The sequence below is a fragment of the Streptomyces sp. NPDC003697 genome, assembly GCF_053587115.1.
Genome location: NZ_JBSFNN010000007.1, coordinates 1 through 57029, shown reverse-complemented (window position 1 = coordinate 57029; position 57029 = coordinate 1). Strand labels below are relative to the sequence as shown.

The 57029-nt window shown below is 69.9% G+C and carries 51 protein-coding genes and 1 pseudogene (1 of these 52 running past the window's edge); 25 read left to right on the top strand and 27 right to left on the bottom strand.

Going from position 1 to position 57029, the window contains the following annotated elements:
- Positions 1-1104: the 5' portion of a chromosomal replication initiator protein DnaA gene (gene dnaA, locus ACWDNY_RS04675; protein ID WP_451644246.1), read on the bottom strand. 903 nt of this gene lie to the left of the window's left edge; 1104 of the gene's 2007 nt are visible here — the first part of the coding sequence; it begins with the start codon at positions 1102-1104; its stop codon lies off the left edge, out of view.
- A gap of 376 nt (positions 1105-1480) precedes the next feature.
- On the opposite strand from dnaA, the gene rpmH reads away from it, so the two are divergent.
- From rpmH to ACWDNY_RS04630, 9 genes are all read left to right on the top strand, one after another.
- Positions 1481-1618 (top strand): 50S ribosomal protein L34, encoded by a 138-nt coding sequence (gene rpmH, locus ACWDNY_RS04670; protein WP_003956500.1) that lies wholly within the window; start codon positions 1481-1483, stop codon positions 1616-1618.
- Between the two features lie 21 nt (positions 1619-1639).
- Positions 1640-2011, top strand: coding sequence for a ribonuclease P protein component (gene rnpA, locus ACWDNY_RS04665; RefSeq protein WP_451644245.1), 372 nt, complete (start codon positions 1640-1642; stop codon positions 2009-2011).
- The gene (yidD, locus tag ACWDNY_RS04660; RefSeq protein ID WP_451644244.1) at positions 2008-2364 is read left to right on the top strand and encodes a membrane protein insertion efficiency factor YidD; all 357 of its coding nucleotides are present in this window, start codon (positions 2008-2010) and stop codon (positions 2362-2364) included. The genes rnpA and yidD overlap by 4 nt, the downstream gene beginning before the upstream one ends.
- Before the next feature lie 3 nt (positions 2365-2367).
- Positions 2368-3666, top strand: coding sequence for a membrane protein insertase YidC (yidC, locus tag ACWDNY_RS04655; RefSeq protein WP_451644243.1), 1299 nt, complete (start codon positions 2368-2370; stop codon positions 3664-3666).
- A gap of 15 nt (positions 3667-3681) precedes the next feature.
- Positions 3682-4194: a Jag family protein gene (locus tag ACWDNY_RS04650; protein WP_451644242.1), complete on the top strand. Its 513-nt coding sequence runs from the start codon at positions 3682-3684 to the stop codon at positions 4192-4194.
- 141 nt (positions 4195-4335) lie between these two features.
- On the top strand, positions 4336-5052 hold the full coding sequence (gene rsmG, locus ACWDNY_RS04645; RefSeq protein WP_451644241.1) for a 16S rRNA (guanine(527)-N(7))-methyltransferase RsmG: 717 nt from the start codon (positions 4336-4338) through the stop codon (positions 5050-5052).
- A gap of 309 nt (positions 5053-5361) precedes the next feature.
- Positions 5362-6435: a ParA family protein gene (locus ACWDNY_RS04640; protein ID WP_451644240.1), complete on the top strand. Its 1074-nt coding sequence runs from the start codon at positions 5362-5364 to the stop codon at positions 6433-6435.
- Positions 6432-7538, top strand: a complete 1107-nt coding sequence (locus ACWDNY_RS04635) for a ParB/RepB/Spo0J family partition protein (protein WP_451644239.1) — start codon at positions 6432-6434, stop codon at positions 7536-7538. The genes ACWDNY_RS04640 and ACWDNY_RS04635 overlap by 4 nt, the downstream gene beginning before the upstream one ends.
- 331 nt (positions 7539-7869) lie before the next feature.
- A complete protein-coding gene (locus ACWDNY_RS04630; protein ID WP_451644238.1) occupies positions 7870-8487 on the top strand; it encodes a GNAT family N-acetyltransferase in 618 nt (205 codons plus the stop codon).
- A gap of 63 nt (positions 8488-8550) precedes the next feature.
- On the opposite strand, the gene trxA is transcribed toward ACWDNY_RS04630, so the two are convergent.
- From trxA to ACWDNY_RS04595, 7 genes are all read right to left on the bottom strand, one after another.
- On the bottom strand, positions 8551-8883 hold the full coding sequence (trxA, locus tag ACWDNY_RS04625; protein WP_451644237.1) for a thioredoxin: 333 nt from the start codon (positions 8881-8883) through the stop codon (positions 8551-8553).
- A 48-nt stretch (positions 8884-8931) separates the two neighbouring features.
- The gene (trxB, locus tag ACWDNY_RS04620; RefSeq protein WP_451644236.1) at positions 8932-9903 is read right to left on the bottom strand and encodes a thioredoxin-disulfide reductase; all 972 of its coding nucleotides are present in this window, start codon (positions 9901-9903) and stop codon (positions 8932-8934) included.
- A gap of 168 nt (positions 9904-10071) precedes the next feature.
- On the bottom strand, positions 10072-11076 hold the full coding sequence (locus ACWDNY_RS04615; RefSeq protein WP_451644235.1) for an anti-sigma factor family protein: 1005 nt from the start codon (positions 11074-11076) through the stop codon (positions 10072-10074).
- Positions 11073-11798 carry an RNA polymerase sigma factor SigM gene (gene sigM / locus ACWDNY_RS04610; RefSeq protein WP_451644234.1) on the bottom strand — a complete coding sequence of 242 codons (726 nt, stop codon included), beginning with the start codon at positions 11796-11798 and terminating at the stop codon, positions 11073-11075. Before sigM ends, ACWDNY_RS04615 begins: the two co-directional genes overlap by 4 nt.
- A gap of 25 nt (positions 11799-11823) precedes the next feature.
- Positions 11824-13542 carry a serine/threonine protein kinase gene (locus ACWDNY_RS04605; RefSeq protein WP_451644233.1) on the bottom strand — a complete coding sequence of 573 codons (1719 nt, stop codon included), beginning with the start codon at positions 13540-13542 and terminating at the stop codon, positions 11824-11826.
- Between the two features lie 118 nt (positions 13543-13660).
- Positions 13661-16030, bottom strand: a complete 2370-nt coding sequence (murJ, locus tag ACWDNY_RS04600) for a murein biosynthesis integral membrane protein MurJ (protein WP_451644232.1) — start codon at positions 16028-16030, stop codon at positions 13661-13663.
- A 44-nt stretch (positions 16031-16074) separates the two neighbouring features.
- The gene (locus ACWDNY_RS04595; protein WP_451644231.1) at positions 16075-18483 is read right to left on the bottom strand and encodes a DUF6049 family protein; all 2409 of its coding nucleotides are present in this window, start codon (positions 18481-18483) and stop codon (positions 16075-16077) included.
- A gap of 278 nt (positions 18484-18761) precedes the next feature.
- Here ACWDNY_RS04595 and ACWDNY_RS04590 point away from each other — a divergent pair, with 278 nt between their 5' ends.
- Positions 18762-20204 carry a CCA tRNA nucleotidyltransferase gene (locus ACWDNY_RS04590; protein WP_451644229.1) on the top strand — a complete coding sequence of 481 codons (1443 nt, stop codon included), beginning with the start codon at positions 18762-18764 and terminating at the stop codon, positions 20202-20204.
- A gap of 101 nt (positions 20205-20305) precedes the next feature.
- On the opposite strand, the gene ACWDNY_RS04585 is transcribed toward ACWDNY_RS04590, so the two are convergent.
- From ACWDNY_RS04585 to ACWDNY_RS04570, 4 genes are all read right to left on the bottom strand, one after another.
- Positions 20306-20797: an LppU/SCO3897 family protein gene (locus tag ACWDNY_RS04585; protein WP_451644228.1), complete on the bottom strand. Its 492-nt coding sequence runs from the start codon at positions 20795-20797 to the stop codon at positions 20306-20308.
- 110 nt (positions 20798-20907) lie between these two features.
- Positions 20908-22185: an MFS transporter gene (locus ACWDNY_RS04580; RefSeq protein ID WP_451644227.1), complete on the bottom strand. Its 1278-nt coding sequence runs from the start codon at positions 22183-22185 to the stop codon at positions 20908-20910.
- Positions 22186-22261: 76 nt separating this feature from the next.
- Positions 22262-23344 (bottom strand): inositol-3-phosphate synthase, encoded by a 1083-nt coding sequence (locus tag ACWDNY_RS04575; RefSeq protein WP_451644226.1) that lies wholly within the window; start codon positions 23342-23344, stop codon positions 22262-22264.
- A 44-nt stretch (positions 23345-23388) separates the two neighbouring features.
- Positions 23389-24072, bottom strand: a complete 684-nt coding sequence (locus ACWDNY_RS04570; RefSeq protein WP_451644225.1) for a PadR family transcriptional regulator — start codon at positions 24070-24072, stop codon at positions 23389-23391.
- A 374-nt stretch (positions 24073-24446) separates the two neighbouring features.
- On the opposite strand from ACWDNY_RS04570, the gene ACWDNY_RS04565 reads away from it, so the two are divergent.
- Together ACWDNY_RS04565 and ACWDNY_RS04560 are read left to right on the top strand one after the other, a co-directional pair.
- Positions 24447-27074 carry a transglycosylase domain-containing protein gene (locus tag ACWDNY_RS04565; protein ID WP_451644224.1) on the top strand — a complete coding sequence of 876 codons (2628 nt, stop codon included), beginning with the start codon at positions 24447-24449 and terminating at the stop codon, positions 27072-27074.
- A 261-nt stretch (positions 27075-27335) separates the two neighbouring features.
- Entirely contained in the window at positions 27336-28853 is a 1518-nt protein-coding gene (locus tag ACWDNY_RS04560; protein WP_451644308.1) for a glycosyltransferase family 87 protein, read from the top strand.
- A gap of 79 nt (positions 28854-28932) precedes the next feature.
- Here ACWDNY_RS04560 and ACWDNY_RS04555 read toward each other — a convergent pair whose 3' ends face one another.
- The 3 genes from ACWDNY_RS04555 to ACWDNY_RS04545 all read right to left on the bottom strand — a co-directional run bounded on the left by ACWDNY_RS04555 (position 28933) and on the right by ACWDNY_RS04545 (position 31699).
- The gene (locus tag ACWDNY_RS04555; protein WP_451644223.1) at positions 28933-29964 is read right to left on the bottom strand and encodes an alanine racemase; all 1032 of its coding nucleotides are present in this window, start codon (positions 29962-29964) and stop codon (positions 28933-28935) included.
- Between the two features lie 92 nt (positions 29965-30056).
- On the bottom strand, positions 30057-31178 hold the full coding sequence (gene femX, locus ACWDNY_RS04550) for a peptidoglycan bridge formation glycyltransferase FemX (protein ID WP_451644222.1): 1122 nt from the start codon (positions 31176-31178) through the stop codon (positions 30057-30059).
- 212 nt (positions 31179-31390) lie between these two features.
- On the bottom strand, positions 31391-31699 hold the full coding sequence (locus ACWDNY_RS04545) for a hypothetical protein (protein ID WP_451644221.1): 309 nt from the start codon (positions 31697-31699) through the stop codon (positions 31391-31393).
- A 321-nt stretch (positions 31700-32020) separates the two neighbouring features.
- Between ACWDNY_RS04545 and rpsF the strand changes: the two genes are divergently transcribed.
- The 4 genes from rpsF to rplI all read left to right on the top strand — a co-directional run bounded on the left by rpsF (position 32021) and on the right by rplI (position 33754).
- Complete coding sequence (rpsF, locus tag ACWDNY_RS04540) at positions 32021-32311, top strand: 30S ribosomal protein S6 (RefSeq protein ID WP_030180853.1); 291 nt, start codon at positions 32021-32023, stop codon at positions 32309-32311.
- A gap of 78 nt (positions 32312-32389) precedes the next feature.
- A complete protein-coding gene (locus ACWDNY_RS04535) occupies positions 32390-32968 on the top strand; it encodes a single-stranded DNA-binding protein (RefSeq protein ID WP_451644220.1) in 579 nt (192 codons plus the stop codon).
- 84 nt (positions 32969-33052) lie between these two features.
- Complete coding sequence (rpsR, locus tag ACWDNY_RS04530; RefSeq protein WP_451644219.1) at positions 33053-33289, top strand: 30S ribosomal protein S18; 237 nt, start codon at positions 33053-33055, stop codon at positions 33287-33289.
- Positions 33290-33307: 18 nt separating this feature from the next.
- The gene (rplI, locus tag ACWDNY_RS04525; protein ID WP_451644218.1) at positions 33308-33754 is read left to right on the top strand and encodes a 50S ribosomal protein L9; all 447 of its coding nucleotides are present in this window, start codon (positions 33308-33310) and stop codon (positions 33752-33754) included.
- Between the two features lie 163 nt (positions 33755-33917).
- On the opposite strand, the gene ACWDNY_RS04520 is transcribed toward rplI, so the two are convergent.
- Entirely contained in the window at positions 33918-35255 is a 1338-nt protein-coding gene (locus ACWDNY_RS04520; RefSeq protein WP_451644217.1) for an MATE family efflux transporter, read from the bottom strand.
- Between the two features lie 460 nt (positions 35256-35715).
- On the opposite strand from ACWDNY_RS04520, the gene dnaB reads away from it, so the two are divergent.
- Positions 35716-37194 (top strand): replicative DNA helicase, encoded by a 1479-nt coding sequence (gene dnaB / locus ACWDNY_RS04515; protein WP_451644216.1) that lies wholly within the window; start codon positions 35716-35718, stop codon positions 37192-37194.
- 158 nt (positions 37195-37352) lie between these two features.
- Here dnaB and ACWDNY_RS04510 read toward each other — a convergent pair.
- Positions 37353-37601 (bottom strand): annotated as a pseudogene (locus tag ACWDNY_RS04510) (hypothetical protein); the annotation flags it as partial.
- A gap of 235 nt (positions 37602-37836) precedes the next feature.
- Here ACWDNY_RS04510 and ACWDNY_RS04505 point away from each other — a divergent pair.
- Positions 37837-39222, top strand: coding sequence for a serine hydrolase domain-containing protein (locus tag ACWDNY_RS04505; protein ID WP_451644215.1), 1386 nt, complete (start codon positions 37837-37839; stop codon positions 39220-39222).
- A 142-nt stretch (positions 39223-39364) separates the two neighbouring features.
- Here ACWDNY_RS04505 and ACWDNY_RS04500 read toward each other — a convergent pair whose 3' ends face one another.
- The 6 genes from ACWDNY_RS04500 to ACWDNY_RS04475 all read right to left on the bottom strand — a co-directional run bounded on the left by ACWDNY_RS04500 (position 39365) and on the right by ACWDNY_RS04475 (position 44024).
- Positions 39365-39817: an N-acetyltransferase family protein gene (locus ACWDNY_RS04500; protein ID WP_451644214.1), complete on the bottom strand. Its 453-nt coding sequence runs from the start codon at positions 39815-39817 to the stop codon at positions 39365-39367.
- Positions 39818-39855: 38 nt separating this feature from the next.
- Positions 39856-40320, bottom strand: a complete 465-nt coding sequence (locus ACWDNY_RS04495; RefSeq protein WP_451644213.1) for a MarR family winged helix-turn-helix transcriptional regulator — start codon at positions 40318-40320, stop codon at positions 39856-39858.
- A 216-nt stretch (positions 40321-40536) separates the two neighbouring features.
- Entirely contained in the window at positions 40537-41019 is a 483-nt protein-coding gene (locus ACWDNY_RS04490) for an NUDIX domain-containing protein (RefSeq protein ID WP_451644212.1), read from the bottom strand.
- An 85-nt stretch (positions 41020-41104) separates the two neighbouring features.
- Positions 41105-42010, bottom strand: a complete 906-nt coding sequence (locus ACWDNY_RS04485; protein ID WP_451644211.1) for a LysR family transcriptional regulator — start codon at positions 42008-42010, stop codon at positions 41105-41107.
- A 300-nt stretch (positions 42011-42310) separates the two neighbouring features.
- A complete protein-coding gene (locus ACWDNY_RS04480; protein WP_451644210.1) occupies positions 42311-43489 on the bottom strand; it encodes a cystathionine gamma-lyase in 1179 nt (392 codons plus the stop codon).
- A 157-nt stretch (positions 43490-43646) separates the two neighbouring features.
- Positions 43647-44024 (bottom strand): phage holin family protein, encoded by a 378-nt coding sequence (locus ACWDNY_RS04475; protein ID WP_451644209.1) that lies wholly within the window; start codon positions 44022-44024, stop codon positions 43647-43649.
- A gap of 47 nt (positions 44025-44071) precedes the next feature.
- Here ACWDNY_RS04475 and ACWDNY_RS04470 point away from each other — a divergent pair, with 47 nt between their 5' ends.
- The 4 genes from ACWDNY_RS04470 (at position 44072) to ACWDNY_RS04455 (ending at position 46402) form a co-directional block, all read left to right on the top strand.
- Positions 44072-44389 carry a cupin domain-containing protein gene (locus tag ACWDNY_RS04470; RefSeq protein ID WP_451644208.1) on the top strand — a complete coding sequence of 106 codons (318 nt, stop codon included), beginning with the start codon at positions 44072-44074 and terminating at the stop codon, positions 44387-44389.
- A 180-nt stretch (positions 44390-44569) separates the two neighbouring features.
- On the top strand, positions 44570-44782 hold the full coding sequence (locus ACWDNY_RS04465; RefSeq protein WP_451644207.1) for a DUF5326 family protein: 213 nt from the start codon (positions 44570-44572) through the stop codon (positions 44780-44782).
- A 190-nt stretch (positions 44783-44972) separates the two neighbouring features.
- Complete coding sequence (locus ACWDNY_RS04460; protein WP_451644206.1) at positions 44973-45866, top strand: IclR family transcriptional regulator; 894 nt, start codon at positions 44973-44975, stop codon at positions 45864-45866.
- Positions 45867-45964: 98 nt separating this feature from the next.
- A complete protein-coding gene (locus tag ACWDNY_RS04455; protein ID WP_451644307.1) occupies positions 45965-46402 on the top strand; it encodes an SsgA family sporulation/cell division regulator in 438 nt (145 codons plus the stop codon).
- 124 nt (positions 46403-46526) lie between these two features.
- On the opposite strand, the gene ACWDNY_RS04450 is transcribed toward ACWDNY_RS04455, so the two are convergent.
- Positions 46527-48071 (bottom strand): YibE/F family protein, encoded by a 1545-nt coding sequence (locus ACWDNY_RS04450; RefSeq protein ID WP_451644205.1) that lies wholly within the window; start codon positions 48069-48071, stop codon positions 46527-46529.
- Between the two features lie 240 nt (positions 48072-48311).
- On the opposite strand from ACWDNY_RS04450, the gene thiC reads away from it, so the two are divergent.
- Positions 48312-50114, top strand: a complete 1803-nt coding sequence (gene thiC / locus ACWDNY_RS04445) for a phosphomethylpyrimidine synthase ThiC (RefSeq protein ID WP_451644204.1) — start codon at positions 48312-48314, stop codon at positions 50112-50114.
- A 118-nt stretch (positions 50115-50232) separates the two neighbouring features.
- Here the strand turns inward: thiC and ACWDNY_RS04440 are convergent, their stop codons facing one another.
- The 3 genes from ACWDNY_RS04440 to ACWDNY_RS04430 all read right to left on the bottom strand — a co-directional run bounded on the left by ACWDNY_RS04440 (position 50233) and on the right by ACWDNY_RS04430 (position 53792).
- A complete protein-coding gene (locus ACWDNY_RS04440) occupies positions 50233-51093 on the bottom strand; it encodes a hypothetical protein (protein ID WP_451644203.1) in 861 nt (286 codons plus the stop codon).
- A 182-nt stretch (positions 51094-51275) separates the two neighbouring features.
- A complete protein-coding gene (locus ACWDNY_RS04435; RefSeq protein ID WP_451644202.1) occupies positions 51276-52367 on the bottom strand; it encodes a metallophosphoesterase in 1092 nt (363 codons plus the stop codon).
- A gap of 312 nt (positions 52368-52679) precedes the next feature.
- Positions 52680-53792 (bottom strand): LacI family DNA-binding transcriptional regulator, encoded by a 1113-nt coding sequence (locus ACWDNY_RS04430; RefSeq protein WP_451644201.1) that lies wholly within the window; start codon positions 53790-53792, stop codon positions 52680-52682.
- A 420-nt stretch (positions 53793-54212) separates the two neighbouring features.
- Here ACWDNY_RS04430 and hisC point away from each other — a divergent pair, with 420 nt between their 5' ends.
- The gene (gene hisC, locus ACWDNY_RS04425; protein WP_451644200.1) at positions 54213-55295 is read left to right on the top strand and encodes a histidinol-phosphate transaminase; all 1083 of its coding nucleotides are present in this window, start codon (positions 54213-54215) and stop codon (positions 55293-55295) included.
- Positions 55296-55629: 334 nt separating this feature from the next.
- On the top strand, positions 55630-57029 hold a 1400-nt coding region (locus ACWDNY_RS04420), incomplete at its 3' end, for a cytochrome ubiquinol oxidase subunit I (RefSeq protein WP_451644199.1).

Sequence of the window (57029 nt, the reverse complement as noted above, 5' to 3'; positions counted from 1 at the left end):
GTAGATGAAGAGCGGGTTGTACGCCTTGGCCGGCGCCTCGGCGACCGCCACCGCGGCGGCGTGGGCGAAGCGGTTGGACGCGCCGATGACGAACGTGTCGAAGAGGTACTTGGGGTTCAGGCGCGCGGTCGGCTCACCGGGTCCTGTCGCCGGCGCGGGCTGTGCGGCCAGCGGCCCGGGAGCGCCTGTGGTGGGCAGGTTCGGGCCCACCGGGCCGCCGCGGTGCACATGCCCGGAGCCGGTCTGCGGTTCGGGCCGCTCGCGGCGGACGGGGTCGCGCTGGTCGTAGTCCGCGCGTGACTGCTCGTAATCGGAACGCTGCTGGTCGTACGGCGGACGGTCCCGGTGCTGCTGCCGGTAGTCCTGGGACGGCGCGTACGCGTCCTGCCCGGCCGGCGGGTAGGAGTTCTGAGCGGAGCCGTAGGAGTCCTGGCCCGAGCCGTAGGAGTCCCGCCCCGGGCCGTAGGCGTCCTGGCCCGGCGACGCGTACGGGTCGCGCTCGGGGAAGCCGAGCCGCTGCTGCTGCCAGCCGTAGTCGTCGTGCGACGGGCGGGGCCAGGCGCCGGGCTCGGGGCGCTGGTACTCGGAGGGGTAGGCGGGCCGCGCGGTCGGAAGCTGATCGGTGCCGTCGGCCGGCTGAGGTCCCGTGCGGGGCGTCGGCAGGTGGTCGCCGGCGGTACCCGGACGCTGGCCGTCCCGTCCGTCGGGGCCGCCGCGGCGGCCGTCGGCCCGGTGGCGTCCGTACCCCTCGTACCCGCCCTGGCCCGACGGGAGCTGCTGCTCCTCGTAGCGCGACGGCGCGGGCGGCGCCGGGGTCTGCGGTTCGCCGACGGAGCTGTCGACGGTGATCGCGATGCGGATCGGGCGGCCGCACTCGCGGCTCAGGGTCTCGCTGACGATCGGGGCGAGGCGGCCTTCGAGGACGCCCTTCGCGAACTCGTTCGGCACGGCGAGCAGCGCGGTGTCCGCGACCAGCGCGAGCGGCTGACAGCGCCGGATCCAGTGCTCGTCCTTGGTCTCGACGCCCTGTCCGCGGCCCTCCCCGAGGAGTTGCTCGAGTACTCGTGGCCACACTGCGGCAAGATCGGCAGGTACGTCAGCCACAGGGCACGCTCTCTCACAAGTCCCACGAACGCGTGGTTCGGGACGGGTCGGGTTCTGAAATCGGATGGGGTGGAGGACAAAGGAACGAATCGGAGTCCGGCCACGGTAGTCAGCGCGACCGGTACGGTTCAAGTTGTTGTCCCCAGGCTGTGGACAGTGTGCCTCCGCGGGCGCCGGTTTGACCGGATGCCGCAGCCCCGCGTACCGTAACCAGGTCGAGTTGTCGATGGCTGCTGCCGCCTGCCTCCGAAGGGCACAGATCGCGTCAAGGTGATCGGTCAGCGGTGCACTCGGGCGTTACTGCGAGCTACTCGTGGGCGCACGGTGACAGCCAGGACGGCACCCCGCCACTACCGATACTTTCTGGAGCCCCCGAGTGAGCAAGCGCACCTTCCAGCCGAACAACCGTCGTCGCGCGAAGACCCACGGCTTCCGGCTGCGTATGCGCACCCGTGCCGGCCGCGCGATTCTCGCGTCCCGCCGCAGCAAGGGTCGCGCCCGCCTGTCCGCCTGATCCCGATCAGGTCATGACGTCGTGCTGCCCACCGACAACCGGCTGAGGCGGCGCGAGGACTTCGCGACCGCGGTACGACGAGGACGCCGGGCCGGGCGCCCACTTCTCGTCGTCCACCTTCGTAGCGGTGCCACGGACCCGCACGCGCCAGGGGAGAGCGCTCCCCCGTCGCGTGCGGGTTTCGTCGTGAGCAAGGCGGTGGGTGGCGCGGTCGTGCGCAACACGGTGAAGCGCAGACTTCGCCATCTGATGCGTGACCGAGTCACCCTGCTGCCCCCCGGTAGCCTGGTAGTCGTACGAGCGCTGCCCGGGGCGGCTGACGCGGACTACGCACAGCTGGCCCGAGACCTTGATGCCGCCCTTCGACGACTGCTGGGAGGGGGCGCGCGATGAAGTACCCGCTACTGGCACTCATCAAGCTGTACCAGTGGACCATCAGCCCGTTGCTCGGGCCGGTGTGCAAGTACTACCCGTCGTGCTCCCACTACGGCTACACAGCCATCGACCGGCACGGCGCGATCAAGGGAGCGGCACTCACCGCCTGGCGCATCCTGCGGTGCAATCCGTGGTCGCTCGGCGGTGTGGATCACGTGCCACCGCGCAAGCGTCCGCGGTGGCACGAAATGCTGCGCAGCGCCTGGCGCGCACGCAAGGGCGGGCCCTCCGCCGCCGAACCGGCCACCGACCGGGGCATCCTCCGGTCGAGCCCGGCCGCAGAGACCTCGTCCCATGCCCAAGGAGCATGATTAGTGGACACGATTGCCAGCTTTTTCAGCTTCATCACGACACCCGTTTCCTGGGTCATCGTCCAGTTCCACACGGTCTACGGCGCGATCTTCGGCCCTGACACCGGGTGGGCCTGGGGCCTGTCCATCGTGTCCCTGGTGGTTCTGATCCGCATCTGCCTGATCCCGCTCTTCGTGAAGCAGATCAAGGCGACCCGTGCGATGCAGACGCTCCAGCCGGAGATGAAGAAGATCCAGGAGCGCTACAAGAACGACAAGCAGCGTCAGTCCGAAGAGATGATGAAGCTGTACAAGGAGTCGGGCACCAACCCGCTCTCCTCGTGCCTTCCCATCCTGGCGCAGTCCCCGTTCTTCTTCGCCCTGTACCACGTGCTCAACGGCATCGCGTCGGGCAAGACCATCGGCGTCATCAACGAACAGCTGCTCGCGAGCGCGCAGAAGGCGCACATCCTCGGCGCCCCGCTGGCCGCCAAGTTCACGGACGGCGCGGACAAGGTCACCGCACTCGGCGCCTCCCTGACCGACGTCCGGGTCGTCACCGCGGTCATGATCGTCCTGATGTCGGCGTCGCAGTTCTTCACCCAGCGCCAGCTGATGACGAAGAACGTCGACACGACGGTGAAGACGCCGTTCATGCAGCAGCAGAAGATGCTGATGTACGTCTTCCCGATCATGTTCGCCGTCTTCGGTATCAACTTCCCGGTCGGTGTCCTCGTCTACTGGCTGACCACCAACGTGTGGACCATGGGCCAGCAGATGTACGTCATCCACAACAACCCGACCCCGGGTTCCAAGGCGCAGGCCGCCTACCTGGAGCGCCTGTACAAGCACGTCACGCACCACGGCAAGACGCGCAACCGGCGTGAGAAGGCCATCGTCAAGGCGATCGTGGCCAAGGGCCGGGACCGCAACGAGTCCGAGCGCAAGTTCATCAACGGTCTGAACAAGGCGGGCCTGGCGGCCCAGGCCGACGGCACCGTGCTGAAGAGCGAGAGTGCCGCCCCCACACAGGCCGAGGACGGCACGCAGGTCACGACGAGCGGCACCGCTCCCGCGGCCCCGCGGCGCCAGCAGCCCAAGCGCCAGTCCAAGGCTCAGCGCCAGTCGGCAACCGGCAAGCCGGGTGAGGGCGCGTCGCCCACGTCGTCCACGTCGCTGAGCAAGTCCGACGAGCCCCAGGAAGCCGCCCCGCCCGCCCCTGCCGGCAAGGCCGCCTCGAAGCCGGGCAACGGCACCCGCAGCAAGGCCCAGTCCGGGCAGCGCAAGGGTCCCCAGCGTCCCAAATCCCCGTCCAAGAAGTAAGAAGGAGCCCATCCCGTGACGGAAGGCACCACCTCCGCGGCTGCCGAGGGTGCAGACGCGCTGACCCGCCTGGAGCAGGAGGGCGAGATCGCGGCGGACTACCTCGAGGGTCTGCTGGACATCGCCGACCTTGACGGCGACATCGACATGGACGTCGAGGCCGACCGCGCCGCTGTCTCGATCGTCAGTGACACCGGCAGCCGCGACCTGCAGAAACTGGTCGGGCGGGACGGCGAGGTGCTGGAGGCGCTCCAGGAGCTCACGCGCCTGGCGGTGCACCGGGAGACCGGCGACCGCAGCCGCCTGATGCTGGACATCGCGGGCTACCGGGCGAGGAAGCGCGGCGAGCTCTCCGAGCTGGGCGCCAAGGCCGCGGCCGAGGCAAGGAGCACCGGTGAGCCGGTGAAGCTGAATCCGATGACCCCGTTCGAGCGCAAGGTCGTGCACGACGCGGTCAAGGCCGCGGGCCTGCGCAGCGAGTCCGAGGGCGAGGAGCCGCAGCGCTTCGTCGTCGTGCTTCCCGCCTGATCGGTCCCTGAGTTCCACCGGCCCCGTCTGTTGCGCAGACGGGGCCTCACTTTGTCAGCCTGGTCCTGACGGCTGACGGTCCCTGGTAGTCCTGGTGATCAGCGCGTACGGCGCTGGAGCGGTACGGAAGGACGGTCCCCCGTGACGGAGGCAGCGGAGCTTCCCCCGGCGCCCGAGCAGGCGCGCGAGGTGTTCGGCGATCGTTTCGCGGATGCGGTGCGCTACGCGGAGCTGCTCGCTGAGGCGGGTGTGCAGCGAGGACTGATCGGTCCCCGGGAAGTACCCCGCCTGTGGGAGCGGCACCTGCTGAACTGCGCGGTGCTCTCGGAGGTCGTGCCCGAGGCGGTGACGGTGTGCGACGTCGGGTCGGGCGCCGGCCTGCCGGGCATTCCCCTGGCGCTCGTCCGGGAGGATCTCAAGATCACGCTGCTGGAGCCCCTGCTGCGGCGCACGAATTTCCTCACCGAGGTCGTCGAGCTGCTGGGTCTGGACCACGTCACCGTCGTCCGGGGCCGCGCCGAGGAGGTCATGGGCAAGCTGCCGCCCGTCCATGTGGTGACGGCCCGGGCCGTGGCCCCCCTGGACCGCCTCGCCGCCTGGGGCATCCCGCTGCTGCGCCCGTACGGGGAGATGCTGGCGCTCAAGGGGGACACGGCAGAGGAGGAGCTGAAGAGCGCGGCGACCGCACTCAGCAAACTCGGTGCCGTCGAGACGTCCATCCTGCATGTGGGTGAAGGCGTCGTGGATCCGCCCTCCACGGTGGTGCGGGTCGAGGTCGGGGAGAGCCCCGGTGGTGTCCGGTTCGCGGCCAAGCGTGCGAAGGCCGCTCGGACGGGACGAGTACGCCGTCGCCGCTAGCGGTGCTTGGCGTCTGCTTGGGGCGTCGTACTCCACACAAGCTGCCCAACTTGCGCATTCCGGAGTGTCGCGACAGTTCGGCCACGCCTGCTGTGCATCGTGTTTCACGTGAAACGTCGCTCACTGCTGCACGGCATCATCAACCGCGGCCGCGCTGCGGCCCCATCGCGCGAGCGTAAGCCGCTCGGTTCCCTCGATGAGATCCCCGCCCTCGGCACTGCTCCGTCCCCCGTGAGGGGCACGGAGTTGTCCACAGAGGTGGATTTCTCCACAGAACGCCAGGCCTCACTGGTTCGCGACCCCGAAGGCATGGGAGGCTCTGTTCATTGCGAGCCTGAAGTCGAGGAGAGTGAATCCTTGCGGTCCGACGCCAACATCGCGGGACCGATGACCGATCCGGTCCCCGGTCCCCGTACCGAGTCGCCGGGGGAGGATGTTTCACGTGAAACGCCGCCCCCCATGGACGACACTCCCATCGGTCGTGCTGCCCAGCTGGCGGTCGAGGCTCTGGGGCGCGCAGGCGAGGGTCTGCCACGACCCGAGCAGACCCGCGTCATCGTGGTCGCCAACCAGAAGGGCGGGGTGGGCAAGACGACGACAACCGTCAACCTTGCCGCGTCCCTGGCCCTGCACGGCGGCCGCGTTCTGGTGGTCGACCTCGACCCTCAGGGCAATGCCTCCACCGCCCTCGGGATCGATCACCACGCCGATGTCCCCTCCATCTATGACGTCCTGGTGGAGAGCAAGCCGCTCGCGGAGGTCGTCCAGCCCGTCCCCGACGTCGAGGGTCTCTTCTGCGCCCCGGCCACGATCGATCTCGCCGGTGCGGAGATCGAGCTGGTGTCCCTGGTGGCGCGGGAGAGCCGGCTGCAGCGGGCGATCCAGGCGTACGAGCAGCCGCTGGACTACATCCTCATCGACTGCCCGCCCTCGCTCGGCCTGCTGACCGTCAACGCCCTGGTCGCCGGCCAGGAGGTCCTCATCCCCATCCAGTGCGAGTACTACGCGCTGGAGGGCCTGGGCCAGCTGCTGCGCAACGTCGACCTGGTGCGGGGGCACCTCAACCCCACGCTGCATGTGTCGACCATCCTGCTCACCATGTACGACGGCCGGACGCGCCTTGCGTCCCAGGTTGCCGAGGAGGTGCGCAGTCACTTCGGCGACGAGGTGCTGCGGACGAGCATTCCCCGCTCGGTCCGTATCTCGGAGGCGCCGAGTTACGGACAGACGGTGTTGACCTACGATCCTGGTTCCAGTGGTGCCCTCTCCTATCTTGAGGCGGCACGAGAAATCGCGCTGAGGGGTGTGGGCGTCCGTTACGACGCGGCCCACGCCCATATCGGCGCCCAGAGTGATCCGAACATGGTGGAGGGGATCCAGTGAGTGAGCGACGCAGGGGGTTGGGCCGTGGTCTCGGCGCGTTGATTCCTGCTGCCCCGACCGGGGAGAGGACGCCGGCGGCCGCCGGTGTCGGGAGCTCTGCTCCGACGTCTTCCGCAGGTGTGCCGGTGCTGACCACGGACCGCGGAGTGGCCGCGGCCAAGGTGACCGCGCTGCCTTCTGTTTCACGTGAAACCGAGGAATCGAGTGCTGGCGGCAGCGCGGACACACCCGCACCCCCCATGGGTGCCCACTTCGCCGAGCTTCCCCTCGACTCCATCACCCCGAACCCGCGCCAGCCGCGAGAGGTCTTCGACGAGGACGCGCTGTCCGAGCTTGTCACCTCCATCAAGGAGGTGGGACTGCTCCAGCCCGTCGTCGTGCGGCAGCTCGGGCCGTCGCGCTACGAGCTCATCATGGGCGAGCGGCGCTGGCGGGCCTGTCGCGAGGCGGGGCTCGAGGCGATCCCGGCGATCGTCCGGGCCACGGACGACGAGAAGCTCCTGCTGGACGCCCTCTTGGAAAACCTGCACCGGGCCCAGCTGAACCCGCTGGAGGAGGCTGCGGCCTACGACCAGCTGCTGAAGGACTTCAAGTGCACGCATGACCAGCTGGCGGACCGGATCGGCCGCTCGCGCCCGCAGGTCTCCAACACCCTGCGCCTGCTCAAGCTGTCCCCTGCGGTGCAGCGTCGGGTCGCCGCCGGGGTCTTGTCCGCCGGGCACGCGCGGGCGCTGCTCTCGGTGGAGGACTCCGAGGAGCAGGATCGTCTGGCGCACCGGATCGTGGCCGAAGGCCTCTCGGTCCGAGCCGTCGAGGAGATCGTGACCCTTATGGGGTCCCGACCCCAGACGCCCTCGCGATCCAAGGGGCCCCGTGCGGGCGCTCTTGTCTCCCCGGCTCTTTCCGACCTCGCGACACGGCTGTCGGATCGCTTCGAGACCCGGGTGAAGGTCGACCTGGGGCAGAAGAAGGGAAAGATCACCGTCGAGTTCGCCTCCATGGAGGACCTGGAGCGCATCCTCGGCACGCTGGCGCCCGGTGAGGGCCCCGTTCTGCAGAAGAGCCTCGTGCACGGGAGCTCGGAGGAGGAGACGGACGCCTGAGACCCTCCTTGGAGGGGTTTACCTCGGCCGTTCGGCAGAAGCGGGCCGTGTCCGGAGTGCACCGGAACACGGCCCGCTCTTTGCTTTCAGGCGGTATCGACGGAAAAGCATCGTGGATACGATGCGATCAGGTGTGGCGTATGCGTATGCACCTGTCGGCACCTCGATCAGGAAGCGGGGCCATGCGAGGAGTGAGCCGCACCGTACTGGTGGCAGTGTGCTGGGGAACGGGCGCGCTCGGCGGGTTCGTCGGCAGCCTCCTGAGGGAACGGACTGCTCTGGCGGCCGTCCGGAAGGCAGTGCAAGAAGAGGGAAGGGAGGTACCCCCTTCATGGGGCGCAGGCTCGTACCGCTCACGCTGGACAATCTTCAGGACCTTCCCACGCGCTGTCGCGCGTGTGTCTTCTGGGAGCTGGATCCCGTCAGCGGCGAAGCCGCGGTGAAGGCGGGGACCTCCGCACTGGAGAAGGAAGCCTGGATCTCGGCCGTGCTGCTCGACTGGGGCTCGTGCGGCCGGGTCGTCTACGTGGACGATGTGCCCGTGGGGTTCGTCCTCTACGCTCCTCCCGCCTACGTGCCGCGCTCCATGGCATTCCCCACCAGCCCGGTCTCTCCGGACGCGGTGCAGTTGATGACCAGCTTCGTCATGCCGGGCTACCAGGGACAGGGACTGGGGCGCGTCATGGTTCAGACGGTCGCCAAGGACCTGCTGCGGCGCGGATTCAAAGCCATCGAGGCCTTCGGCGACGCGCGCTGGACGGAGCCCGCCTGCCTGTTGCCGGCCGAGCATCTGCTGGCCGTGGGCTTCAAGACGGTCCGGCCTCACCCGAACTACCCGCGGTTGCGTCTGGAGTTGCGGTCGACCCTGTCCTGGAAGGAAGACGTGGAGATGGCCATCGACCGGCTCCTGGGTGCCGTCCAGAAGGAACCGGCCCTGCGGCCGCTCTGAGGGAGCGGAACGCCGAATGGGCCGGCCCCTGAGGGCCGGCCCATTCGTGTTTCACGTGAAACGTCACTCGGCGATGAAGTCCTCGAGGTCGCGGACGATCGCAGCCTTCGGCTTCGCACCGACGATGGTCTTGGCGACCTCGCCGTTCTGGTAGACGTTCAGCGTCGGGATCGACATGACGCCGTACCTGGCGGCGGTACCCGGGTTCTCGTCGATGTTCAGCTTGACGATCTCGATCTTGTCGCCGTACTCGGCGGCGATCGCCTCCAGGGACGGAGCGATCTGACGGCAGGGGCCGCACCAGGCGGCCCAGAAGTCCACCAGGACAGGCTTGTCGCTCTTGAGGACGTCCTGCTCGAAGGATGCGTCGGTCACGTTCTTCAGGGTGCCGGCCACAGAGGGCTCCTTAACTGGTTCGTGCGGTGGGGTGGAGGGAGAGAGTGATCAGACGGTGGTCTTGTCGGGCTCGGCCTGCTGTTCGGTGTCCGAAAGGGCCGCGAGGAAGCGCTCGGCGTCGAGAGCGGCGGAGCAGCCGGTGCCGGCCGCCGTGATGGCCTGGCGGTAGGTGTGGTCGACCACATCACCCGCGGCGAAGACGCCGGTCAGGTTGGTGCGGGTGGACGGGGAGTCGACCTTCAGGTAGCCCTCCTCGTCCAGGTCCAGCTGACCCTTGAACAGCTCGGTGCGCGGGTCGTGGCCGATCGCGATGAACAGGCCGGTGACCGCCAGGTCCGAGAGCTCGCCCGTCTTGAGGTTGCGCAGCTTCAGACTGGAGAGCTTCTGGTCACCCTGGATCTCGGCCACCTCGCTGTCCCAGACGAACCTGATCTTCGGGTCGGCGAAGGCACGCTCCTGCATCGCCTTCGAGGCGCGCAGGGTGTCCCGGCGGTGGACGATCGTCACGGACTTGGCGAACCGCGAGAGGAAGGTGGCCTCCTCCATCGCGGTGTCACCGCCACCGATCACAGCGATGTCCTGGTCCCTGAAGAAGAAGCCGTCACAGGTGGCGCACCAGGAGACGCCGCGTCCGGAGAGCGCGTCCTCGTTCGGCAGACCGAGCTTGCGGTGCTGCGAGCCGGTGGCGACGATGACGGCCTTCGCCCGGTGCACCGTGCCCGTCGTGTCGGTGACGGTCTTGACGTCGCCGGTGAGGTCGACGGAGACGATGTCGTCCGGGATCAGCTCGGCACCGAAGCGCTCGGCCTGGGCGCGCATGTTGTCCATGAGTTCGGGGCCCATGATGCCGTCACGGAAGCCGGGGAAGTTCTCGACTTCGGTGGTGTTCATCAGGGCACCGCCCGCAGTGACGGCTCCTTCGAACACGAGCGGCTTCAGCGATGCGCGCGCAGTGTAGAGCCCCGCCGTGTATCCGGCAGGCCCGGAGCCGATGATGATCACGTTACGGACGTCGCTCACGGCTTGATTCCTCGTCTCTGGACTGTGTCGTACGGTCCGGCGGGAGCCTCACTCACAGCTCTCACCCCACCCAACGGATCCTACGGGCCTCGCATTCCCGGCGGGCCGGGGCACGCGCGGCGCGAAGCCTACGCCACACCGCGGGGAACGCTGAACGATCGCACGTGCTCAGGAACGTGGATAGGAGCGCGACAGCAGGATGCCGACCGGAGCCGAGGGGTGCTGGACACAGGAGGCGTCGACGACATAGGCCGCTACCCGGGTGGCATCGCCGGATGCGTCGGGCAGCACGACGAGGTAGGCGTCCCTGCCGCTGTAGACGCCTTTCCGGGCGGCGAGTGCGTCGTCGTCCCGGCCCAGGCCGATCCGGACACAGGGGGGAAGCGAGACGGCGGGCCGGTCCTTCAGGACGTTCGGCCCGTCCGTGCCCGGCGCGGAGCCCGCGCCGAAGGTGTGCGGGGTGCGGCTGGCGCCCGGTGACCGGCCGGCCTGGCCGAGCAGATCCCCGACCTGCGTGCCGAGGGTGTCCTCGGAGAACGCGTCCACTGTGGCGGAGGGCCTGCGGTGAGCGCTGGTGCCGGAGTCCTCGCCGTCGCCCTGCACGGACGCCAGCACGACGGACACCATGCCGAGGACGACGACGGTGAGCGCGGACCCGAGGACGGCGATCCGGCGGCGCCCGCGCCACGGGCGGCCCTTGCGGCCAGGGCCCGTGTCGGCGGGCCGGGTGTGCCCTGCGCGGCGGGTGCTCGATGTTTCACGTGAAACGCGGCTGCCGTCCGCCTCCCGAGCCGCGCCCCTCTGCGCCGCCCCGCCTGTGCCCGGGGCGGCCTCCGTGTCCTCAGGCCCCTCTCCGGGATCGGACTCGTCCCAGGAGGCGCCGGCGAGGGCCGGCGTGCTCCCGGGCTCGGGCTCCGTGGCGTTCAGCAGCGCTTGTGCCGCCAGGGCCGCGTCGATACGGCCCGCGACGTCCGCGGGCATGCGCGGCGCGTCCGGCATCGACCCCAGCGCAGCCCGTATCTCCTCCAGGGAGGCGTGGACGTCCGCACACAGCTCGCAACCGTCCAGGTGCCGTGTCACGTCCGCGGCGCGCGGGGCGGACAGCAGGCCTTCGGTGAGGTCGGAGATCTCCTCGACGTCCGGATGTCCGGCCGCGTCTGCCGTCGATGTCATGCTCGTCCACCTCCGCCCTTCACAGCAGCTGAGTCGCTCGGCCCCGGGTCCTGTGGATCCGTGTCCAGAGGTTTCGCTGCCGGTGGGACGGACGCCGCCCGCGTCCGGTTCCCTGACGGCTCCGGTTCCGTCCGGGCACCGGCGCGTGCGGGCCGCAGATGGGTGAGCAATGGCAGCAGCCGGGCTCTGCCCCGGGCGCAGCGGCTCTTTACCGTCCCGATCGGCACCTCGAGGATGCGGGCGGCCTCGGCGACGGGATAGCCCTGCATGTCGACCAGGACGAGTGCCGCCCGCTGGTCCGCGGGGAGCGTGCCCAGCGCCTCGACGAGCTGCCGGTGCACGTCGTTCCGCTCGGCCGGCGCGGAGGCCGCCTCGTGCGGCTCCAGCAGCTGCTCGAGACGCTCGGGATCGTCCATGGGCGCGGTCTTGCGTGAAGCGGCCTTACGGGCCCGGTCCAGGCAGGCGTTCACCGTGATGCGGTGCAGCCACGTGGTGACGGCCGACTGCCCGCGGAAGGTGTGGGCGGCGCGGTAGGCGGAGACGAACGCGTCCTGCACCGCGTCGGCGGCCTCCTCACGGTCGCCCAGCGTGCGCAGGGCGACGGCCCAGAGGCGGTCACGGTGCCGCCGCACGAGTTCCCCGAAGGCGTCGGGATCGCCTTCGACGTGCCGGGTGAGCAGATCGTGATCGTTCGCACCGTCGTGCCCGCCGCCTTCCGTCATCGGGCCCCTCCCCCTCCGCGAGCCGTCAGCCCATGAACTTCAGGTCGGTGATGGCCTGCTTGTAGCCGGAGCCGCTGAAGCCGTCACTCGGCGCCATCGGCACATCGGTGATCCACAGCAGCACGTACTGCGTCTTCACCGGCTTGTCCGCCTTCACGGTGAGAGAGGTTCCGCTGGTCTGGGCGGTTCCGATCTCCTTCATCCCGTCGATCCCGGTCGAGGGAGCCAGGGAGTCCGTGGCGTACAGGTGGATGGTGGTGTGATCTCCCGGGTACCTCAGCTGTATCGACGCCGTCGAGACCTCCTGGGCCGAGCCCAGGTCGTAGACGATGCCCACACCCGGCTTGTAGGGCGCCAGCTTCGGCCCTGCGTTGTAGCGCTTGGTCCGCCAGTACGTGGAGCTGCTGCCGTCGTAGGTCTTGGCTACGTCCTCGGGTGCCTGGGCCTCACCGCTGGCGACGTACTCCTGCGCCCCCTGGATCGCGAACGGCTTGACCGGCTCCGGCAGCTTGGCGTTGTCGTTGCCGTCCGTCGTCTGTGTCTGGTCGTCGCTGTTGGACCTGCTGCCCCGGTCCATCAGGGCCTCCGCGAGCTGCCAGCTGCCCAGACCGAGGGCGGCGATGAGAAGGGCGGAGACGGCCCACTTGAGGGCCTTGCCGGTGCGGCTCTGCAGTGGGGGCGGCGGAGTGGGCGCCGACCGGGAGGCGCCGGGGTGCGGCGCCGGGCGGCCGTACGCGCCCTGTTGATAGGTCGTGCGCTGGTACTCGGGCGGGGCGGTGAAGTCGGGCTCCGGCGGGCGGATCCGCGGCATCTCGCCGATCGCCTTCACCAGTTCCTCCGGCGTGGTGCAGGCGGACTCGTGGCGGGAGGCAGTGGCGCCGTCGTTCACCAGGGCACGCATGGCTAGCTCGGACAGACCGCGGTGGACGCCGGCACGCACCTGGTCGGGGGCGATGAGACCGATGTCCTTGGGCAGGCCGGACAGGCCGTACGCGTCGCTCTCGTACGGCCAGCGCTGGGTGAGCGCCGCGTAGAGGAGGGCACCGATCGCCTCGGTGTCGGTGCGCTGCGGGGTGTCGGAGCTGACACCCCGCAGCGCGGCGTTCACGGCGAGGCCGCGGATGCGCCACTGACCGGTGGAGGTACGCAGGACGGCGTTGGGGTTCAGGCGGAGATGGGCGAGTCCCTCGCGGTGGGCCGCGGCCATGGCGGAGGAGATCTGGCTGACCAACTGGTAGGCGTCGTGAGGTTCCAGCGGCCCTGCGGACAGGAGCGTGGTCAGTTCGATCGCGTCGGGGAGCCATTCGTGGACGACGTAGACGAGGTCGTTCTCCTCGACGGCGTCGAGCACCTGGACGAAACGCGGATCGCCCAGCAGGGCGGAGGACCGGGCCGCGGCCAGCACGGGGCGGGCCCGCGCGTGGTCCGCCGGCAGGATGTGGACGCCTACGGCCCGCCGCAGTTTCTCGTCCACCGCACGCCAGCTGCTGAATCCGTCCAGACGGGTGACGCACTCCTCCAGGCGGTAGCGTCCGGCGAGCTTGTGGCCGCTGTGCAGTTCGGGTGTTGAGGCCTTCCTTCCGGGAACCGTGATTCCGTCGCTCCCCTGTGCCTCGTCGTTGTCCGTGTCCCGTTCCCGCTTCTGGGCCACCCCGTCGCCCGTGGACAGGTCCGCCTTGGCGGTCAGCGACTCCTCGCCGCTGTTCTCTGCCACGTCGACGGCAGCCGTGCTCCGTTCCGCCACCGCCGCTCCTGCCTCCCCATCCGTTGCGCGCTGTCCGACGCCGAAACCAATTGTGCCCACAGTCCGCTGCTATGCACGACACACGGGTGCGGACGATGGTTGTGCGCGTACCCCTGCCTCAGCGCCCCAGGCGCCCTCTGACCGTGCCCACGAGCGAGTTGAGTTCCTCGATGCGCATGCGGCGGGCGGCGACGAAGAAGACGCCGAACAGGACGGCGCCTCCGGCCAGAAGCGCGGCGAACGAGCCGAGGACGCCCTGGCCGAGGGTGTGGCCGATGCCGTAGCAGGCCGCGCCGCTGAGGAGGGCGGCCGGCACCGAGGCGATGCAGAGCCGCGCGTACGTCCGGAGCACGTGCGAGCCGTCGAGGTCGCCGCCGAGCCGCTTGCGCAGCCGGTTCCAGGCGACGCCCACTCCAATGGCGTAGGCGAGGCCGTACGAGGCAGCCATGCCCACGACGGCCCAACGGGCCGGCAGGAGGAAGTAGCACAGGGCCGAGGCGCCCGCGTTGACGGCGGCCACGATGACCGTGTTGTAGAAGGGCGTCCGGGTGTCCTCGTAGGCGTAGAACGCGCGCAGGACGACGTACTGCACGGAGTACGGGATGAGACCGAGGCCGAACGCCATCAGCATGTAGCCCATGTTGGTGGCGGCCGCAGTGCCGGAGGATCCGAAGATCAGGGTGCACATCGGGATACCGAGGGCGACGAAGCCGAAGGCGATGGGCACGATGGCGACCGCCGTCGTCCGCAGTCCCTGCGAGATGTCGTCGCGTACGGCGCCGCCGTCGCCCTCGGCGGCCGAGCGTGAGATCCGGGGCAGCAGGGCCGCCATCAGGGAAACCGTGATGATCGCCTGCGGCAGGCCCCAGATCAGTTGGGCGTTGGCGTAGGCGCTGAAGCCCGTGCCGGGGATGCTCGTGTCCGTCACCGCGCCGGTCGCCAACTGGGTGACGACGAGAGCACCCGCCTGGTTGGCGAGGACGAAGAGAACCGTCCACTTGGCGAGCACGGCCGCTCTGCCGAGCCCGTGGCCCTTCCAGTCGAAACGCAGACGGAGCTTGAATCCTGTCTCGCGCAGGTAGGGGATCATCGCGAGGGCCTGCACGACGAGACCGAGGAGCACTCCGATCCCCAGCAGGCGCTGTCCCTCCGGCGGGATGTTCGTGACGCTCATGTGGCTGTCGGCAGCGGTGCCGTAGACCCACAGGAACGCCGCCAGCGTCACGATGATGACGATGTTGTTCAGGACCGGCGTCCACATCATCGCGCCGAACTTGCCGCGTGCGTTGAGGATCTGGCCCATCACCACGTGGATGCCCATGAAGAAGATCGTGGGCAGGAAGTACCGGGTGAGGGTGATGCCCACCTCGTTGGCCGCCGGATCGCTGGCGACCGGGTTGGACAGGATCCGGACCAGCACGGGCGCAGCCAGCATGGCCAGAGCGGTGAGTACGCCCAGCGCGACGACGACCAGGGTCAGCAGCCGGTTGGCAAAGGCCTCGCCCCCGTCGTCGTCCTCCTTCATGGCACGGACGAGCTGCGGCACGAAGACGGAGTTGAGGCCGCCTCCGACGGTGAGGATGTAGATCATCGTAGGCAGCTGGTAGGCGACCTGGAAGGTGTCCCCCAGGAGAGCCGTGCCCAGCGCTGCAACGATCATGGCAGAGCGGATGAACCCCGTGAGACGGGAGACCATCGTGCCGGCGGCCATCACGGCGCTCGACTTCAGCAGACCCGACGCCCGCCCGCTCTTCTTCGTGGCCGGCGCGGGCGGGGCAGCGGCTGCCGGGGCGACCGTGCCGGTCGCGGCCCCCGGCCCCGCCGCGTACGGCCCCGCCGGTCCCTGGCCGGCGGCCGGGGCCGGTGAGGGGCCGGGTACCGGCGACGGTGTCTCCGCGGCCGGGCGTCCACCGGCCTGCCGGGGGTCCTGGAAGCTGTGCTGCGGTGTGTGGAAGCCATCCTGCGGCTCCTGGAGACCGCCCTGCTGCGCCGCGTGCACGCCGCCCTGGGCAGGGCTCTGGAAGCCACCCTGCTGCTGGTCCCGGAAGAGGTGCGCGAAGGCGTCCGGCTCGTGGTGCTCCTCACCGGCGTGGGAGACCAGGTCGTCGACGCCCACGAACTGGGTGTTCCGGGGGTCCTCGCCGTGCGGCAGGTACTGGGTGGGGCCCGACGGCTCCGGCGCCGGGGTCTGGGCCCACACCCGGGGGTCGGGGGCGTGCGGAGACTGCGGCGGTCGGCCGTACAGCGGCTGCTGGGGCTGGGACGTGCCCGGCGGCGGGGGGTGCGCGGCGCGGTCGTACAGCGCCTCCCCGACCGGGTCCTGGGCGGAGAGGTCCTGCGCCCGGTACGGGTCCTCGGCATAGGAGTCCTGGAGGTACCTGTCCGTCGGCGGCTGCGGCGGCACCCGGCCGGGCTCGGGCGGCGGGGTCTCGGGGTGGCCCGAGCCGCCCACGGCCCCGCCACGGTCACCGTCGTACGGCGCGTTCATGGTTACCCCACCTCATCGTCCCGGGCCCACCGGCCACGACAAACTCAACGGTCCACCTTCTCACCCGCGCCGGACGGGTCACCGTTTCCCGCTGCGGTGTCCGGCGTGGGGTCACTCGCCTGCTCCGGGGTGTCCGGTCCGGGTCCGGGGCCGGCTTTCCCCTCGTGGCGGTCCGCACCGCCCTCGGCGTTTCCAGGCCCTTGGGCGCCTTCGGCCACCGCCCCGGCGGCATCCTCCGCGTCGGGACCGCCCTCCGCGTCGTCGCGGCCCGCCGCGCGTTTGCGCTGGGTGTACATGCGGAAGCCGGCGAGGACGAGCAGCAGGACTCCGCCGCCGATGACCAGCATCACGGTGGCCGTGATCTCGGTCACCTTCACGTCGAAGGCGACGGGCCCGCCGTACTCCTGGCCGTCCTGCGTGTACAGCTGGGCCACCACCGTCACGCGCCCGTTGGCATTCGCCGACGTGTTGAACTTCACCGACTGGCTGTGACCGCCGGCGACCGTCACCGGCCGTTCGTCGAACGCCTTGCCGCCGATCTTGAGGCGCGTGGGGTTGGTCGAGGTCAGCCGCAGGACCAGATGATCCACGCCCTGCACCAGGTTGTTCTGCACCGTCACCGGGATGGTGGCACTGCGTCCGGAGAGCTTCGTCTCCGACTTGTCGATCAGCTTGACCTGTCGGGTGAGGTCGTCGAGGTGTGTCTCCACGCCGTTGCGGAAGGCCTGCGCCCGAGTGGCCAGGCCCCGCCACGACGTGGACATCTCGCGGTTCATGGCCCGTCCGAACGGAGTGACCACCCGGGACTCGTCGGTCAGGACCACCTTGAAGTTGTCGACCTTGTCCTGCGTGCGGGCGATGGCTTGGAAGGCGGGACGGGTCAGCTCCCGCTTGCGCAGCGAGGAGGGGTACTTCGACGCCGGCGGGATCTTCGTGGTGGCACCCGCGTCGGGCTTGGCACTGGCCGCCGCGGTCAGTCCCTGGGCCTCGGACCACGTGCTCTGCTGCAGGACACGCAGGGCCTGCGCCATCGTCTGGGCCTGGCTCGTCGTCGGCATGCGCTGCGGGGCGACGACGACGCTGCGCTGCTTGCCCGTCTGCAGGCCGAGCGCGAGGCTGTGGGCGAGGAACCGCTGCACGGCGAGCGTGGTGGCGCCGGCCCGGGTCAGGTCGCCTTCGAACGCCGTCGACAGCTGGGCGTCCGCGACGACCGCCGTGGTACCGCCACCGATGGGGCGGGACGCGGAGGGCGTGTAGGTCAGGCCGTCCGGCTCCTGGAGGCTGTCGCTGCGCGCGATCACCTTGTCGGCGCCCGCGGAGGTGGCCACCTTGACGATCGACGGGTCGACGGCGCCGTTGACGGGCCAGGCGAAGTCGGTGCTCGGCGTCACGTGGAGCACGGTCTCCACCGTGCTGGCGGCGACATCGGTGGCGTCCTTGAGCTGGCTCAGCGAGCCGCTGACGCTCGTACCGCTGTGGGCGAGCGAGGCCAGGTCCGGGTCGGCGAAGGGCAGCGCCACGACCTCCTTGCCCGCCACCGCCTGCTGCAGCCTGGCCAGCCACTGCTTGGCAACGTCCTGGTGGGTGCCCGGCGTGGGGTCACCGGCGCTGGTCCGCACCTGGTAGTTCCGCGTCATGGCGTCGACCGAGGCCAACAGGTCCGGATCGATCACCCAGGTGACGTCGAGGTCCTGGCCGAGCGACAGCATCTGCTCCAGACGGCCGCCCGGAGCGATCTCCTTGGCCAGGTCGTCGTTGCGGAAGACGGGCGTCTGCTGCTCGCCGGGGCCCGTTTCCGCGGTCATGTGGACGGTGGACACGAGCGGCCAGAGATACGTCGTCCTGGTCTTCGGGTCCGCTTCTTCGGGCTGCCACGGCAGGAACGTGTGCTGGATGCCCAGGACGTCGTCCCAGGGCTGGGCCGCCGTCCGGCCGGACAGTGCAACGGACAGCCCGTACACCCCGTCGGCGCCGAGGTCCAGCTTGTCGACCGGTACGGACAGGCTGAAGTGCTCGGCGACACCCGGCGCCAGCCTGGCGAACTTCTGGACGTACGGGCTGCCGAGCTCCGGGCCGTCCGTCCCCGGGGTGTACCCAGTGCGCCGGGTGACCGTGTCGATGGCCGAGCGGGTGTTCAGCGCTGAGCTCACCCGCAGGCCCACATGGGCACCGGTGACCGCCTGCTTGCCGTTGTTCGTCACCGTGCCGGAGACGGTCAGGGTGTCCCCGTCCGAGGGAGCGCTGGGGCTGAGTGAGTCCACGGAGACGGCGACGGTGCGCGAGCCGGATGCGGCCCGAGCGGCGTCCTGGCCCGTGGCCTGCGCGGACGGCGCAGCCGGCAGCTGGAGCAGGCCGGCGAGCAGCGGCGCGCCGGCGAGCAGTGCTCCGGTACGCCGCAGCCAGCGGCGGGCAGGTGAGGGACTGGTCCCCTGGAAGTCTGCCGCCTCGGCCACGCGCTCGCCCGTCCCTCGTCGTCGTCAGTGGTCTCGGAATGTGCGTCCAGGCATGGTAACGATGTGCGCCGAGGGGAAGTGCCGCGGAGGCACCCTCAAGATCGCGCGGCACCGGCGGAGCGCCGGAATGAGCGGACATCCAGGGACCTGTTCCCTACGTCACAGGTTCTGCCCGTGCGTCCCTGCTGGGGAGGGGTGTTCCGGTCCTTCCGGACAGCCGGTCCCGCCCCCTTCGCGACGGCGCGGCCGACGGCCGCGGCCACGTACCCTCTTTTGTTGTGCCGAACGCCAACGAAGACACTTCCACTGCCCTGAGCCAGGTACAGCAGCGCGCGGTGAGCGAGCTGCTGCGGGTGGCCCCCGTCGCCGACGACCTCGCGCGCCGCTTCCAGGACGCCGGGTTCTCGCTCGCCCTGGTCGGCGGCTCGGTCCGGGACGCGCTGCTCGGCCGGCTCGGCAACGACCTGGACTTCACCACCGATGCCCGCCCCGAGGACGTACTCCAGATCGTGCGCCCCTGGGCCGACGCGGTGTGGGAGGTCGGGATCGCCTTCGGCACGGTCGGGGCACAGAAGCAGGGCTACCAGATCGAGGTGACCACCTACCGGTCCGAGGCCTACGACCGCTCCTCGCGCAAACCGGAGGTGTCCTACGGCGACTCCATCGAGGAGGATCTCGTCCGGCGCGACTTCACCGTGAACGCGATGGCCGTGACTCTGCCGGAGAAGAGGTTCATCGACCCGCACGGCGGGCTGGAGGACCTCGCGGCCCGCGTGCTGCGCACCCCCGCCACTCCGGAGGAGTCGTTCTCCGATGATCCGCTGCGGATGATGCGGGCCGCGCGCTTCGCGGCCCAGCTCGGCTTCGAGGTGGCCCCCGAGGTCGTCGCCGCGATGAAGGAGATGGCGGGACGCGTCGACATCGTCTCGGCCGAGCGGGTCCGGGACGAACTGAACAAGCTGCTCCTCTCGTCCTGCCCGCGCAAGGGTCTGTCGCTGCTGGTCGACACCGGCCTCGCCGACCGGGTGCTGCCCGAGCTGCCCGCGCTCCGTCTGGAGAGCGACGAGCACCACCGCCACAAGGACGTCTACGAGCACACGCTGATCGTGCTGGAGCAGGCGATCGCCCTGGAGAAGGACGGCCCGGACCTCACCCTCCGTCTCGCCGCCCTGCTGCACGACATCGGCAAGCCGCGCACGCGCCGCTTCGAGAAGGACGGCCGGGTCTCGTTCCACCACCACGAGGTGGTCGGGGCGAAGATGACCAAGAAGCGGATGACGGCCCTGAAGTACTCCAACGAGCTCGTGAAGGACGTCTCCCGGCTGGTCGAGCTGCACCTGCGCTTCCACGGCTACGGCACCGGCGAGTGGACGGACTCCGCCGTTCGCCGCTACGTCCGTGATGCCGGCCCTTTGCTGAGCCGTCTGCACAAGCTGACCCGCTCGGACTGCACCACGCGCAACAAGCGCAAGGCCGCGGCCTTGTCCCGTGCCTATGACGGCCTGGAGGCGCGCATCGCGGAGCTGCAGGAAAAGGAGCAGCTCGACGCGATCCGTCCCGACCTGGGCGGTAACGAGATCATGCAGATTCTCGACGTCGGGCCCGGTCCAGTCGTCGGCCGTGCCTACCAGTACATGCTGGAACTCCGGCTGGAGAACGGCCCGATGGAACACGATGCCGCGGTGGCCGCGCTCAAGGAGTGGTGGGCTCAGCAGGGCTGAGGCCATGAGAAGGGCCGTGTTTCACGTGAAACACGACCCCCCGAAAACGCCGAGGGGCGATGTTTCACGTGAAACATCGCCCCTCGCCCTGGACGGGTGCGTTACTTGGTCTGCTTCAGGCAGAGCACCACGTCGTGGTTGTTGCCGGACTGGTAGTACGCGATCTCCGCGTCCTTCACAGCCTCACACTTGCTGTCGTCGCTGGTGTTGTCGAACTTCTGGACGACCTTGTACTGGGCCTCGCTGGACGAGCAGTCGACCTCGTTGAGGTCCGCGTTGGAGTCGGAGCCGTCGTTGTGCATGCAGGCGCCGACCGAGGTCGTCTCGGCGTCGGTCTCGCTGGCCCACCAGCCGATGCCGAACTTGATGACACCGATGATGACGGCGACGACGATCACGCCCAGGATGCGGAGCAACTTCTTCCCTCCGCGCTTGGCCGGCGCCGCCGGCGGAGGCACGGGTCCGCCCTGCTGCTGCGGGAAGGGCGCGTAGGGCTGCTGCGGGCCCCCCGGCTGACCGGGCTGCTGCTCCGCGGGCGCGGTGGGTGCTTGGGCGTACGGGTTCTGACCCTGGGGCGGCGGCGGAGTGGTCATTGGGGGTCCCCCTCGAACTTGGGCGCATGTGACGCGGACATGGCGCGAATAAGATGCACGTAAGTTATCGGTCCGCACTGACATCTCTCCAACCTCGGGGAGACTCTGTGTCATTGATGTGACACTGACTCGTACTCAAAGCGGGCCATAACGGTCGCAATCGCTGCGTAGAGCAACGCGATTGTGACCACCAGAGCCGCCGAACGACCATCGGGCGGCAGCACCAGCGCCGCGACCGACGCGGCGCCGACAAACGCGACGTTGAACAGCACGTCGTACACCGAGAAGATCCGGCCGCGGAAGCCGTCGTCGACCGAGGACTGCACGACCGTGTCCGTGGCGATCTTCGCGCCCTGGGTGACCAGGCCCAGGACGAAGACCGCGGCCAGCAGGGGCCCCGTGACGAACGGCAGGCCGAGGGCGGGCTCCAGGAGCGCTGCCGACGCGGCGCACACGACGATCCAGCGGGCCGGACCGAGCCGGCCCGCAGCCCAGGGCGTCACGGCGGCCGCGGCGAAGAATCCCGCTCCGGAGAACCCCAGCGCCAGCCCCAGCAGGCGCAGCCCGTCATCGGCGCTCGACGTCAGGCCGTACCGGCACAGCATCAGGACCATGACCGTCAGCGCGCCGTAGCAGAACCGCATCAGCGTCATCGAGACCAGCGCCCAGGCGGCCTCCCGGCGCGGTGGCGCCGCGAGGTGACGCACGCCCGCCACCAGATCGCGGGCCGTGCCCCTCAGCGCCGCGCCCAGCCTTGGCCGCACCAGCTCCTGAGCCGGGCCGAGCAGCTCCGGTGGCATGAGCAGCGACGCCAGGGCCGCGCCGAGGTACAGGGCGCCTGCCAGGAGAACCACCGCGGCATCGGAGTCGGCCCCCGCCAGGCGTATGGCGAACGCCAGACCACCCCCCGCGAAGGCGGACAGGGTCCCTGCGGTGGGCGACAGGGAGTTGGCGATCACCAGGCGGTCGGCGTCGACCACGCGCGGCAGTGCGGCGGACAGGCCGGCGAGGACGAGGCGGTTGATCCCGGTGACGCACAGCGCGGAGGCGTAGAACAGCCAGCCGGGGACGGCGGCGGCCATCAGCGCGCCCGTGAGCGTGGCCAGCAGCGCGCGGGCCAGGTTGCCGTAGAGGAACACCTGACGCCGCCGCCAGCGGTCCAGCAGGACGCCGGCGAAGGGACCGACGACGGAGTACGGAAGCAGCAGCACCGCCATCGCGGAGGCGATCGCGGCTGCGGAGGCCTGCCGCTCCGGGGAGAAGACGACGTAGGTGGCGAGCGCGACCTGGTAGACGCCGTCGGCGCCCTGGGAGAGGAGCCGTACGGAGAGCAGGCGCCGGAAGCCGCGGAAGCGGAGCAGGGCCCTCAGGTCGCGTGCGACGGACATGGGCCACAGCCTCACATACGGGAAGATCCCCGGGCGCGGCGCCTCGGGGATCTTCCACAGCCTGCGGAGCGGAGCGTCAGCGCTCGACCTCGCCGCGGATGAACTTCTCCACGTTCTCACGGGCCTCGTCGTCGAAGTACTGCACCGGCGGGGACTTCATGAAGTACGACGACGCCGACAGGATGGGGCCGCCGATGCCACGGTCCTTGGCGATCTTCGCGGCACGCAGAGCGTCGATGATGACGCCGGCGGAGTTCGGGGAGTCCCAGACCTCCAGCTTGTACTCCAGGTTCAGCGGGACGTCACCGAAGGCGCGGCCCTCGAGGCGGACGTAGGCCCACTTGCGGTCGTCGAGCCAGGCGACGTAGTCGGAAGGGCCGATGTGGACGTTCTTCTCACCGAGGTCCCGGTCGGGGATCTGGGAGGTGACGGCCTGCGTCTTGGAGATCTTCTTGGACTCCAGGCGCTCACGCTCGAGCATGTTCTTGAAGTCCATGTTGCCGCCGACGTTCAGCTGCATCGTGCGGTCCAGGACGACGCCCCGGTCCTCGAACAGCTTCGCCATGACGCGGTGCGTGATGGTGGCGCCGACCTGCGACTTGATGTCGTCGCCGACGATCGGGACACCCGCCTCGGTGAACTTGTCCGCCCACTCCTTGGTGCCGGCGATGAAGACCGGGAGGGCGTTGACGAAGGCGACCTTGGCGTCGATGGCGCACTGGGCGTAGTACTTCGCCGCGTCCTCGGAGCCCACGGGCAGGTAGCAGACGAGGACGTCGACCTGCTTGTCCTTCAGGACCTGGACGACGTCGACCGGCTCCTCGGCGGACTCCTCGATGGTGGCGCGGTAGTACTTGCCGAGACCGTCGAGGGTGTGGCCGCGCTGGACCGTCACACCGGTGCTCGGGACGTCGCAGATCTTGATGGTGTTGTTCTCGGAGGCGCCGATGGCGTCCGCGAGGTCGAGGCCGACCTTCTTCGCGTCGACGTCGAAGGCGGCGACGAACTCGACGTCCCGCACGTGGTAGTCGCCGAACTTCACGTGCATGAGGCCCGGGATCTTGGACGCCGGGTCGGCGTCCTTGTAGTACTCGACGCCCTGCACCAGCGACGCGGCGCAGTTGCCCACGCCGACGATGGCTACGCGAACCGAACCCATTCCGGTTGCTCCCTGTGTGTTCTCGGTGAAGCCCCGACGGGACCTCATGTGGCGGTGTCGTCGGGCGTATCCGGCCGGGACGTGTTCCCGGGCCGGGGCAGGCCGCCCGTCGTTCCCTTGGTGGTGTCCTGCTGAGCGGATCCGCCGGATGCGGGACCCTTCAGGTCCCGCCCGGCGCGCTCGCTCTCGATGAGCTCGTTCAGCCAGCGCACTTCGCGCTCCACGGACTCCATCCCGTGGCGCTGGAGCTCGAGGGTGTAGTCGTCGAGGCGCTCGCGGGTGCGCGCGAGGGAGGCGCTCATCTTCTCCAGGCGCTCCTCCAGCCGGCTGCGGCGGCCCTCGAGGACGCGCATGCGCACGTCCCGGGAGGTCTGCCCGAAGAAGGCGAAGCGTGCGGCGAAGTGCTCGTCGTCGTACGTGTCGGGGCCCGTCTGGGAGAGCAGCTTCTCGAAGTGCTCCTTACCCTCCGCCGTCAGCCGGTAGACGATCTTGGCCCGGCGCCCCGTGAGCGGGGCGGCGGCGGCTTCCTCGGCGGTGTTCCCCGGCTCCTCGATCAACCAGCCGTTTGCGAGCAGCGTCTTGAGGCAGGGGTAGAGCGTCCCGTAGCTGAACGCACGGAACACACCCAGTGACGTGTTGAGCCGTTTGCGCAGCTCATAGCCGTGCATCGGGGATTCGCGGAGCAGGCCGAGTACGGCGAACTCGAGGATCCCGGAACGCCGGCCCATCGTCGCCTCCTCTCTGCCGCGGACATGCCGTGACGGTGCTTATCTCGCGCCGATGTATCGACTCGATACATCACGACGATAGAACGGCCCTCCGGGCGGGACAAGAGGGGGGAGAGTGAACGGGATCACATCATCGATTCGTTGGAGGCAAGTTGCCTGATTTGGGGTGAACTTCGGGCCTCGGGGGGTTTTGACGGTGCGTAGTCTGTGCGCCATGCACACCGCCGGGAACCGAGTGACGCCCGGGGACGTCCTCGTCCTCGGTGCAGTACGGGTGAATGCGGGACCGACCGCATCCGTACTTCGGGGGGACCGGAAACCAGCCGCTGTTTCCAGGCGCGCAAGGGTGCGCCTGCCCGAGGAGTAATCGTTCGATGAGCGAGCACCGTCGCAAACCGCCGCAGCCGCAGGGAGGCGGACGTGCCGCGGCCCGACGCGGCCAGTCCGGTTCGTCCTCCGACCGCCGCGCGGCACCGCGAGGCGCCACCGGATCTCCTGCCGACTCCTATGGGCCCAGTTCCTATGGGTCGGTGTCGCCCGGCGCGGGGGGTGATGAGCACTCCTACGGCGGTCGGGCCGAGGCCCGCCGGGCCGCACAGAGAAACGGCGGCCGCCGCAGGGCGGCCGAGCCGGGACGACGTGGTGGCCCCGGCGGCCCGAACGGTCCCGGGCGCGGAAGGGGCCGCCCGGTGCCGCCCGCGCGGAAGGGCTTCGTCGACTATCCGCGGGCGGGCAGGTACGGAGCCGCGCGCTGGCTGCCGTCGTGGCGGCTGGTCACCGGCTCGTTCCTCACCTTGATCGGCGGGCTGATGGTCGCGGCCGGCATCGGGTACGCGATGGTCGGCATCCCGAAGGTCAACGAGACGGCCCTGGCCCAGAACAACGTCTTCTACTGGTCCAACGGCACTCAGATGGCGGCCACCGGTGGCCAGGCCAACCGCCAGATCGTGCCGCCGTCGGAGATCCCGAAGGACATGAAGAACGCGGTGGTCTCCGCGGAGAACGCGTCGTTCTACACGGACAAGGGCGTCGACCCGTCGGGTATCGCGCGTGCCTTCGTCAACATGGCCCGGGGCGGTGAGACGCAGGGTGGCTCGACCATCACCCAGCAGTTCGTGAAGAACACCTACCTGAGTCAGGAACAGACGGTCGCCCGCAAGTTCAAAGAGCTCTTCATCTCCATCAAGGTCAACTCGAAGATGTCGAAGGACGACATCCTCGCGGGCTACCTGAACACCGCCTACTACGGGCGCAACGCCTACGGCATCCAGGCCGCCGCCCAGGCCTACTTCGGCGTGGACGCCAAGAAGCTCACCACCGAGCAGTGCGCCTTCCTCGCGTCCGTCCTCAAGGGCCCGAACCTCTACAACCCCGACGGCGGTATCGGCGCGGCGGCCACCGAGGAGGCCAACACCCAGCGGGCCAAGGAGCGCTGGAACTGGATCCTGGGCCGCATGGTCGAGCTGGGGAAGCTGCCGGCGGCCGAGCGGCCCGACCCCAGCAAGTTCCCCAGGTTCAAGGCGCCCACCTCCTCCCTGTCCGGACAGACCGGCTACCTCGTGGACATCGCCAAGGAGTACGTGGCGAAGAAGACGGGTCTGACCCCCGAGCAGCTCGAGAAGGGCGGCTACCGGATCTACACGACCTTCGACAAGAAGAAGGTCCAGGAACTGGAGGCCGCGGTTCAGAAGACCAAGAAGAGCTTCCTCGACCCGAAGAAGCGTCCGGACCTGGACACGCACGTCCAGTTCGGCGCGGCCTCGGTGGACCCGACGTCGGGCGCGATCGTCGCGCTGTACGGCGGCGACGGCTACAACAAGGGGCACTACACCAACAACGCCAACACCTCGGGTGTCCCGGTCGGCTCGACCTGGAAGCCGTTCGTGCTGGCCGCCGCGATGAAGTACGGCACGTACGAGACCCGCCCCGAGCCGCTGTCCCCCATGGCCAGGTACAACGGCGACGACCTGGTCGTGATCCGGAACCAGAACGGTGACCCGATCATGGGCAACGACGGCAAGCCGTTCCGTCAGAAGAACGAGGGGACGACGAACTGGGGCATGGTCACCCTCAAGAAGGCCATGGAGCAGTCGATCAACACGCCGTTCGCCCAGCTGGGCATCGACGTCGGCCTGGAGAACACCAGGAGCCTGGCGCAGTCGGTCGGCATCCTCCCGGAGTCCTTCGACAAGGGGAACCTCCGCAATGTGTCCTTCTCGCTGGGTACGTCCACCCCGAGCGCCATCCGCATGGCGGACGCGTACGGCACCTTCGCCAGCTCGGGCACGCACTACGAGCCGTACTCGGTCACCGCGGTGAAGAAGGACGGCAGGGACCTGCCCGAGTTCTCGGCACCGAAGGGCGAGCGGGCGCTCGACGCGAACATCGCGAACAACGTCACGGACGTCCTGGAGAACGTGGTCGAGAACGGTACCGCGAAGAAGATCGCGGACATCGGCTTCCCGGCCGCCGGCAAGACGGGTACGACCGACAAGAACAAGTCGGCGTGGTTCGTCGGGTACACACGGGAGCTGTCCACGGCCGTCACCCTGTTCCGTACCGATCCCGCCAAGGCCGAGCTGCTGTCCATGAACGGCACCGGCGGCGTCCCGTCGATCCACGGTGGTGACATCCCGGCCCAGATCTGGAAGGACTACATGGCGGAGGCGACGAGGGGCGACGCGCACAAGCCTTTCCCGGATGCGGAGCCCATCGGCAAGGTCATCAACGACGCGCCGAGCCCGTCGGTGACTCCCACCCCGTCCGAGACCGTCGAGGAGAGCCCCTCGCCGAGCCCGTCGCCGAGTGTCACGCCCACCAGCCCGTCCCCGTCCCCGAGCAACAGCTGCGGCTTCTTCGGGTGCAACGTCAACGGCGGTAACGCCAACGGCGGCAACACGGGCGGCGGCGTGACCACGTCCCCGTCGCCGAGCGTGAGCGACGGCAACGGGACCAGAGGCAACGGTCCCGGAGGCGGTTTCTTCGGCGGCACAAGCAATTAGGGGCTGCCCAGCCGCCGAGCCGTTCGAGAGTGAAAGGGGCCGGGCCCTCGGAGGGATTCCGAGGGCCCGGCCCTTTCCGTCGCCGGACGCGCCTCACCGGGGGCCGCATGGCCCCCTCGGCAGAGGCCCCCGCTGGGGCCGGTGCCCGTTCGTGTCCGTGGTGTCCGGTCCGTCGGCTCCTGGGCGTTTCACGTGAAACAGGAACCGGTGAACCTGCCGGGTGACGCATGCCCCGCCGTGTTCCCTGGCGCGTACGGCAGGATGTGCGGCATGCCCAGTGCTGAATCGACGCAAGCGAGCGTGCACGAGCCCGGTCCGGTGCGGCCCTCCCAGGAGGACGAGGTCGCCGCCGCCGGCAGCGAGCTGATCGGCGGACCCGTCGGACGGCGTGCCCTGGTCGGGAGGTCCTGGTGGACGCCCGTGCGGGTCGTCGCGCTCGTGGCGATCGGCATGTTCGCCCTCGGCCTGGTCCAGAAAGCGCCCTGCTACGACGGCGCCTGGTTCTTCGGGGCCAGCTCCCAGTACACGAAGGCGTGCTACTCGGACATCCCCCACCTCTACCAGGGCCGCGGTTTCGCCGACGGGCTCCTGCCGTACTTCGACCGGCTCCCCGGCGACATGGACTTCCTCGAGTACCCGGTCCTCACGGGGCTGTTCATGGAGGTGGCCTCCTGGCTGACTCCCGGCAGCGGGAGCATCCAGGACCAGGAGCAGTGGTACTGGATGGTCAACGCCGGGATGCTCATGGGGTGCGCGGCCGTCATCGCCGTGTGCGTGACCCGTACGCACGCCCGCCGGCCCTGGGACGGCCTGCTGGTCGCCCTGGCGCCCGCCCTCGCGCTGACCGCCACCATCAACTGGGACCTGCTCGCCGTCGCCCTGACGGCCGCTGCGATGCTCATGTGGTCCCGGGGCCGGTCCCTCGCCTTCGGCGTCCTGCTGGGGCTCGCCACGGCCGCCAAGCTCTACCCGGTCCTGCTGCTCGGGCCGCTGCTCGTGCTGTGCTGGCGCACCGGCAAGTGGCGTGACTACGGAAAGGCACTGGGCGGCGCGGCCGTCGCCTGGCTGGTCGTGAACCTCCCCGTGATGCTGTTCGCCTTCGAGGGGTGGTCGAAGTTCTACCGCTTCAGCCAGGAGCGGGGCGTCGACTTCGGATCGTTCTGGCTGATCCTGGCGCAGAACTCCCGCCGGCCGCTGGGCACCGACACCGTCAACACCGTCGCCGCCCTGCTCATGCTGCTGTGCTGCGGCGGCCTCGCGGCACTGGCGCTGAGCGCCCGGCGTCGCCCGCGCTTCGCCCAGCTGGCCTTCCTGGTCGTGGCGGCCTTCGTCGTCACCAACAAGGTCTACTCGCCGCAGTACGTCCTGTGGCTGATCCCGCTGGCCGCACTGGCCCGGCCGAAGTGGCGGGACTTCCTTGTCTGGCAGGCGTGCGAGGTGGCGTACTTCCTGGGGATCTGGCTGTACCTGGCGTACACCACCAGCGGAGACGCCCACAAGGGCCTGCCGATGGACGGCTACCACTGGGCGATCGGTGTCCATCTGCTCGGCACGCTGTATCTGTGCGCGGTCGTCGTGCGCGACATCCTCGTGCCGGAGCGGGACGTGGTGCGCCGCGCGGGGGACGACGACCCCTCGGGCGGCGTGCTCGACGGGGCGGGCGACGTCTTCGTGCTGGGGGCGGCGGCCCGTCCGCCCCGTCACGCGGCCCACTGCGACGAGCCCGCCACGGGCTGGGACCGCCGCGACCCGTCGGCCCCCGACGGCCGTTCGCTCTGAGCGAACGACGTCCGAGCCACTACGCGAGAGGCCGTACCCGGAGTCTCCGGGTACGGCCTCTCGCGTGGCGCAGGGTCGCTCAGCGGTCCATGATGCGGTCGAACTGCGTGGTGGTGTGCCGCAGATGGGCCACCAGTTCGTCGCCGACCTTCGGTTCCGGGGCGTCCGAGGGCACGAAGAGGATCGACACCTGCATGTGCGGCGGCTCCGCGAACCAGCGCTGCTTGCCGCCCCAGACGAACGGGGACAGGTTGCGGTTGACCGTGGCGAGGCCGGCGCGTGCGACGCCCTTGGCGCGCGGCATGACGCCGTGCAGAGCCTTGGGGGCCTCCAGACCCACGCCGTGCGAGGTACCGCCCGCGACGACCACCAGGAAGCCGTCCGAGGCCGCCTTCTGCTGCCGGTAGCCGAAGCGGTCGCCCTTGGCGACGCGCGTGACGTCCAGGACGGCGCCGCGGTACTCGGTCGCCTCGTGGTCCCCCAGCCACAGCCGGGTGCCGATCCGGGCCCGGAAGCGGGTCTGCGGGAACTGCTGCTGCAGACGGGCCAGTTCGTCGGCCTTCAGGTGGCTGACGAACATGGTGTGCAGGGGCAGCCGGGCGGCACGCAGCCGGTCCATCCAGCCGATGACCTCCTCGACGGCGTCCGAGCCGTCGGCGCGGTCGAGCGGCAGGTGGATGGCGAAGCCCTCCAGGCGGACGTTCTCGATGGCGGCGTGCAGCTGGGGCAGCTCCTGCTCGGTGATGCCGTGCCGCTTCATCGAGGACATCACCTCGATGACGATGCGCGCTCCCACCAGGCCGTAGACACCGTCGACCGACGACACCGAGCGGACGACGCGGTCGGGCAGCGGCACGGGCTCCTCGCCTCGCCGGTACGGCGTCAGCACCAGCAGGTCCCCGCTGAACCAGTCCTTGATCCGCGCGGCCTCGTAGGTGGTGCCGACGGCGAGCATGTCGGAGCCCAGCCGGGTGGCCTCCTCCGCCAGTCGCTCGTGCCCGAAGCCGTAGCCGTTGCCCTTGCAGACCGGGACCAGACCCGGGAACTGCTCCTGCACGTGCTTGTGATGCGCCCGCCAGCGCGCGGTGTCGACGTAGAGCGTGAGCGCCATGGCCGGACCTGGGACCTTTCTCGTGGCTGCGGTGTAGCAGGGGGAAACGGAAACGGGGAACGGGGGAGACGGAGGAACGGGAAAACGGAGTGTCAGCGCCGCGACATGTAGATGTCGAGCGCCTTGTGGAGCAGCTTGTTCAACGGGAAGTCCCACTCCCCGAGGTACTCGGCCGCCTGCCCACCGGTGCCCACCTTGAACTGGATGAGACCGAAGAGGTGGTCGGACTCGTCGAGTGAGTCGGAGATGCCCCGCAGGTCGTACACGGTCGCGCCGAGCGCGTAGGCGTCCCGCAGCATCCGCCACTGCATGGCGTTCGACGGCCGCACCTCGCGGCCGATGTTGTCGGAGGCGCCGTAGGAGTACCAGACGTGGCCCCCGACGATCAGCATGGTCGCCGCGGCCAGGTTCACCCCGTTGTGGCGGGCGAAGTACAGCCGCATGCGGTTGGGGTCCTCGGAGTTGAGGGCCGTCCACATGCGCTGGAAGTACGACAGCGGGCGCGGGCGGAAGTGGTCGCGCACAGCGGTGATCTCGTACAGCCGCTGCCACTCCTCCAGGTCCTGGTAGCCGCCCTGGACCACCTCGACGCCGGCCTTCTCGGCCTTCTTGATGTTGCGGCGCCAGAGCTGGTTGAAGTTCTTGTGGACCTCTTCCAGGGAGCGGTTGGCGAGCGGCACCTGGAAGACGTACCGGGGCTGGACGTCGCCGAAGCCGGCGCCGCCGTCCTCGCCCTGCTGCCAGCCCATGCGGCGCAGCTTGTCGGAGACTTCGAAGGCGCGCGGCTCGATGAAGTCGGCCTCCAGGTCGCGCAGACGCTTCACGTCCGGGTCCTGGATGCCCCTCTTGATGGTGTCGGCGACCCAGCGCCGGATGACCACGGGCGGGCCCATCTTCACCGAGAAGGCGCCCTGCTGCTTCAGGTGGGCCAGCATCGGCTGGATCCAGTCGTCGAGATTCGGCGCGAACCAGTTGATGACCGGGCCCTCGGGCAGATAGGCCAAGTAGCGCTTGATCTTGGGAAGCTGACGGTAGAGGACGAGTCCGGCGCCGACGAGCTCGCCGGTCCGGTCGTCGAACCAGCCGAGGTTCTCCGAGCGCCACTCCGCTTTGACGTCCGCCCAGGCCGGCACCTGCATGTGACTGGCAGCGGGCAGGCTCTGGATGTAGGCCAGATGCTGCTCTCGACTGATGGTCCTCAGGGTCAGGCTCATTCGGGGCGCTCCTCGGGCTGGCGTGTCCCCATGGGTTCAGGGGTCCGGCTCTCGCGCCGAAGCCTACTGCTCCAGGGGAGCGGCCCGAATGACCGTACGGAACCTTCGCCCCGGCTCATGGGCTGCCGGGGTGTCGGATGCTGTCCTGTGCACGGCACGCCGCCCGCCTGGTCCGGCGGACGGGGGTCGTGATCTTGGAGGGGTGCGGGGCGTCAGCCGACCAGGCCGCCGTGCCACATGCCGAGGAAGAAGCCCACCGCCGAGGCACCGAGACCGAGGATCAGGCCGAAGCGCTCGCGTGTCGTCACCGACACCCACTGGCCGTAGGCGCCGGTGAGGATGCCCACCAGCCCGGTCCAGGAACTCAGCAGGTGCAGGGACTGGGACGACAGCGCCGTGACGAAGGACGTCACGCCCAGCACCAGGGCCACCACGAGCAGGGTGTCCTGGAGCGGGTGGCGCTTGCCGTCCGTGGCCATGAGACCGCTGCCCGCGGTGTTGGGTCGCAATGCCTGTGCCATGGGGCACCTCCTGCGAAAGGCGGCGCATCGTAGCGCCGTACACACCCGATGTGTCCAGGTTGACGGGTCCTGCCGCCTGATTTCAACCCGAAGCGGGGGTGCGGGTACTCTGTACTGTCTGCACATCCGTGTCTGCCCGTAGTACGTCAGGGCGGAACGCCGGGTACGCGCTCCCGATCCGACGGAGCGGTCCCGGGGATCCGGCCGGCCGCCTCTTGTCAGTGGTGGCTGTTTTACTGGCAGGCACTGGTGCACTACGCATCACAACCCTCCTGCCACGGAACGACCGTGGCCGCTGAGTCCAGAGGAGGTGGGTTCCACATGCGTCACTACGAGGTGATGGTCATCCTCGACCCCGATCTCGAGGAGCGCGCTGTCTCCCCGCTGATCGAGAACTTCCTTTCCGTCGTCCGCGATGGCGGCGGAAAGGTCGAGAAGGTCGACACCTGGGGCCGTCGTCGTCTCTCGTACGAGATCAAGAAGAAGCCCGAGGGCGTCTACTCGGTCATCGACCTGCAGGCCGAGCCTGCGGTCGTCAAGGAGCTCGACCGCCAGATGAACCTGAACGAGTCGGTCCTCCGGACCAAGGTCCTCCGTCCCGAGACCCACTGAGCTCTCCCGCTCAGCTGATCCCGGGATTCGAGTAGCAGCACCCAGCAGCCAGCAGCACACCCGCCGAGAGGTTCCCCCATGGCAGGCGAGACCGTCATCACGGTCGTCGGCAATCTTGTCGACGACCCCGAGCTGCGCTTCACCCCCTCCGGTGCGGCGGTCGCGAAGTTCCGTGTCGCGTCCACGCCCCGCACCTTCGACCGCCAGACGAACGAGTGGAAGGACGGCGAGAGCCTGTTCCTGACGTGCTCGGTCTGGCGTCAGGCGGCGGAGAACGTCGCCGAGTCGCTCCAGCGAGGCATGCGCGTCCTCGTGCAGGGCCGGCTGAAGCAGCGGTCCTACGAGGATCGCGAGGGCGTCAAGCGCACGGTCTACGAGCTGGACGTCGAGGAAGTCGGCGCCAGCCTGCGCAACGCCACGGCCAAGGTCACCAAGACCACGGGTCGCGGTGGCCAGGGCGGTTACGGCGGCGGGGGCGGCCAGGGCGGCGGCGGCTGGGGCGGCGGCCCCAGTGGTGGCGGCCAGGGCGGAGCTCCGGCCGACGACCCGTGGGCGACCGGCGCTCCCGCCGGTGGCAACCAGGGCGGCGGCTGGGGCGGCGGCTCCGGCTCCGGCTCCGGCGGCGGTGGCGGCTACTCGGACGAGCCCCCCTTCTAGGGCGTCCGGCCGGGTCTTCGGACCGGGCCGGACCGCCGAGGGTGGGCCGTACCCCACACTTCTTGATCACACAGGAGATACACCATGGCGAAGCCGCCTGTGCGCAAGCCGAAGAAGAAGGTCTGCGCTTTCTGCAAGGACAAGGTCAAGTACGTGGACTACAAGGACACGAACTTGCTGCGGAAGTTCATTTCCGACCGCGGCAAGATCCGTGCCCGCCGCGTGACCGGCAACTGCACGCAGCACCAGCGTGACGTCGCCACGGCCGTCAAGAACAGCCGTGAGATGGCGCTGCTGCCCTACACCTCCACCGCGCGATAAGGGAAGGGTGAGCCACACATGAAGATCATCCTTACCCACGAGGTCTCCGGCCTCGGTGCCGCGGGCGACGTCGTCGACGTCAAGGACGGCTACGCTCGCAACTACCTGATCCCGCGGAAGCTCGCGATCCGCTGGACCAAGGGTGGCGAGAAGGACGTCGAGCAGATCCGTCGTGCTCGCAAGATCCACGAGATCCAGACCATCGAGCAGGCCAACCAGATCAAGGCCCAGCTCGAGGGTGTGAAGGTCCGCCTGGCCGTCCGTTCGGGCGACGCCGGCCGTCTCTTCGGTTCCGTCACCCCGGCCGACGTCGCCTCGGCGATCAAGGCCGCCGGTGGTCCGGAGGTCGACAAGCGCCGCATCGAGCTCGGCACGCCGATCAAGACCCTGGGCGCCCACGAGACGTCCGTGCGTCTGCACCCCGAGGTCGCCGCGAAGGTCGACATCGAGGTCGTCGCGGGCTGATCACCGCGCTCGGCTCGAACAGCTGAAGAAGAAGGGCCGTACCCCGGCGGGGTACGGCCCTTCTTTTTTGGCGGTGTTCCTGGCGCCCTGCCGGAGACGGGAGCGGCGGCGCTTTCCATCGCAGGCGCCGCGTTCCACGTGAAACGGCGGCCGGTCGCGACGGTCAGCGGGCCGCGCCCGTCACCAGCCACCGCCCGGAGCGGGCACGCAGCCAGAGAGTGATCAACCGTACGGTCATCATCAGCGTCATCGCTCCCCAGAGCGCGGTGATCCCCCCACCGAGGGCCGGCACCAGCAGAGCGGCCGGGGTGAAGACCGCGAGCGTGAGCAGCATCGCCCAGGCCAGGTACGGGCCGTCGCCCGCACCCATGAGGACGCCGTCCAGGACGAAAACGACGCCGCAGACCGGCTGGGAGAGCGCCACCACGAGCAGCGCCGGCAGGGCGGCGTCCTGCACGGGGGAGTCGGAGGTGAACAGCGGCAGGAAGACCGGCCGGGCCACGATCACCAGGAGACCGAGGACCACGCCGACCGCGATGCCCCACTGCACCATGCGGCGGCAGGCGGCCCGGGCTCCCTGGGCGTCGCCGGCCCCCAGACAGCGCCCGATGATCGCCTGCCCGGCGATCGCGATCGCGTCGAGTGCGAAGGCCAGCAGACTCCACAGCGACAGGACGATCTGGTGGGCGGCGATGTCGGCGTCGCCCAGGCGCGCGGCCACCGCCGTGGCGATCATCAGGATCGCCCGCAGCGAGAGCGTCCGGACGAGCAGGGGTGCGCCGGCCTGCGCGCAGGCTCTGATCCCCGCCATGTCCGGGCGCAGTGAGGCACCGTGCCGGCGAGCGCCGCGGACGACCACGGCCAGGTAGACGGCGGCCATGCCCCACTGGGCGATGACAGTGCCCCAGGCCGAGCCCGCGATGCCGAGGCCGGCGCCGTAGACGAGACCAGCGTTGAGGATGGCGTTGGCCACGAAGCCGCCGATGGCGACGTAGAGCGGTGTCCGGGTGTTCTGCAGTCCTCTGAGGACGCCCGTCGCGGCCAGCACGACGAGCATGGCGGGGATGCCCAGAGCGGAGACGCGCAGATAGGTGGTCGCGTACGGAGCGGCCGTGGACGAGGCACCGAAGAGTTCGACCAGGCCTCGTGCGCCGGGCAGGACGACCGCGATGACGACGGCGCCGATCAGGAGCGCCAGCCAGACGCCGTCCATGCCCTGGCGGATGGCGGCCTGGAGGTCGCCCGCACCGACACGCCGGGCGACGGCCGCGGTGGTGGCGTAGGCGAGGAAGACGAAGACGCTGACGGCCGTTGTCAGAAGGGCCGAGGCGACACCGAGGCCGGCGAGCTGCGCCGTGCCGAGATGGCCGACAATGGCGCTGTCGGCCATGACGAAGAGCGGCTCGGCGACGAGTGCGCCGAAGGCCGGAACGGCGAGCGCGACGATCTCGCGGTCGTGCCGGCGCCGCACGGCGGCAGGGCGTACGGGAGCCTGTGTCATGGCCACCAATCTAATCGTCCACAGGTAAGAGATGCAACGTAAGGTCACCCCTTACTTTGTCGTGCGCGGCCCACGCCGGTGCGCGGCGTCCGGAGCGATCTTGATCCGACCGGGGAAGTTTTTCTCCTGCACAGCCCGTGGATCGTGAACCCGCAGGTCAGGGCGGTTGGGTTGGAAGAGGCGAGGGCTTGTTCACAGCCCTGTCCACCGGGTCGTGCACAGGTTTCGCGGAGTTCTCCACAGCATCGGCCCGCTCGTCCACATGGCCTGTGGATAACCAGATTGGCTGACGGTGCCCGGGGGCCTACCGTGGTCCGGCGCCCGCTCCGTCCGCCGGCCTCCACAGCGTCGTTCACCTGACGCGCCAGAAGCGGAGCCGGGCCTCTTAAGTGTCAGTGCCGTGCCGTAGGAAAGAGAGGCACGGCGAGGTCCGCTCGGCGGACGGGAGGAGGTCGCTCGGTTGAGCATTTCCGAGCCCTTGGACGACCCGTGGGCCGACAGCGGTCCGAGTGATCGTCTGCCCGCCAGCCGCCGACGCCCCGACGGGGGACGGGGCCGCGACGAGCAGCACGACCGCGGTCGGGACAGCGGTGCGTGGGACGGCGCGAGCGCCTCCTTCGAGCGGGTCCCGCCGCAGGACCTGGACGCCGAGCAGTCCGTCCTCGGCGGGATGCTCCTGTCCAAGGACGCCATCGCCGACGTCGTGGAGATCCTCAAGGGCCACGACTTCTACAAGCCCGCGCACGAGACGATCTACCAGGCGATCCTCGACGTCTATGCCAAGGGGGAGCCCGCCGACCCCATCACGATCGCCGCGGAGCTGACCAGACGCGGTGAGATCAACAAGGTGGGCGGCGCCTCCTATCTGCACTCCCTGGTGCAGACGGTGCCGACGGCGGCCAACGCCGAGTACTACGCCGAGATCGTCCACGAGCGTGCCGTCCTGCGGCGCCTGGTCGAGGCCGGCACGCGCATCACGCAGATGGGCTACGCAGCCGACGACGACGTCGACGAGATCGTCAACCGGGCCCAGGCGGAGATCTACGCGGTCACGGAGCAGCGCACCAGCGAGGACTACCTGCCGCTGGGCGACATCATGGAGGGCGCCCTCGACGAGATCGAGGCGATCGGTTCCCGCAGCGGGGAGATGACCGGGGTCCCCACCGGCTTCACCGACTTCGACTCGCTGACGAACGGTCTGCACCCGGGACAGATGATCGTCATCGCCGCCCGTCCCGCGATGGGCAAGTCGACGCTCGCGCTCGACTTCGCCCGTGCGGCCTCGATCAAACACAATCTGCCGAGTGTCATCTTCTCGCTCGAAATGGGCCGCAACGAGATCGCGATGCGTCTGCTGTCCGCCGAGGCCCGCGTTGCGCTGCACCACATGCGGTCGGGCACGATGACCGACGAGGACTGGACCCGGCTGGCCCGTCGGATGCCGGACGTGTCGGCCGCTCCGCTCTACATCGACGACTCCCCGAACCTGTCGATGATGGAGATCCGCGCGAAGTGCCGCCGTCTGAAGCAGCGCAACGATCTGAAGCTGGTCGTCATCGACTACCTCCAGCTGATGCAGTCGGGTGGTTCCAAGCGTGCCGAGAGCCGCCAGCAGGAGGTTTCGGACATGTCCCGGAACCTGAAGCTGCTCGCCAAGGAACTGGAGGTCCCGGTCATCGCGCTCTCCCAGCTCAACCGTGGTCCCGAGCAGCGCACCGACAAGAAGCCGATGGTCTCCGACCTGCGCGAGTCCGGTTCCATCGAGCAGGACGCCGACATGGTCATCCTGCTGCACCGTGAGGACGCCTACGAGAAGGAGTCTCCGCGCGCCGGCGAGGCCGACCTGATCGTCGCCAAGCACCGCAACGGCCCGACGGCGACCATCACCGTCGCCTTCCAGGGGCACTACTCGCGGTTCGTGGACATGGCCCAGACCTGATCGGCGCGTGCGGGGTCTCGCATCCCTTCACGAGTGTTGCGGACGGCGCCACGAGCAAGGCCGGGGCTCGCGTCGGAGTCGGTACGCGCTCTGGCTACGACGGGGAGACCGTTGAGGTAGTGGAGACGGTACCGACCACGCCGGGCAACGAACCGCACTCAACGCCTCGTTTCATACCTGCTCAGGATCACGCCGCCAGGAAACGTCCGGGTCTCCACCAGGTTCAGGTTCACCCAGTTGTCCAGCGCGGTGAAGAACGGCGTGCCGCCGCCCACCAGGACCGGAGCGGTGGCCAGCACCCGCCGGCGCTGGGAGTCGTTCAGTCCCGGTCCCTCGGGCCCGATCAGCACCGCGGGCCGGCGGCCGGCACCGGCAGGGAGTGCGAGGTGCCCGATCATCGTGGGGCCGTCGGCCGGGTATGCGGCCGTGCGCGTGGTGACCGTCGTCATCAGAGGGAGCTGTAGTGACTGCCGAGCCCGGCCGGCCCGGTCTCGGCCGTCGGCAGAACGGTGCGTGGGTGCGCCCAGGGGCGGGCACGGCACCGCCCCATGACGGATGACCTGCCCTGACCCGCACGCGCTGACGCGCGCCGCTCAGACCCTCGCACTCGACGTGCGCTGCCCCGCGGGATGGACTGTGCGCATGACGAGTACTCAGGAAGATCTGCTGCCCGGCACGCGCCGGGCCCTGTTGCACCGGATCGCCGTCGCCCAGAGCGAAGGGCGCGCGCCGTCACTGGTCGCTGCGGTCGTCCGGGGCGGCCGCGCGGTGTGGCACGGGACGCGCAGCATGAGGGACGGGCACGCTCCCGACGAGGACGTGCAGTACCGGATCGGCTCGATCACCAAGACGTTCACCGCCGTTCTGGTGCTGCGGTTGCGGGACGAGGGCGTCCTCGATCTCGGGGATCGGCTGGAGAAGCACCTGCCCGGAACCGGAGCGGGGCAGGCGACCATCGCCGAGCTCCTGGCGCACACCAGTGGGCTGGCGGCCGAGACGCCCGGGCCCTGGTGGGAGCGGACCCCGGGGTCGCTGCGTCCGGACCTGGCCGATCTGCTCGGTGAGCAGTCCCTACGGCACCCCGCGGGCCGGCGGCACCACTACTCGAACCCCGGATACGCCCTGCTGGGCGCGTTGGTCGAACAGGTACGGGGTGCTTCCTGGGAGGAGGTCCTCCGGCGGGAGGTGCTTGAGCCACTGGGGCTGGCCCGGACGACTGTGCGCCCGCGGGCCCCGCATGCGGGCGGCTGGGCCGTCCATCCCTGGGCCGATGTGATGCTGCCCGAGCCGGCCGAGGATCTGGGCCGGATGGCCCCCGCCGGGCAACTGTGGTCCACCACCGGTGACCTGGCGCGCTTCGCGGCATTCCTTGCCCACGGTGACGACCGGGTGCTCGGTGCGGAGTCCGTGCGGGAGATGCGGACGCCCGCGGCTCCGGCCGAGGTGGCCGACGTGGTGGACGGTGCGACGTATGGACTCGGCCTGCAGATCCAGCACTGCGGCGGCCGGGTGCTCGTGGGGCACTCCGGATCGCTGCCGGGTTTCCTGGCGAACCTCACCGTCAGCGTGGAGGACGACGTGGCCTGTGTCGTCCTGGCCAACTGCACCTCGGGCCCCGCGCTGTCCGCGGTCGGCGCCGACCTGGTGCGCATCGTCGCCGAGGCCGAACCGCGTATGCCCGGACCGTGGCGGCCGCTGCGGGACGCCGACCCGGCGGTGCTGGAGTGCGTGGGGCAGTGGTACTGGGGCACGCAGGTCTTCGCGCTGCGGTCGACGGCCGACGGCCTCGTCTCACTGGAGCCGTTGTCCGGCAGGGGGCGCCGGTCACGGTTCCGGCAGAACGGCGACGGCACCTGGACGGGCCTGGAGGGGTACTACGCGGGCGAGCTGCTGCGGGCCGTGCGGCGGCCTGACGGATCGGTGAGCCACCTCGACCTCGGTTCCTTCGTCTTCACCCGCCAGCCGTACGACGAGTCGGCACCCCTGCCCGGAGGAGTCGACCCGGAGGGGTGGCGGGGCATCGGCTAAGGGCTGTCCGCCGGCCTTGTGAAGGCGTCCTGTTTCACGTGGAACAGGACGCCTTACCGGTGCGTCGGCTGGTCCGCGCTCGATCGCCCCGGCGCACGAAGCCGAGGTCCCGCGCCATGAGGTCCCGCGCTTCGGAGCGAGGTCAGAGCTGGAGCTTGAAGCCCACGTGCGAGGCGGTGAAACCCAGCCGCTCGTAGAAACGGTGGGCACCGGTGCGGGTCACGTCCGAGGTCAGTTGCACCAGCCGGCAGCCATGGTGCCGCGAGGCGTCGATCGCCCATTCGATGAGCAGGGTCCCCAGGCCGCTGCCGCGCTCGTCGGCATGCACACGCACGCCCTCGATGATCGCCCGGGTGGAGCCCCGCCGGGACAGTCCGGGGATGATCGAGAGCTGAAGCGTGCCGACGACGCGTCCTTCGCGTACCGCGACCATCAGGTGCTGGTTCGGATCGCTGTCGAGCCGAGCCAGTGCGGCCCGGTACGGAGCCAGGTCGTCCGGCGACTCGCGCCGCGCGCCCAGTGGATCGTCCGCGAGCAAGCCGACGATGGCGGCGACGTCGTCGGCGACGGCAGGCCGTATGTCGAGATCTCCCATGGTTCGCACCCTACGCGGGGCGGTCACCACCGTCAGGGTCACACCGGGGCAGGGACGTGGAGCGACTGCACGGCCCGGACCAGCGGCGCGAGGTCCGGGTTCTTCGCGGCCTCGTCGAGTGCCTCGCGCAGCGCGCCGTCATTGGTGGGCCGGGCCTGCTCGAGGAGCTTGAGGCCGGACTCGGTGACGTTGGTGTAGATACCGCGTCGGTCGGTGGGGCACAGATAGCGCTCCAGCAGACCCCGGTCCTCGAGCCGGGTGACCAGCCGGGTGGTGGCGCTCTGGCTGAGGACGACCGCGTCGGCCACCTGCTTCATCTGCAGATGACCGCCTTCCCCCTCGTGCTGTCGGCTGAGCACGTCGAGCAGGGAGTACTCGCGCACACTCAGATCGTGCCCGGCCTGCAGGGCGCGCTCGATGTGTGCCTCGATCCTGCCGTGCAGCAGGGAGAGAGCGGACCAGCCCTGGGAGAGGGCGGTGAGCGGGGGATCCGTAGCTGTCATGGGGGCTTCCTCCGTCCCGATGCTGGCTACCAGGATAGGACAACGCCGCAATAGCCTCCATCCGCACATAACAGGCGTATGCAAGTAATGGCCGTGGCCGCACGGGTGGCGACGCCGGGCGCGGTCCGTTCCGGCGTGGAGCGACCGAGTACCATCTCGGCCGAGCCGGTGACCTTGAAGCCGAGCTCCTCGGGCCGCCCGTGTCAGTCCGGAAGGTCAACCCAGGTCGGGGGCGTGCATGGCCCGGACGCCCTCGATATTGCCGTCCAGGTAGTGCCGCAGGGACAGCGGCACGAGGTGGACGGACGCGATGCCGACCCGGGTGAACGGCACCCGCACGATCTCGTACTCGCCGGCGGGCTCCTCCACCTCCGGTCCGTGCCGCAGGGACGGGTCCATGGACTCCAGGCGGCAGACGAAGAAGTGCTGCACCTTCACACCGGTCGCCCCACCGTCCTCCCCGATGTGCTCCACCGTGTCCACGAAGCAGGGCACCACATCGGTGATCTTCGCACCGAGTTCCTCGTGGACCTCGCGGTGCAGAGCGTCGACGACGGTCGTGTCCCCCGGTTCCACTCCGCCCCCGGGCGTGACCCAGTAGGGATCCACGCCGGGCTTGGTGCGCTTGATCAGAATCAGGTCGTCACCGTCGAGAAGGACGGCGCGGGCGGTGCGCTTGACCACGGGTCGGACGGTCATGGGAGAAATGTGGCCCAGCTGGTTCCACGTGAAACATCGCGGAACGTCACCGCAGGACCACCGATCGATGCCCCACAGGCGGAGCTCAGCACCAGCTCTTGGCGGCCTGCGACAGCCACTCGTGGGCCCTCGCGACGTGCGACACCGCCAGGGTGCCGCTGCGCACCACCAGGAAGTACGTCCGCAGCGGCGGCACCGCCGGTTCATGGAGGGCCACCACGTCGCGGCGCGCCAAGGCGTCCGCGCACAGATAACGGGGCAGCACGGCGAGCCCGGCTCCGGTTGCGGTGCAGGCGAGGACCGCGCGGAGATCGGGAACGATCACGGTGCCGGAGGGGGCGGGCCGGGAGTCGAACACGGCGGCCCAGTAGCGGGAGACGAACGGCAGCGACTCGTGGACCTCGACCACTGGAACGTGCTGCAGCGCGGGAGCGTCCACGCCGGGCACCGCCCGCGCACCGATCTCGTCCACCCACCGCTGCGCGGCGACCAGGACGTGCTCCTCGTCGCACAGCGCCGTGGCGGTGAGCAGCCCACCCCGGGGCCGGGCCGTACTGATGGCCAGATCATGGTGGCCGGCCGCCAGTCCCTCCAGCGTCTCCTCTGCGGTGCCGAAGGACGCGCGCAGGGCGAACGGCTGCCCGTCGTCACCGGTCAGCTCGGTGAGAGCGGGCAGCGCCCGCTCCGCCGTGAACTCAGGCGGTCCGGCCAGATGCAGGGTGCGTGAGGAGGACTCTTCGTCCAGCTCCGTCTCGGTGATCTCCACCAGGGCGTCGAGGTGCGGTGCAGCCTTGTGGGCGAGCTCGTCGCCGATGGGCGTCGGCGTCACGCCGCGGGCCCGGCGCAGGAACAGGGGCCGGCCCAGCTGACGCTCCAGCGTGCGGATCTGGGAGGTGACCGCCGGCTGGGAGAGGCCGAGCAGCGCGGCGGCGCGGGTGAAGGAGCCTGCCCGGTGCACGGTCACGAAGGTGCGCAGTAACGCCAGATCCATCGCGCTCCCCACCCTCTCGGCATCCTCGGTGTGCCACCGGTCCGCGCCCCACGCCGGGCGCCCCGCACCGCGCCCGGAACGTGCCCAACTATAAATATGTCGATAGGTCTCTGTCGCTACCGTGATTGGACACTGACAGAGAGTCAACTAGCCTTGGCCGGGCGGTTCTTCGCGCGCGGAAAACCGAGGACGGTCCGAGCCACGAGGGGGGAGGTTCGGACCGTCCGCCGTACTGCTCCGTACTGCTCCGGACGCCCTCGGGCACCCGGAGGCCGATCCGGGCGGGCGTGGACAGGACGGTCAGCCCGCCGACTCGTCCAGAGCCCGCAGCACATCCGCCACCAGGTCCGCGGAGTCCTCCGCCCCGACCGAAAGTCGGATGAAGCCCTCCGGCACCGCGTCACCGCCCCAGCGGCCGCGCCGCTCGGCGGTGGAGCGCACTCCGCCGAAGCTCGTCGCGTCGTCCACCAGGCGCAGCGCGTCGAGGAAGCGCTCGGCACGCTCGCGCGTGGGCAGCGTGAAGGACACCACGCATCCGTAGCCCCGCATCTGCTGCGAGGCGACCTTGTGCGAGGGGTCGTCGGGCAGTCCGGGATAACGCAGCCCGGTGACCTCGGAACGCTCGCGCAGGGCCGCGGCGAGGGCGAGGGCGGAGGTGTTCTGCCGCTCCACCCGCAGGTGGAGCGTCGCGATCGAACGGTGCGCCAGCCAGGCCTCCATGGGACCCGGGATCGCGCCGGCGATCTTGCGCCAGCGGCGTACGGCCGCCATCGCCTCGGCGTCCCGGCCGGCCACATAGCCCAGCAGGACGTCGCCGTGCCCGGTGAGCTGCTTGGTGCCGCTGGCCACCGAGAAGTCGGCCCCGAGCGCCAGCGGCCGTTGCCCGAGCGGCGTCGCGAGGGTGTTGTCGACGGCGACGAGGGCACCTTGCGCATGGGCGGCCTCGACCAGGTGCCGGATGTCGCAGACGTCGAGCCCAGGGTTCGAGGGGGACTCGATCCACAGCAGCCGTGCCCCGTCCAGCACCTGGAGCTGTGCGTCACCGCCGGTCGGCGCGGTACGCACCTCGATGCCGTACGCCTCGAGCTGGGCGCCTGCCAGCGGCAGCGCCTGGTATCCGTCGCTGGGCAGGACGACCGCGTCGCCGGCGCGCAGCTGCGAGAAGAGCACCGAGGAGACGGCAGCCATGCCGGAGGCGAAGACCAGCGTCTCCACGCCGTCCTGACCGGGGGACTCCAGCTCGCCGATGGCGCGCTCCAGCAGCGTCCAGGTCGGGTTCTCGTCGCGGCCGTAGGTGTACGGGCCCGTGGGCTCGCCGGGCAGATGGAAGTGGGCGGCGAAGACCGGTCCCGGGAGGGTCGGTTCGTGCTTCACCGGCGCGGGCAGGCCGGCCCGCACCGCGCGTGTGCCGTCGCCGGAGCCGGCGGAGCCGCTCTTCGCGGTCCCGCCGCCCTCGTTGTCCCTGGCGGAGTCGTTCATGCCGCCGTCCCTCCAGACGTTCTCGTGCCGCGGCGAGCGGACCGGGGCTCGCCGCCCTCCACCTTCTCAGGACATCGCGGACGACGGGGACGCGGTGGGACCCGTCGCGCCTTCACAGCGCTGCAGTGTGCTGCGCGCCGACGGCGGTCCGGGCGTGTCAGTCCTCGTCCGGCAGGGCGAGGTTCAGGACCCAGGAGACGACCGAGACGATCAGGCCGCCGAGGACGGCGGTCCAGAAGCCGTCGACGTGGAAGCCCAGGTCGAGCTCGCCGCACGCCCACGAGGTCAGCAGCAGCATCAGCGCGTTGACCACCAGAGTGATCAGCCCGAGCGTCAGGATGAACAGCGGCAGTGTCAGCACCTTGACGATGGGCTTCACCACCAGGTTGACCAGCCCGAAGACCAGAGCGACGGCGACCAGGGTGCCGATCTTCCCGCCGGTGCTGTCACCGGTCAGTGTGATCCTGTCCAGGAGCCAGACGGCGACCGCGAGGGCACCCGCGTTGGCGATCGTCTTGACTATGAAATTCTTCATGTGTCTGATCGTGGCAGACGAGAGCGGCACCGAGCACGGGCGAGGCGATGAAGGCATTCCGGCTGGACGAACTGGAAGCGGAGCGAGCCGCCAACGAGGGCGCCTACCTTCAGTTCCTGCGGGAGCGGAACATGTCGGTCGGCCTGTACGCGTTGAACGCGGGGGAGCACGACCCGCAGAAGCCGCACCACCAGGACGAGGTCTACCTCGTCGTCAGCGGCCGCGCCTCCCTCACGGTCGGCCTGGAGACGACCGAGGTGGCGCGCGGCAGCGTGGTCTACGTGCCGGCCGGAGTCGCCCACAAGTTCCACCGCATCAGCGAGGACCTGCGGGTCCTGGTGGTGTTCTCTCCGCCGGAAGCCTGAGGCGCGGGCCGGCAGCCCCTAGGGGACCGGTCAGGGGAGGACAAGGGATGCGAGGTCCCCGCCACACCCCCGGCCACCCCTAGCATCGGATGCAGGACGTCAGGAGCTGCCGACGGCTGGACCGCCGGGCTTCCCACAGGACCCGGCACAGCGGCGGGCGGAGAGGTGAGGACGAGAGCGATGCGAGAGATCTTCGCGGGTCTGCCGTGGTGGGTGAAGTGGGTCGTGGTGCCGGTCATCGCCCTGGTCGTCTTCGGCAGCCTGATAGCGAGCGTGGTCCACTTCGTGGTCTACCTGCTGTTCAAGGCACTGGTCTTCGTGGCCCTGGTCGGCGGGGTGATCTACGTCGTGCGGAAGGTGATGGCGAGTTCGTCCTCGCGCAGCGACTGGTGAGCGCCGTGGTGCGCCGGTGAGCGGTAACAGGAATCGCCGGTTCCCTCGCGGGGGGGAAGTTTGCGCGACGGACCGCCTGCGAGCGGTGGCAGGCGGATAGGGTCCGGGAATCGACGCGGGGCCGGCCCCGCGGGCGGCGTACCCCTCACCGTGTTCCCCGCACGGCTGCCCTCTCGCTCCGGAGTGACCCTTGGCCACGGTTGACACCGCACCCGCACCACGGCAGGCATCCCCCGCGCCCGGGGCGTCGGCGCCCTCCGTGGCACTGCCCGCCCAGCCGCGCTCCGGGGCGGGCGCGGAAGGGTCGCGTCCGAGTGTCCCGGGACAGCAGCGCTCCGCCCAGACCCTCATCGGGTCGGTCCAGCGCGCGATGCGCCTGCTGGAGACCGTCGCCCGGCACGAGCACGGCGCACCGGCCAAGCAACTGGCCCGCGAGACCGGTCTCGCGCTGCCCACGGCTTACCACCTGCTGCGGACCCTGGTGCACGAGGGGTACCTGCACCGCGACCGCGGGCTGTTCTTCCTGGGCGAGGCCGCCGAGCGGCTCAGTAGCAGCGGAGCGGAGCAGAAACGTCGCAGCACCCTCGTCGACACGCTCGCCCGATGGCGTGATCTGATCGGTGCGCCGCTGTACTACGCGGTGTACCGCGACGGCGAGATCGAGGTCGTGTGCGTCTCCGACACCCCGGGAAATCCGGCGGCACCGGAGTGGGCCGACTTCCGCGAGACGGGCCACGCCCACGCGATCGGCAAGTGCCTGCTGTCCCAACTGGACGACGAGGCCCGCCGTGACCACCTCGCACGCCATCCGGTGCGTTCGATCACGCCCTACACGGTCCGGGACGAGCACTCCTTCCTCCGCCGTCTGCAGCGGACGGGACGCATGGAGCCCGTGACCGAGCGGCAGGAGTACGCACTGGGGACGGTCTGCGCGGCGATCCCGGTGACGGTGGGCACGACCGCCGCGACGCTGGCCCTCTCCCTCCCCGCCCACCAGGCCGATCGCCTGCTGCCCGCGGCCCACCAACTGCAGAGCGAGGCGGGGCGCCGGCTCGGCTCCCTGGCCCTCTCTATCAGCATCTGAAAACTCACTCCTTGTGATCTCTTGTGCACGTTCAGCAAGATGCCACAGTGTTTATGGGGATGATTCCCGGCCAGTCGACGGCAGATGACGGGGTAGCGATGCGCGAGTCCGTACAGGCAGAGGTCATGATGAGCTTTCTCGTGTCGGAGGAGCTCTCCTTCCGCATCCCGGTGGAGCTGCGGTACGAGACCTGCGATCCCTATGCCGTCCGGCTCACTTTCCATTTGCCGGGGGACGCTCCGGTGACCTGGGCCTTCGGGCGTGAACTGCTGATCGACGGTGTGGGGACGCCGTGCGGCGACGGCGATGTGCGGATCTCGCCCGCCGGCACCGATGCCCCGAACGAGGTGCTGATCCGTCTTCAGGTCGGCGGCGACCGCGCCCTGTTCCGCTCGTCGACGGCCCCGCTGGTGGCCTTCCTCGACCGTACGGACAAGCTTGTGCCCCTGGGCCAGGAGGGGGCGCTCGCCGCCTTCGACGCCCATCTCGACGACGCGCTCGACCGCATCCTGGCGGAGGAGCAGAGCGCCGGCTGAGGCGCGCGGCGGCGACGGGGCGTGCGGTGGCGTAACGCTTCAGCGCCCTGCCCGCCCTGCCGGTCAACCGTCCCCGGGTCCTGCCCGTCCCGCCCGTCCGGCCGATGCGGTTCGTTCCGCTCGTTCAGTGCTTGCGGCGCCGGCCCCTCCCGCCACGCGCCGGAACCGGCTCCGCGCCCGCCGTCGACCGCGACGGTGGCCCCGGTCGGTCGGCGGACACCACCAGAGCGGCGAGCGCGGTGGTGACCGGTACCGAGGCGACCAGGCCGATGGAACCCACCAGGGTGCGCACGATCTCCTCGGCGACCAGTTCGCTGTTGGCGACCGTGCCGACGCTGCTCTGCGCGATCGAGAAGAGCAGCAGCAAGGGCAGCGCGGCACCGGCGTACGCGAGGACGAGGGTGTTGACGACGGACGCGATGTGGTCCCGCCCGATCCGTATGCCCGCCCGGTACAGCGCGCGCCGGCCCATCGCCGGGTTTGCCTCGTGCAGCTCCCAGACCGCCGACGTCTGCGTCACCGTCACGTCGTCGAGGACACCAAGGGAACCGATGATGACGCCGGCGAGCAGCAGACCGCTCATGTCGATCGACGGATACAGGCCGTGGATCAGACCGGTGTTGTCGTCGGTGTTGCCGGTCAGCGCCGCCCAGCCGATGAACAGCGAGCCCAGGACGCCGATCAGCACCAGCGAGACGAGAGTGCCGAGCACCGCGACGGAGGTGCGGGCGGACAGGCCGTGACACAGGTAGAGGGCGATCAGCATGATGGCGCTCGACCCCACCACCGCCACGACCAGCGGGTTCGAGCCCTGCAGGATCGCGGGCAGGATGAAGAAGTTCAGCACCAGGAAACTGATGGCGAGCGCGACCAGTGCCATGACCCCCCGCATCCGCCCGACGACCACGACCGCGAGCGCGAAGACGCCGGCGAGCAGAGCCATGGGGAAGCCCCGGTCGACATCGGTGACCGAGTACTGCAGGTCCTTCGGCGCGGAGGGCTCGTAGGCGACCACGACCTCCTGCCCCTGGCGCAGCTGCCGCGACTGGTCGGGCTGCACGATCTCGGTGAACGTACGGCCCCTGTCCTGCCCCGTGTCGACCCGGATCGTCGCCTTCTTGCAGGTGGCGGAGTCCTGTTGCCGCGCGGCCGAACCCGCGCCCTGCGGGGCGGTACCGCCGGGCGCACCCCCGGAGGCGTGTACCGACGTGCAGCTCACCTCGACCACCGTGGTGACCGTGGCGTGCTGGGTCTGCCGGTCGAAGCCGACGCCGGTGCGTTCGTGCGCCGGGGCGCCGCCGGGCCAGAACACCCCGAGCCCGATCAGCACCGCGGCGCCGAACGGAATGAGGATCGCCGCGATCACCTTGCGCAGGTGTTTCGACACGGGGGCGGCGGGACCATGGCTGTGACTGTGGCCGTGCGCGTGCGGGTGCTGCCGGCCGTCACCGGGCCCATGGCCGAGGTCCTGGACGCGTCCGTCACCCTGCCCTGCGCTCCCGTCGGCACCCTGCCCGTCGCCGCGTCCGTCACCGGGCCCGTGTCCGAGCGCGTCCGGGCCGGGGCCTCCCGCTGGGCCGTCGCCGGCGCCCGGACCCGTGCCGCCTGCAGAGCCGTGGCCGCGCCGGGGCCCGGGCGGGGGGAAGGGGAACTGCTGTGTCGAGGTCACCGCCCGATCATCGCAAGACCGGCGGGGCCCTCTGTTCACCGCGCCCGAAATGGCGCTAGCGTGGTGGCACCTTTGCACACGCGGGAGCTCGGAGCACCGGGCTGAGAGGACGCTGACCTCCGTCTTCGCGATGTTTCACGTGGAACGAGCGATATTTCACACGAAGCACCGGCAGACGGAAGCTGCTGCGTCGACCGCCGAACCTGTTACCGGGTAATGCCGGCGTAGGGAGTAGGTCTCATGACCAACAAGGACGCACGCACGCCTGCCTCCACGCAGATCTCCAGCGACGCAAGGACCAGTGGGTCCGTCGGCTGGCACAAGGCGTACGTCGAGGGCTCGCGCCCCGACCTGCGGGTGCCGGTCCGTCAGGTCCACCTCACCAACGGGCAGTCCGTCACCCTGTACGACACATCCGGCCCCTACACCGATCCACTCGTCGACACCGACGTCCGCAGGGGACTGCCGCCGCTGCGGGAGAACTGGATCGTGACCCGCAGCGACACCGAGGAGTACGCGGGCCGTCCCGTCCAGCCCGAGGACGACGGGATCAGGCACACCTCGCCGCGAGGCGGGCTGCGCAACCTCGACGCGGTCTTCCCCGGACGGCCTCGCCGGCCACGCCGCAGCCGCGGAGGGCAGGCGGTGACACAGCTGGCGTACGCCCGCCGCGGGGAGATCACACCAGAGATGGAGTACGTGGCCATCCGGGAGAACGTGAGCCCGGAGGTCGTACGCGAGGAGATCGCGGCGGGTCGCGCGGTGCTCCCCGCCAACGTCAACCACCCGGAGAGCGAGCCGATGATCATCGGCAGGCGCTTTCTGGTGAAGGTGAACGCCAACATCGGCAACTCGGCGGTGACGTCCTCCATCGAGGAGGAGGTCGAGAAGATGACCTGGGCGACCCGCTGGGGCGCCGACACGGTCATGGACCTCTCCACCGGCCGCAACATCCACACCACCCGCGAGTGGGTGCTGCGCAACTCCCCCGTCCCCATCGGCACGGTGCCGCTCTATCAGGCTCTGGAGAAGGTCGACGGCAGGGCTGAGGAACTGACCTGGGAGGTCTACAGGGACACAGTCATCGAGCAGGCCGAGCAGGGCGTCGACTACATGACCGTCCACGCCGGCGTCCGCCTCGCCCACGTTCCGCTGACCGCCGACCGCAAGACCGGGATCGTCTCGCGCGGTGGATCCATCATGGCCGCGTGGTGCCTGGCGCACCACAAGGAGTCGTTCCTCTACGAGAACTTCGAGGAGCTCTGCGAGATCCTCGCCGCCTACGACGTGACCTACTCCCTCGGTGACGGTCTGCGGCCGGGTTCGATCGCCGACGCCAACGACCAGGCGCAGTTCGCGGAGCTGCGCACCCTCGGGGAGCTCAACCGGGTCGCGAAGCGGCACAACGTCCAGACGATGATCGAAGGCCCGGGACATGTCCCGATGCACAAGATCAAGGAGAACATCGACCTGCAGCAGGAGATCTGCGAGGAGGCTCCGTTCTACACGCTCGGCCCGCTGACGACGGACATCGCGCCGGCGTACGACCACATCACCTCGGGCATCGGCGCCGCGATGATCGCCTGGTGGGGTACGGCGATGCTCTGCTACGTCACACCCAAGGAACACCTGGGCCTGCCCAACCGTGACGACGTCAAGACCGGCGTCATCACCTACAAGATCGCCGCCCACGCGGCCGACCTGGCCAAGGGGCACCCCGGGGCGCAGGAGTGGGACGACGCGCTGTCCGACGCCCGCTTCGAGTTCCGGTGGGAGGACCAGTTCAACCTGGCCCTCGACCCGGACACGGCACGGGAGTTCCACGACGAGACGCTCCCGGCGGAGCCGGCCAAGACGGCTCACTTCTGCTCGATGTGCGGCCCGAAGTTCTGCTCGATGAAGATCAGCCAAAGCATCACAGAGCGGTTCGGTGGTGGCGCGGCTGAGGGGGCGTCGCCCGAGGAGGTGGCTGAGGGGATGCTCCAGAAGTCCAAGGAGTTCGCGGAGGCGGGCAACCGGGTGTACCTGCCGATCGCGGAGTGACGACGGTCCGTGGCGGTGCCCGCCCGAGGTGGTGGGCGGAGGGCGAGCACCGCCACGGGCCCGCCGCTGCGGGCCCGGAGTCCGGCGCGAGCACCCCTGGGGGAGTGCGCCGGGCCGGTCACTCCGGCTGGTGTTCCGGCCCGCCGAAGTCCGGGCTGGTGAAGTCGGGACTGCTGTAGCTCGGACGGGAGCTCGGTACGCCGTCGTGGGGACTGCTGAAGCCGGGACGGTCGTAGCCGAGCTGCGGTATGCGGCCGCCCGGTGCGGCCGGGGTGCTCCGGTGCTCCGCGGCGGAGCCGGGGTCGGCCAGCGCCTCGCGCAGGAACGGCAGGATGCCGCGTTCCAGCAGCGCCTCGCGCCAGGCCTCCCTGGCCCGGGCGACCTCCTCGGCGAGGGCGTCGTAGGACGCGCTCTGGAACGAGGGGCGGTTGCGCAGGGCGGTGAGCAGCAGCCCCGCGCCGGCGACGAGGATCGCCGCCGCCGTCAGGGCGCCGAACACCCAGCCCGCGGTGATCATGGTCTGGGCGAACGCCGGGGCGGGGTCGAGCATCCTCAGGACGTATCCGACGAGCAGGAAGATGGCCGCCGCGGTGCCGGCGAGGACGGGCGCGAGGACGGCGACCACGGCCACGGCCCCCGCGCCGGCCGTGTCGGCGACCTCTCCCGCGGTGGTGGCGAGCCCCACCGCACCCGGATCGGCGGGAGCGGTGCCGCGGACGGTCGACGGGGCGGACGGCGACGCCGGATTCCGCAGTTCCGCGCGGACCTCGACGTAGTGCTGGTACTCGCTCGCCGCGGCCGCCGTGATGAAGGCGGTGGCGCTGAGTGCCATGGTGCGCAGCTGTGCGATGGTGAGCCGCTGTCCGGCAGCGGCCAGTTCCGCTCGGTGCGGTGCGGAGCGCAGCGCCTCATCGAGGACCCGCTCGTACTCCTGGCGGTCCTCGCTCAGCAGGTGCTGCGGAACGCTGTTCATGTGCATCCCCCGATGCTCCGTAGGGCTTGGGGCTCGCACGGCGACGAGCCGTCGGGCAGAAACGGAGGGGAGCCTGCTACGGATAAGCCGATGGTAGAGCGGGGGCGGCTCGCGGTGACAGGGGGTTTCCAGAAATTGGGTGCCGACCTGCGCGGACGCCCGCGACACGGCGAGCGCCCGGCGAATCGTCAGGCGTCCAGGGGCAGTTGCTGGACCAGCAGCTTCCCGGCCATGGTCACGCCGCCGTCCATCGCGATGGCGAGCCCGCCTGCGTACACGTGCGGTCCCTCGACGATGGGGCCGGTGCCCTCCTCGCCGTCCTCGGAGCCGACCTCGCCGAGGAGATAGGGGATGGGGCTGTGCCCGTGAACGACACGGGTGCCGCCGTACGTATCGAGCAGGGAGCGCACGGCGTCCGCGCCGCCCTCGTCGCGGAAGGAGAAGCGCTTGGTGAACTTGCGGAACAGGTCCCACACCTCGTCCGCGTCGTTGCGCGTGAGCGTCTCGCGGACGGTGTCGTTGACCGCTTCGATCGAGTCGCCGTAGTCGAGGTAGGCGGTGGTGTCGGAATGGACGAGCAGGTAGCCGTCGACCTCCTCGACGGCGTCCAGGCGGGCCATCCACTGCAGGTGGTGGTCCTGGAGGCGGTCCATGTCGCTCTTCTGGCCGCCGTTGAGCAGCCAGGCCGCCTGGAAGGTGGCCGTGCCCGCGCCGGAGTTGACGGGGGTGTCGCCGAACCGCTTGGCGCCGAGCAGGAGAAGTTCGTGGTTGCCCATGAGGGCCTTGCAGTAGCCGCCGGCGGCGGCCGCCTCGGCGGACAGCCGCATGACGAGGTCGATGACACCGATGCCGTCCGGGCCGCGGTCGGTGAAGTCGCCGAGGAACCACAGCCGCGCGGTGCCCGCGCACCAGTTGCCGGCGGAGTCGACGAGCCCCTTCTCCCGCAGGGCGGCGAGCAGCTGGTCGAGGTAGCCGTGCACGTCGCCGACGACGTAGAGGGGGCCGGGGCCGGTGGCGGACTGCTGAGCCGGGACGGCGGCCGGGTCGACGGTCACCTGGAGGGGGTCGCCCGGCTTGATGACCGGCAGGTCGCGTTCGGTGGGCGTGTACCCCTCCGGGTAGCCCTCCTCGACCGGTGGGAGGGTCGGGGCGGGGTGGGCGCCGTGGGCGTACGGAGCGGTCTCGTGGACGTACGCGGGTACCCGGAAGTCGCGTAGCGTCGCCGTCCGCTCCACCTCGGGTCCCTGACCGGCCCCCTGAGTCATCGACCCCTCCACCATCGCGCCGCAGCTGCACCGCTTCGGACTGCCTGGTCGCAGCGGCCCGCGGTGTCGTGGGCCCATCATAGGAACGCGGATCGCGCCGTGTGATGACCCAGGGGTGGTGAATCGGAACGGGACTCCTGTTTCACCGCCGCTTTCGCCCCGATTGGCAGGGCTTCGGCCGTCCCGCGTTCGCCCGGGGACGGGACGCCGGTCCGATTGACGCTTCTGCCGGAGCCGTGGCGCGGCGGCCGGGAGACGCCCCCGGAAACCCGCCGCGCCGCGTCGGCCCCGCCTCCGCGAGAGCCGGACCGATCCGAACGACGGGGCCTAACGCCGCTCCGGCCCCCGCGGCGGGCTGACCGTGGTACGGGGCGGGCGTCGCTGGGAGGACGTGCGCACGATCAGCTCGGTCGGTATGACCTGCTCGACCGGCTCGTCCCCCTGGACTCCCTCGATCGCGTCGATGAGGAGCTGCACCACCGCCGTGCCGATGCGGCGCGGCTTGAGGGAGAGCGTGGTGATGGGCGGCTCGGTGTTGGCGTACACGGTGGACTCGCTGCAGCACACGAGCAGCAGGTCGTCGGGAACGCGCAGGCCGTAGCGGCGGGCCGCGGCGAGCAGGTCGGTGCCGTTCGGGTCGAACAGGCCGTAGACGGCGTCCGGGCGGTCGGGGCGGGCGAGGAGGCGGTCCGCGGCGACGGCGCCCGCGCACGGGTCGTGCGCCGGGTAGGCCTCGTACACCGGGTCCTGTCCGACGCGCTCGCACCAGCTCAGGTAGGCGGTGGTCGACAGGTGGGTGTACGTGTCCGTCGTGGTTCCGGTGAGCAGGCCGATCCGGCGGGCGCCGGCCTCGGCGAGGTGGTCGAGGATGCCGAGGACGGCGGCCTCGTGGTCGTTGTCGACCCAGGCGGTGACGGGCAGCGCGCCGGCCGGGCGCCCGTCGCTGACGACCGGTAATCCCTGGCGGACGAGCTCGCTCACCACCGGGTCCTGGTCGGAGGGATCGATGACGACCGTGCCGTCCAGGGCGACGTTCGACCACACGTCGTGGCGCGAGGTGGCGGGCAGGATGACGAGGGCGTAGCCGCGGGCGAGCGCGGCCGAGGTGGCGGCACGGGCCATCTCGGCGAAGTAGGCGAACTCGGTGAAGGTGAAAGGTTCATCCCCGTACGTGGTCACGGTCAGGCCGATGAGGCCCGACTTGCCGGTACGGAGCGTGCGGGCCGCGGCCGAGGGGCGGTACCCCAGCCGGTCGGCGACCTCGCGGACATGGCGTCGGGTGGCGTCCGGGAGCCGGCCCTTGCCGTTGAGGGCGTCGGAGACGGTCGTGATGGAGACCCCGGCGGCGGCGGCCACGTCTCTGATGCCCGCCCGGCCCGGCCGGCTGCCTCGCCGTGAGGTTCCCGCGCGGCTCACCTGGTGCTTCCCTGCTGCTGTCATGGCGAGCCGATAGTAGGGCTCCTGCGGTGGGGTAATGCGGACGCATATGCACGCGTTGACAGGCACGTTTCTGCATGATCATCAGCGGTCGGTTGCCTTGGAAACCCATCTCGTTAAACGATTCCATGGCAGGACGTGGTGCGGCGGCCCGTGTCGGCCTGTTGACCCACCGATGTCTCGAACAGGTCTCAACTCACCTGCATGGGGGATGCGCGCCACGGCGCGAGCCACCGGCGCGTAGATATATGTGTGACACGCCCCCCAATTCGTACGTGTTCGTATGCCGACGCCCCCGATGCCGGACCGAGGGGCCCGTCTGCGGTCCTTCCCCGGCCGATGGCCCCGACCCATACGCAGCAGCGCCGAATCCTCATAAGGTGAGCAGTATTGATGCCCGTGGTGGTCACGAGGAGGACTGCGGTGAGCGAGACGAGCCCGAAGCTGCGCGCCGAGCTGGACGGTATCCCCACCTACAAGCCGGGCAAGCCGGCTGCGGCCGACCGCCCGGCGACCTACAAGCTGTCCTCCAACGAGAACCCCTACCCGCCGCTTCCGGGTGTCATGGAGACGGTCACCGCGGCCGCCTGCACCTTCAATCGCTACCCGGACATGGCGTGCACGGCCCTGACGAACGAGCTGGCCGAGCGGTTCGGGGTGCCTGCCTCCCACGTGGCGACCGGCACCGGGTCCGTCGGCGTCGCCCAGCAGCTGATCCAGGCGACCAGCGGCCCGGGCGACGAGGTCGTCTACGCCTGGCGGTCCTTCGAGGCGTACCCGATCATCACGCAGATCAGCGGTGCCACCGCGGTGCAGGTGCCTCTGACCCCCGGTGACGTGCACGACCTGGAGGCGATGGCGGACGCCGTCACGGACCGCACCCGCCTGATCTTCGTGTGCAACCCCAACAACCCGACCGGGACCGTGGTGCGCCGGGCGGAGCTGGAACGATTCCTCGACCGGGTGCCCCGTGACGTACTGGTGGTGCTGGACGAGGCGTACCGGGAGTTCATCCGCGACCCGGAGGTGCCGGACGGCGTGACGCTGTACCGGGACCGGCCCAATGTCTGTGTCCTGCGCACCTTCTCCAAGGCCTACGGCCTGGCCGGGCTGCGCGTCGGTTTCGCGATCGCCCACGAGCCGGTGGCGGCGGCGCTGCGCAAGACAGCGGTGCCGTTCGGGGTGAGCCAGCTCGCGCAGGAGGCGGCCATCGCCTCGCTGCAGGCCGAGGACGAGCTGCTGGGACGCGTCGGTTCGCTGGTGTGCGAGCGCACGCGCGTGGTCTACGCGCTGCGGGCGCAGGGCTGGACGGTGCCCGAGACGCAGGCCAACTTCGTGTGGCTGCGGCTGGGGGAGCGCACGGCTGCCTTCGCGGTGGCGTGCGAGCAGGCAGGCGTCGTCGTGCGGCCCTTCCCGGGGGAGGGGGTGCGGGTGACGGTCGGTGAGACCGAGGCGAACGACATCTTCCTGAAGGTGGCGGAGGGCTTCCGCAGGCAAGCCGCCTGAACGACGGGGGGACGCGCCTCGGGAGTTCTCTTCCCGGGGTGTGCGTCCGCAGGCTTCGCGACCTGCGCTCGCGTGAGCGGCCGACGCGGGATTCGGACGAGTCCCCGTCGGCCGCTCGTGTGCTTTCTCAGGGCCGGATCAAGATCACCTGCTCTCGCGGGAGTGCCGGTCGACGAGGCGGTACCCCCCACCCCGCAACCTTCGAACGGCCATGCGTCATAATTGCTTGTGAATGTGAACGCGTTCACAAGCGCGTCCTTGTTCCTCCCGTGATGCGTGCTGCATCCGGGGCGAACCGGCCGTTGTGACCGCGGCGAGGTAAGGAGAGTGACGCGTGGACCTGGCACTGGCGCCGGAGACACTGGCGCGCTGGCAGTTCGGCATCACCACCGTCTACCACTTTCTGTTCGTCCCCCTGACGATCTCGTTGGCCGCCCTGACGGCCGGGCTGCAGACGGCCTGGGTGCGAACGGAGAAGGAGAGGTACCTCAGGGCGACCAAGTTCTGGGGCAAGCTCTTCCTGATCAACATCGCGATGGGTGTGGTCACCGGCATCGTGCAGGAGTTCCAGTTCGGCATGAACTGGTCGGACTACTCCCGCTTCGTCGGCGACATCTTCGGCGCACCGCTGGCCTTCGAGGCACTGATCGCGTTCTTCTTCGAGTCGACGTTCATCGGGCTGTGGATCTTCGGCTGGGACAAGCTGCCGAAGAAGGTTCACCTGGCCTGCATATGGATGGTGGCGATCGGCACGGTGCTGTCGGCGTACTTCATCCTCGCGGCCAACTCGTGGATGCAGCACCCCGTCGGCTACCGGATCAACCGGGCCAGGGGCCGCGCCGAGCTCACCGACTTCTGGGCCGTGCTGACCCAGAACACCGCGCTCAGCCAGGCCTTCCACACCCTGTCCGCGGCCTTCCTGACCGGCGGGGCGTTCATGGTCGGCATCGCCGCCTTCCACCTGGCCCGCAAAAAGCACGTGCGCGAGATGAAGACCTCGCTGCGACTCGGCCTGGTCACCGTCGTCATCGCCGGCCTGCTCACCGCCGTCAGCGGTGACGTCCTGGGCAAGGTGATGTTCAAGCAGCAGCCGATGAAGATGGCGGCCGCCGAGGCGCTGTGGGACGGACAGGACGGCGCGCCGTTCTCGATCTTCGCCTACGGCGACGTGGACAAGGGGCACAACAGCGTCGCCATCGAGGTTCCGGGCCTGCTGTCCTTCCTGGCCGACGACAACTTCACCTCGCACGTCCCCGGCATCAACGACGTCAACAAGGCCGAGCGGCAGAAGTACGGCCCCGGCGACTACCGACCCAACATCCCCGTCACCTTCTGGGGCTTCCGCTGGATGATCGGCTTCGGCATGGCGTCCGCCGCGCTGGGCGTGGCCGGACTGTGGCTGACCCGCAAGAAGTTCCTGCTGTCGCGGCATCTGCGGGTCGGTGACGAGGAGGTGCCGCACCTGGTCCTGTTCAGGAACAAGGCGCTCGGCCCGACACTCGCTCCCTGGTTCTGGCGCATCGCGGTCTGGACCCTGGCCTTCCCGCTGATCGCCAACTCCTGGGGCTGGATCTTCACCGAGATGGGCCGCCAGCCGTGGGTCGTGTACGGCGTGCTGCAGACGAGGGACGCGGTCTCCCCCGGTGTCTCCCAGGGTGAGGTGCTCACCTCGATGACCCTCTTCACGCTGCTCTACGCGATCCTCGCCGTCGTCGAGGTGAAGCTGCTCGTGAA

Excerpts from the sequence above, each read along its gene's own strand:
- yidD (WP_451644244.1), top strand. The coding sequence starts at position 2,008 with ATGAAGTACCCGCTACTGGCACTCATCAAGCTGTACCAGTGGACCATC.
- ACWDNY_RS04640 (WP_451644240.1), top strand. The coding sequence starts at position 5,362 with ATGGGAGGCTCTGTTCATTGCGAGCCTGAAGTCGAGGAGAGTGAATCC.
- ACWDNY_RS04630 (WP_451644238.1), top strand. The coding sequence starts at position 7,870 with ATGGGGCGCAGGCTCGTACCGCTCACGCTGGACAATCTTCAGGACCTT.
- ACWDNY_RS04615 (WP_451644235.1), bottom strand. The coding sequence starts at position 11,076 with ATGACATCGACGGCAGACGCGGCCGGACATCCGGACGTCGAGGAGATC.
- sigM (WP_451644234.1), bottom strand. The coding sequence starts at position 11,798 with ATGACGGAAGGCGGCGGGCACGACGGTGCGAACGATCACGATCTGCTC.
- murJ (WP_451644232.1), bottom strand. The coding sequence starts at position 16,030 with ATGAACGCGCCGTACGACGGTGACCGTGGCGGGGCCGTGGGCGGCTCG.
- ACWDNY_RS04585 (WP_451644228.1), bottom strand. The coding sequence starts at position 20,797 with ATGACCACTCCGCCGCCGCCCCAGGGTCAGAACCCGTACGCCCAAGCA.
- ACWDNY_RS04580 (WP_451644227.1), bottom strand. The coding sequence starts at position 22,185 with ATGTCCGTCGCACGCGACCTGAGGGCCCTGCTCCGCTTCCGCGGCTTC.
- ACWDNY_RS04575 (WP_451644226.1), bottom strand. The coding sequence starts at position 23,344 with ATGGGTTCGGTTCGCGTAGCCATCGTCGGCGTGGGCAACTGCGCCGCG.
- ACWDNY_RS04570 (WP_451644225.1), bottom strand. The coding sequence starts at position 24,072 with ATGGGCCGGCGTTCCGGGATCCTCGAGTTCGCCGTACTCGGCCTGCTC.
- ACWDNY_RS04565 (WP_451644224.1), top strand. The coding sequence starts at position 24,447 with ATGAGCGAGCACCGTCGCAAACCGCCGCAGCCGCAGGGAGGCGGACGT.
- ACWDNY_RS04560 (WP_451644308.1), top strand. The coding sequence starts at position 27,336 with ATGTGCGGCATGCCCAGTGCTGAATCGACGCAAGCGAGCGTGCACGAG.
- ACWDNY_RS04555 (WP_451644223.1), bottom strand. The coding sequence starts at position 29,964 with ATGGCGCTCACGCTCTACGTCGACACCGCGCGCTGGCGGGCGCATCAC.
- femX (WP_451644222.1), bottom strand. The coding sequence starts at position 31,178 with ATGAGCCTGACCCTGAGGACCATCAGTCGAGAGCAGCATCTGGCCTAC.
- ACWDNY_RS04545 (WP_451644221.1), bottom strand. The coding sequence starts at position 31,699 with ATGGCACAGGCATTGCGACCCAACACCGCGGGCAGCGGTCTCATGGCC.
- rpsF (WP_030180853.1), top strand. The coding sequence starts at position 32,021 with ATGCGTCACTACGAGGTGATGGTCATCCTCGACCCCGATCTCGAGGAG.
- ACWDNY_RS04535 (WP_451644220.1), top strand. The coding sequence starts at position 32,390 with ATGGCAGGCGAGACCGTCATCACGGTCGTCGGCAATCTTGTCGACGAC.
- rpsR (WP_451644219.1), top strand. The coding sequence starts at position 33,053 with ATGGCGAAGCCGCCTGTGCGCAAGCCGAAGAAGAAGGTCTGCGCTTTC.
- rplI (WP_451644218.1), top strand. The coding sequence starts at position 33,308 with ATGAAGATCATCCTTACCCACGAGGTCTCCGGCCTCGGTGCCGCGGGC.
- ACWDNY_RS04520 (WP_451644217.1), bottom strand. The coding sequence starts at position 35,255 with ATGACACAGGCTCCCGTACGCCCTGCCGCCGTGCGGCGCCGGCACGAC.
- ACWDNY_RS04505 (WP_451644215.1), top strand. The coding sequence starts at position 37,837 with ATGACGAGTACTCAGGAAGATCTGCTGCCCGGCACGCGCCGGGCCCTG.
- ACWDNY_RS04500 (WP_451644214.1), bottom strand. The coding sequence starts at position 39,817 with ATGGGAGATCTCGACATACGGCCTGCCGTCGCCGACGACGTCGCCGCC.
- ACWDNY_RS04495 (WP_451644213.1), bottom strand. The coding sequence starts at position 40,320 with ATGACAGCTACGGATCCCCCGCTCACCGCCCTCTCCCAGGGCTGGTCC.
- ACWDNY_RS04490 (WP_451644212.1), bottom strand. The coding sequence starts at position 41,019 with ATGACCGTCCGACCCGTGGTCAAGCGCACCGCCCGCGCCGTCCTTCTC.
- ACWDNY_RS04485 (WP_451644211.1), bottom strand. The coding sequence starts at position 42,010 with ATGGATCTGGCGTTACTGCGCACCTTCGTGACCGTGCACCGGGCAGGC.
- ACWDNY_RS04480 (WP_451644210.1), bottom strand. The coding sequence starts at position 43,489 with ATGAACGACTCCGCCAGGGACAACGAGGGCGGCGGGACCGCGAAGAGC.
- ACWDNY_RS04475 (WP_451644209.1), bottom strand. The coding sequence starts at position 44,024 with ATGAAGAATTTCATAGTCAAGACGATCGCCAACGCGGGTGCCCTCGCG.
- ACWDNY_RS04470 (WP_451644208.1), top strand. The coding sequence starts at position 44,072 with ATGAAGGCATTCCGGCTGGACGAACTGGAAGCGGAGCGAGCCGCCAAC.
- ACWDNY_RS04465 (WP_451644207.1), top strand. The coding sequence starts at position 44,570 with ATGCGAGAGATCTTCGCGGGTCTGCCGTGGTGGGTGAAGTGGGTCGTG.
- ACWDNY_RS04455 (WP_451644307.1), top strand. The coding sequence starts at position 45,965 with ATGCGCGAGTCCGTACAGGCAGAGGTCATGATGAGCTTTCTCGTGTCG.
- thiC (WP_451644204.1), top strand. The coding sequence starts at position 48,312 with ATGACCAACAAGGACGCACGCACGCCTGCCTCCACGCAGATCTCCAGC.
- ACWDNY_RS04440 (WP_451644203.1), bottom strand. The coding sequence starts at position 51,093 with ATGCACATGAACAGCGTTCCGCAGCACCTGCTGAGCGAGGACCGCCAG.
- ACWDNY_RS04435 (WP_451644202.1), bottom strand. The coding sequence starts at position 52,367 with ATGGTGGAGGGGTCGATGACTCAGGGGGCCGGTCAGGGACCCGAGGTG.
- ACWDNY_RS04430 (WP_451644201.1), bottom strand. The coding sequence starts at position 53,792 with ATGACAGCAGCAGGGAAGCACCAGGTGAGCCGCGCGGGAACCTCACGG.